The organism is Amycolatopsis sp. CA-126428, assembly GCF_002904335.1.
GTDB lineage: Bacteria > Actinomycetota > Actinomycetes > Mycobacteriales > Pseudonocardiaceae > Amycolatopsis.
Genome location: NZ_PPHF01000157.1, coordinates 1 through 56,402, shown reverse-complemented (window position 1 = coordinate 56,402; position 56,402 = coordinate 1). Strand labels below are relative to the sequence as shown.

Annotated in this window: 49 protein-coding genes (1 of these 49 running past the window's edge); 18 read left to right on the top strand and 31 right to left on the bottom strand. The window is 72.1% G+C overall.

What is annotated here, in order from left to right; translation table 11 throughout:
• A protein-coding gene (locus C2L58_RS40130; protein ID WP_103342847.1) for an acyl-CoA dehydrogenase family protein crosses the window boundary here: on the top strand, window positions 1-685 show its 3' portion. The gene continues 341 nt to the left of window position 1, outside the view; 685 of the gene's 1,026 nt are visible here — the last part of the coding sequence; its start codon lies beyond the left edge, outside the window; its stop codon occupies window positions 683-685.
• On the opposite strand, the gene C2L58_RS40125 is transcribed toward C2L58_RS40130, so the two are convergent.
• The 4 genes from C2L58_RS40125 to C2L58_RS40110 all read right to left on the bottom strand — a co-directional run bounded on the left by C2L58_RS40125 (window position 682) and on the right by C2L58_RS40110 (window position 6,836).
• The gene (locus tag C2L58_RS40125; protein ID WP_103342846.1) at window positions 682-1,815 is read right to left on the bottom strand and encodes a serine hydrolase domain-containing protein; all 1,134 of its coding nucleotides are present in this window, start codon (window positions 1,813-1,815) and stop codon (window positions 682-684) included. The two genes, C2L58_RS40130 and C2L58_RS40125, sit on opposite strands and share 4 nt — an antisense overlap.
• Before the next feature lie 93 nt (window positions 1,816-1,908).
• Entirely contained in the window at window positions 1,909-4,590 is a 2,682-nt protein-coding gene (locus C2L58_RS40120) for a bifunctional acetate--CoA ligase family protein/GNAT family N-acetyltransferase (RefSeq protein ID WP_103342845.1), read from the bottom strand.
• Between the two features lie 2 nt (window positions 4,591-4,592).
• Window positions 4,593-5,762, bottom strand: a complete 1,170-nt coding sequence (locus tag C2L58_RS40115) for an acetoin utilization protein AcuC (RefSeq protein WP_103342844.1) — start codon at window positions 5,760-5,762, stop codon at window positions 4,593-4,595.
• A gap of 228 nt (window positions 5,763-5,990) precedes the next feature.
• A complete protein-coding gene (locus tag C2L58_RS40110) occupies window positions 5,991-6,836 on the bottom strand; it encodes a sulfurtransferase (protein ID WP_103342843.1) in 846 nt (281 codons plus the stop codon).
• 214 nt (window positions 6,837-7,050) lie between these two features.
• Here C2L58_RS40110 and C2L58_RS40105 point away from each other — a divergent pair, with 214 nt between their 5' ends.
• The 3 genes from C2L58_RS40105 to galE all read left to right on the top strand — a co-directional run bounded on the left by C2L58_RS40105 (window position 7,051) and on the right by galE (window position 10,028).
• Window positions 7,051-7,767, top strand: coding sequence for a metal-dependent transcriptional regulator (locus C2L58_RS40105; RefSeq protein WP_013224289.1), 717 nt, complete (start codon window positions 7,051-7,053; stop codon window positions 7,765-7,767).
• Window positions 7,764-8,948 carry a galactokinase gene (gene galK / locus C2L58_RS40100; protein ID WP_103342842.1) on the top strand — a complete coding sequence of 395 codons (1,185 nt, stop codon included), beginning with the start codon at window positions 7,764-7,766 and terminating at the stop codon, window positions 8,946-8,948. The genes C2L58_RS40105 and galK overlap by 4 nt, the downstream gene beginning before the upstream one ends.
• Before the next feature lie 99 nt (window positions 8,949-9,047).
• Complete coding sequence (galE, locus tag C2L58_RS40095; RefSeq protein WP_103342841.1) at window positions 9,048-10,028, top strand: UDP-glucose 4-epimerase GalE; 981 nt, start codon at window positions 9,048-9,050, stop codon at window positions 10,026-10,028.
• Window positions 10,029-10,371: 343 nt separating this feature from the next.
• On the opposite strand, the gene C2L58_RS40090 is transcribed toward galE, so the two are convergent.
• Entirely contained in the window at window positions 10,372-11,424 is a 1,053-nt protein-coding gene (locus C2L58_RS40090; RefSeq protein ID WP_103342840.1) for a DUF4192 domain-containing protein, read from the bottom strand.
• A gap of 209 nt (window positions 11,425-11,633) precedes the next feature.
• The gene (locus C2L58_RS40085; RefSeq protein ID WP_103342839.1) at window positions 11,634-12,488 is read right to left on the bottom strand and encodes a M23 family metallopeptidase; all 855 of its coding nucleotides are present in this window, start codon (window positions 12,486-12,488) and stop codon (window positions 11,634-11,636) included.
• Between the two features lie 95 nt (window positions 12,489-12,583).
• Here C2L58_RS40085 and C2L58_RS40080 point away from each other — a divergent pair, with 95 nt between their 5' ends.
• Window positions 12,584-13,696, top strand: coding sequence for a sensor histidine kinase (locus C2L58_RS40080; protein ID WP_103342838.1), 1,113 nt, complete (start codon window positions 12,584-12,586; stop codon window positions 13,694-13,696).
• Entirely contained in the window at window positions 13,693-14,334 is a 642-nt protein-coding gene (locus C2L58_RS40075; protein WP_103342837.1) for a response regulator, read from the top strand. Before C2L58_RS40080 ends, C2L58_RS40075 begins: the two co-directional genes overlap by 4 nt.
• 4 nt (window positions 14,335-14,338) lie before the next feature.
• Here the strand turns inward: C2L58_RS40075 and C2L58_RS40070 are convergent, their stop codons facing one another.
• The 3 genes from C2L58_RS40070 to C2L58_RS40060 all read right to left on the bottom strand — a co-directional run bounded on the left by C2L58_RS40070 (window position 14,339) and on the right by C2L58_RS40060 (window position 17,918).
• Window positions 14,339-15,208 (bottom strand): FAD-binding oxidoreductase, encoded by an 870-nt coding sequence (locus C2L58_RS40070; RefSeq protein ID WP_233226199.1) that lies wholly within the window; start codon window positions 15,206-15,208, stop codon window positions 14,339-14,341.
• Between the two features lie 245 nt (window positions 15,209-15,453).
• On the bottom strand, window positions 15,454-16,119 hold the full coding sequence (locus C2L58_RS40065) for a YdcF family protein (RefSeq protein ID WP_103342836.1): 666 nt from the start codon (window positions 16,117-16,119) through the stop codon (window positions 15,454-15,456).
• Window positions 16,119-17,918 (bottom strand): Xaa-Pro dipeptidyl-peptidase, encoded by a 1,800-nt coding sequence (locus C2L58_RS40060; RefSeq protein ID WP_103342835.1) that lies wholly within the window; start codon window positions 17,916-17,918, stop codon window positions 16,119-16,121. Before C2L58_RS40060 ends, C2L58_RS40065 begins: the two co-directional genes overlap by 1 nt.
• 84 nt (window positions 17,919-18,002) lie before the next feature.
• Between C2L58_RS40060 and C2L58_RS40055 the strand changes: the two genes are divergently transcribed.
• A complete protein-coding gene (locus C2L58_RS40055) occupies window positions 18,003-19,556 on the top strand; it encodes a DUF4139 domain-containing protein (protein ID WP_103342834.1) in 1,554 nt (517 codons plus the stop codon).
• Between the two features lie 39 nt (window positions 19,557-19,595).
• Here C2L58_RS40055 and C2L58_RS40050 read toward each other — a convergent pair whose 3' ends face one another.
• The 3 genes from C2L58_RS40050 to pdxR form a co-directional block, all read right to left on the bottom strand.
• Window positions 19,596-20,027 (bottom strand): CBS domain-containing protein, encoded by a 432-nt coding sequence (locus C2L58_RS40050; RefSeq protein ID WP_103342833.1) that lies wholly within the window; start codon window positions 20,025-20,027, stop codon window positions 19,596-19,598.
• 102 nt (window positions 20,028-20,129) lie between these two features.
• Complete coding sequence (locus C2L58_RS40045; RefSeq protein WP_103342832.1) at window positions 20,130-20,576, bottom strand: hypothetical protein; 447 nt, start codon at window positions 20,574-20,576, stop codon at window positions 20,130-20,132.
• Window positions 20,573-21,985: a MocR-like pyridoxine biosynthesis transcription factor PdxR gene (gene pdxR, locus C2L58_RS40040; protein ID WP_103342831.1), complete on the bottom strand. Its 1,413-nt coding sequence runs from the start codon at window positions 21,983-21,985 to the stop codon at window positions 20,573-20,575. Before pdxR ends, C2L58_RS40045 begins: the two co-directional genes overlap by 4 nt.
• 82 nt (window positions 21,986-22,067) lie before the next feature.
• On the opposite strand from pdxR, the gene C2L58_RS40035 reads away from it, so the two are divergent.
• Window positions 22,068-22,640, top strand: a complete 573-nt coding sequence (locus tag C2L58_RS40035) for a TIGR03086 family metal-binding protein (protein ID WP_199191669.1) — start codon at window positions 22,068-22,070, stop codon at window positions 22,638-22,640.
• On the opposite strand, the gene C2L58_RS40030 is transcribed toward C2L58_RS40035, so the two are convergent.
• A complete protein-coding gene (locus tag C2L58_RS40030; protein ID WP_103342829.1) occupies window positions 22,633-23,610 on the bottom strand; it encodes a neutral zinc metallopeptidase in 978 nt (325 codons plus the stop codon). The genes C2L58_RS40035 and C2L58_RS40030 overlap by 8 nt on opposite strands.
• 113 nt (window positions 23,611-23,723) lie before the next feature.
• On the opposite strand from C2L58_RS40030, the gene C2L58_RS40025 reads away from it, so the two are divergent.
• Complete coding sequence (locus tag C2L58_RS40025) at window positions 23,724-25,736, top strand: prolyl oligopeptidase family serine peptidase (RefSeq protein WP_103342828.1); 2,013 nt, start codon at window positions 23,724-23,726, stop codon at window positions 25,734-25,736.
• On the opposite strand, the gene C2L58_RS40020 is transcribed toward C2L58_RS40025, so the two are convergent.
• Together C2L58_RS40020 and C2L58_RS40015 are read right to left on the bottom strand one after the other, a co-directional pair.
• On the bottom strand, window positions 25,726-26,040 hold the full coding sequence (locus C2L58_RS40020) for a DMT family transporter (protein ID WP_103342827.1): 315 nt from the start codon (window positions 26,038-26,040) through the stop codon (window positions 25,726-25,728). The genes C2L58_RS40025 and C2L58_RS40020 overlap by 11 nt on opposite strands.
• A complete protein-coding gene (locus C2L58_RS40015) occupies window positions 26,040-26,651 on the bottom strand; it encodes an FMN-dependent NADH-azoreductase (protein WP_199191668.1) in 612 nt (203 codons plus the stop codon). The genes C2L58_RS40020 and C2L58_RS40015 overlap by 1 nt, the downstream gene beginning before the upstream one ends.
• A 77-nt stretch (window positions 26,652-26,728) precedes the next feature.
• Between C2L58_RS40015 and C2L58_RS40010 the strand changes: the two genes are divergently transcribed.
• Window positions 26,729-27,274 (top strand): TetR/AcrR family transcriptional regulator, encoded by a 546-nt coding sequence (locus tag C2L58_RS40010; RefSeq protein ID WP_103342826.1) that lies wholly within the window; start codon window positions 26,729-26,731, stop codon window positions 27,272-27,274.
• Here the strand turns inward: C2L58_RS40010 and C2L58_RS40005 are convergent.
• Window positions 27,271-28,017: a ferritin-like domain-containing protein gene (locus C2L58_RS40005; protein ID WP_103342825.1), complete on the bottom strand. Its 747-nt coding sequence runs from the start codon at window positions 28,015-28,017 to the stop codon at window positions 27,271-27,273. The two genes, C2L58_RS40010 and C2L58_RS40005, sit on opposite strands and share 4 nt — an antisense overlap.
• Window positions 28,018-28,212: 195 nt before the next feature.
• Between C2L58_RS40005 and C2L58_RS40000 the strand changes: the two genes are divergently transcribed.
• Window positions 28,213-28,878 carry an isocitrate lyase/PEP mutase family protein gene (locus C2L58_RS40000; RefSeq protein ID WP_103342824.1) on the top strand — a complete coding sequence of 222 codons (666 nt, stop codon included), beginning with the start codon at window positions 28,213-28,215 and terminating at the stop codon, window positions 28,876-28,878.
• Here C2L58_RS40000 and C2L58_RS39995 read toward each other — a convergent pair.
• The 3 genes from C2L58_RS39995 to C2L58_RS39985 all read right to left on the bottom strand — a co-directional run bounded on the left by C2L58_RS39995 (window position 28,836) and on the right by C2L58_RS39985 (window position 33,399).
• Window positions 28,836-31,655: a vitamin B12-dependent ribonucleotide reductase gene (locus C2L58_RS39995; RefSeq protein ID WP_103342823.1), complete on the bottom strand. Its 2,820-nt coding sequence runs from the start codon at window positions 31,653-31,655 to the stop codon at window positions 28,836-28,838. The genes C2L58_RS40000 and C2L58_RS39995 overlap by 43 nt on opposite strands.
• A 30-nt stretch (window positions 31,656-31,685) precedes the next feature.
• Window positions 31,686-32,180 (bottom strand): transcriptional regulator NrdR, encoded by a 495-nt coding sequence (nrdR, locus tag C2L58_RS39990; protein ID WP_103342822.1) that lies wholly within the window; start codon window positions 32,178-32,180, stop codon window positions 31,686-31,688.
• Between the two features lie 754 nt (window positions 32,181-32,934).
• Window positions 32,935-33,399 (bottom strand): LysM peptidoglycan-binding domain-containing protein, encoded by a 465-nt coding sequence (locus tag C2L58_RS39985; protein WP_103342821.1) that lies wholly within the window; start codon window positions 33,397-33,399, stop codon window positions 32,935-32,937.
• A gap of 359 nt (window positions 33,400-33,758) precedes the next feature.
• On the opposite strand from C2L58_RS39985, the gene lexA reads away from it, so the two are divergent.
• Entirely contained in the window at window positions 33,759-34,418 is a 660-nt protein-coding gene (gene lexA / locus C2L58_RS39980) for a transcriptional repressor LexA (RefSeq protein WP_199191667.1), read from the top strand.
• A 73-nt stretch (window positions 34,419-34,491) separates the two neighbouring features.
• Here lexA and C2L58_RS39975 read toward each other — a convergent pair whose 3' ends face one another.
• From C2L58_RS39975 to C2L58_RS39965, 3 genes are read right to left on the bottom strand one after another with little or no spacing between them, the layout of a single operon-like run.
• Window positions 34,492-35,505 (bottom strand): esterase-like activity of phytase family protein, encoded by a 1,014-nt coding sequence (locus C2L58_RS39975; protein ID WP_103342819.1) that lies wholly within the window; start codon window positions 35,503-35,505, stop codon window positions 34,492-34,494.
• A 53-nt stretch (window positions 35,506-35,558) separates the two neighbouring features.
• Window positions 35,559-37,007 (bottom strand): GTPase HflX, encoded by a 1,449-nt coding sequence (gene hflX, locus C2L58_RS39970; protein WP_103342818.1) that lies wholly within the window; start codon window positions 37,005-37,007, stop codon window positions 35,559-35,561.
• 42 nt (window positions 37,008-37,049) lie between these two features.
• Complete coding sequence (locus tag C2L58_RS39965; protein ID WP_103342817.1) at window positions 37,050-37,553, bottom strand: ArsR/SmtB family transcription factor; 504 nt, start codon at window positions 37,551-37,553, stop codon at window positions 37,050-37,052.
• Window positions 37,554-37,617: 64 nt separating this feature from the next.
• On the opposite strand from C2L58_RS39965, the gene C2L58_RS39960 reads away from it, so the two are divergent.
• Both C2L58_RS39960 and valS read left to right on the top strand, forming a co-directional pair.
• Window positions 37,618-38,871, top strand: a complete 1,254-nt coding sequence (locus C2L58_RS39960) for an MFS transporter (RefSeq protein WP_103342816.1) — start codon at window positions 37,618-37,620, stop codon at window positions 38,869-38,871.
• A gap of 9 nt (window positions 38,872-38,880) precedes the next feature.
• On the top strand, window positions 38,881-41,394 hold the full coding sequence (valS, locus tag C2L58_RS39955) for a valine--tRNA ligase (protein ID WP_103342815.1): 2,514 nt from the start codon (window positions 38,881-38,883) through the stop codon (window positions 41,392-41,394).
• A gap of 19 nt (window positions 41,395-41,413) precedes the next feature.
• Here the strand turns inward: valS and dapF are convergent, their stop codons facing one another.
• Both dapF and miaA read right to left on the bottom strand, forming a co-directional pair.
• Window positions 41,414-42,241 (bottom strand): diaminopimelate epimerase, encoded by an 828-nt coding sequence (gene dapF, locus C2L58_RS39950; RefSeq protein ID WP_103342814.1) that lies wholly within the window; start codon window positions 42,239-42,241, stop codon window positions 41,414-41,416.
• 10 nt (window positions 42,242-42,251) lie between these two features.
• Window positions 42,252-43,163: a tRNA (adenosine(37)-N6)-dimethylallyltransferase MiaA gene (gene miaA / locus C2L58_RS39945; protein WP_103342813.1), complete on the bottom strand. Its 912-nt coding sequence runs from the start codon at window positions 43,161-43,163 to the stop codon at window positions 42,252-42,254.
• A 217-nt stretch (window positions 43,164-43,380) separates the two neighbouring features.
• Here miaA and C2L58_RS39940 point away from each other — a divergent pair, with 217 nt between their 5' ends.
• Both C2L58_RS39940 and C2L58_RS39935 read left to right on the top strand, forming a co-directional pair.
• A complete protein-coding gene (locus C2L58_RS39940) occupies window positions 43,381-44,694 on the top strand; it encodes a DUF349 domain-containing protein (RefSeq protein WP_103342812.1) in 1,314 nt (437 codons plus the stop codon).
• 995 nt (window positions 44,695-45,689) lie between these two features.
• Window positions 45,690-46,136: a hypothetical protein gene (locus C2L58_RS39935; protein ID WP_103342811.1), complete on the top strand. Its 447-nt coding sequence runs from the start codon at window positions 45,690-45,692 to the stop codon at window positions 46,134-46,136.
• 19 nt (window positions 46,137-46,155) lie between these two features.
• On the opposite strand, the gene C2L58_RS39930 is transcribed toward C2L58_RS39935, so the two are convergent.
• From C2L58_RS39930 to C2L58_RS39905, 6 genes are all read right to left on the bottom strand, one after another.
• Window positions 46,156-46,629 (bottom strand): Rv2732c family membrane protein, encoded by a 474-nt coding sequence (locus C2L58_RS39930; protein WP_103342810.1) that lies wholly within the window; start codon window positions 46,627-46,629, stop codon window positions 46,156-46,158.
• Window positions 46,626-48,119 carry a tRNA (N6-isopentenyl adenosine(37)-C2)-methylthiotransferase MiaB gene (gene miaB / locus C2L58_RS39925; RefSeq protein ID WP_103342809.1) on the bottom strand — a complete coding sequence of 498 codons (1,494 nt, stop codon included), beginning with the start codon at window positions 48,117-48,119 and terminating at the stop codon, window positions 46,626-46,628. The genes C2L58_RS39930 and miaB overlap by 4 nt, the downstream gene beginning before the upstream one ends.
• A 96-nt stretch (window positions 48,120-48,215) precedes the next feature.
• A complete protein-coding gene (locus tag C2L58_RS39920) occupies window positions 48,216-50,429 on the bottom strand; it encodes a GAP1-N2 domain-containing protein (RefSeq protein ID WP_103342808.1) in 2,214 nt (737 codons plus the stop codon).
• Window positions 50,426-51,607 carry a TRAFAC clade GTPase domain-containing protein gene (locus C2L58_RS39915; RefSeq protein WP_146073770.1) on the bottom strand — a complete coding sequence of 394 codons (1,182 nt, stop codon included), beginning with the start codon at window positions 51,605-51,607 and terminating at the stop codon, window positions 50,426-50,428. The genes C2L58_RS39920 and C2L58_RS39915 overlap by 4 nt, the downstream gene beginning before the upstream one ends.
• Entirely contained in the window at window positions 51,591-52,217 is a 627-nt protein-coding gene (locus tag C2L58_RS39910) for a hypothetical protein (RefSeq protein ID WP_103342806.1), read from the bottom strand. The genes C2L58_RS39915 and C2L58_RS39910 overlap by 17 nt, the downstream gene beginning before the upstream one ends.
• A 360-nt stretch (window positions 52,218-52,577) precedes the next feature.
• Window positions 52,578-53,687: an FAD-dependent oxidoreductase gene (locus tag C2L58_RS39905; protein WP_103342952.1), complete on the bottom strand. Its 1,110-nt coding sequence runs from the start codon at window positions 53,685-53,687 to the stop codon at window positions 52,578-52,580.
• Window positions 53,688-53,762: 75 nt separating this feature from the next.
• Here C2L58_RS39905 and C2L58_RS39900 point away from each other — a divergent pair, with 75 nt between their 5' ends.
• Entirely contained in the window at window positions 53,763-54,470 is a 708-nt protein-coding gene (locus C2L58_RS39900) for a TetR/AcrR family transcriptional regulator (RefSeq protein ID WP_103342805.1), read from the top strand.
• Here the strand turns inward: C2L58_RS39900 and C2L58_RS39895 are convergent, their stop codons facing one another.
• Entirely contained in the window at window positions 54,471-55,580 is a 1,110-nt protein-coding gene (locus tag C2L58_RS39895) for an FAD-dependent oxidoreductase (RefSeq protein ID WP_103342804.1), read from the bottom strand. It lies immediately after the preceding gene.
• A gap of 84 nt (window positions 55,581-55,664) precedes the next feature.
• Between C2L58_RS39895 and C2L58_RS39890 the strand changes: the two genes are divergently transcribed.
• Entirely contained in the window at window positions 55,665-56,330 is a 666-nt protein-coding gene (locus C2L58_RS39890) for a TetR/AcrR family transcriptional regulator (protein WP_103342803.1), read from the top strand.
• Window positions 56,331-56,402 lie beyond the last annotated feature (72 nt).

The following is a 56,402-nucleotide window of genomic DNA, read 5'->3' as shown; positions in this document are numbered from 1 at the left end:
CGTCCTGGCCGTGGCGCTGTCCGGGTTCACGGCGTCGGACGGCCGGGTGTCCGGTGCGCAGACGGCGGTGCCGTTCGCGGCATTCGCGCACGGGTTCCTGGTCGCCGCCGCGAACGAGGTCTTCCTGATCGACGCGGCCGCGTCCGGAGTCTCGGTGCGGCCGCAGCAGACGGTCGACCACGCGGACGCGGGCCTGCTTTCCCTGTCCGAAGCGCCGGGGGTTTCGCTCGGCGACATCGGCGAGTGGCTGCGCCTGCGCGGGACGGTCGGGGTGTGCGCCCAGCAACTCGGCGTGGTCGAGCGGGCCCTGGAGCTGACGGCGGCGTACGCGGCCGAGCGGAAGCAGTTCGACCACGTGATCGGCGGGTTCCAGGCGGTCCGCCAGCGCCTGGCGGACGCCTACCTGGACGTCGAAGCGGTCCGCCTGACGACGCTGCAGGCGGCCTGGCAGCTGACCGCGGACGTCTCCGACGTGGGGGCAGCGGTGTCGACGGCGAAGTTCTGGGCCGCGGAAGCGGGCCACCGGGTGGCCCACACGGCGGTGCACGTCCACGGCGGCGTCGGCATCGACGTGGACCACGTGGTGCACCGGTACTTCACGGCGGCGAAGCGCCTGGAGTTCCAGCTCGGCCCGGCCACCCACCAGCTCCTCGCCCTGGGCGACCTCCTCGCCGGTCCGCGCTAACCGGCTGCGTAGGTCCAGAACTCGCGCATCAGCGGGGTGGGCTCGGGGCTGGTCAGCTCGACCTGGGTCAGCAGCACCGAGACCGTGCCCGTCGCCGGGATCAGGTGCAGGGACGTGCCCGCGCCGCCGACCCAGCCGTAGCGGCCCGGGATCTCCCAGGGTTCCTTCGCGTCGACGTCCACCGATCCGCCGTAACCCCAGCCCTGGCCGTGCAGGAACGGCCGGGCCGCGGCCCGCTGGGCCGGCGTCAGGTGGTCGGTCGTCATCCGGTGGACCGACTCCGGCGTCAGCAGGCGGTGGCCGCCCGCCGTGCCCTCGTCGCGCAGGAACCTCGCGAACGCCAGCAGGTCGTCGGCCGTCGAAACGAGCCCGGCGGCCCCGGACGGGAACGGCGGCGGGGTGCTCCACCGGCCCTCCGGCGAGTCGATCAGCCGCAGCCCGTCCTCGCCGCGGCGGTAGGCGCTGGTGAACCGGCCGAGCGCCGCGGTCGGCACGGTGAAGCCGGTGTCGGCCATGCCGAGCGGCTCGAACAGCCGCTCCGCCAGGAACTCCGGCAGCGGACGGCCGGCGACCCGCGCGATCAGCACGCCCTGAACATCCGAGCCGGTGTCGTAGAGCCACGCCTCCCCCGGCTGGTGCAGCAGCGGCACCTGCGCCAGCGCCGCCGGCCACTCGTCCGGCGACAGCGCCCGCGGCGACGCGGCCGGGTGCCCCAGCACCTGCAGCAGCAGGTCGACCGCGGGCAGCGTCATGTCCTCGGTGAGGCCGTACCCGCAGCGGAAGGTGAGCAGGTCGGCCACCGTGATCGGGCGGGCGGCCGGCACGACGTCGTCGATCGGGCCCGCCGGCGTCCGGACGACCACCGGCGACGCCAGCTCCGGCAGCCACCGGGAGATCGGGTCGTCCAGGGACAGGTCGCCGTCGTCGACGAGCAGCAGGGTCGCCGCGGCCACGATCGGCTTGGTCAGCGACGCGATGCGGAACAGCGAGTCGCGCGCCATCGGCACGGTGCCCTCGGCATCGGCCGAGCCGACGGCCGCGGCCTCGACCTGCTCGCCGCGGGCCACGAGCGCCACCGCGCCCGGCAGGTCGCCGACGTGGGGGGTCAGCAGTTCGGTCAGCGGGGCCATGCTCAGCACCTTATGCCGCCGCCGGCCGGCGCGAGGTTCGCCGCACGCAGGCGGGTCGCGTTCCGTGGCGCCGTCCCGACCGGAACGAGGTTTTCAGTCCTGGGGGTTGATCGCGCGCAGCCGGCGCGGACCGGTGTCCGGCCGGGACGGCGGTGCCCCCAGCACCACGCGGGCGTTGGCGGCGAAGGCGCCCTCCGGCGAGGCCAGGATCGGGTCCAGCACCAGCGACCGCACCTCCGGGTTGTCCTCGGCCAGCGCGGCCACGCGCAGCACCATGTCCTGCAACGCGGCCAGGTCGGCCGGCTCGTCGCCGCGGTAACCGGTGAGCAGCGGCGCCGTCCGCGGTTCGCGCAGCAGCGTCGCGGCGTCGACGTCGGTGAGCGGCACGGCCCGGTAGGCGCGGTCGCCGAGCAGCGTGCTGACCAGGCCGGACAGCCCGAACGACACGAGCGTGCCGAACGACGGGTCGTCCTGCAGCCCGATCACGCACGACAGGCCCTTGGGCGCCATCCGCTGGACGTACACCTCGTCGTCGCGGGAGACCTCGCGCAACGACTCGTAAGCCCTGCGCACCGAGTCTTCGGACGCCAGGTCGAGCCGGACACCGGCCAGGTCGGGCCGCCCGCGCAGCCGTTCGTCGACCGCCTTGAGCGTCACCGGGTAGCCCAGCTCGGCCGCCGCCGCGACCGCGTCGTCCACAGTGGACACGATGCGGAAGGGCACGACCTCGATGCCGTAGCAGTCCAGCAGGCGCACGACTTCGGCGTCCGAGAGCATCGTCGTCTTGCCGCTTTCGGCCTCCAGGATCTCGCGCACGATGCCCTGTGCCTGTTCGGTGTGGATCCCCGGCGGGCGCACCAGGTTGCCCTGCGGGCGCTGCCGCCACGCCGCGTACCGGATGACCCGGGCGAGGGCGTTCACCGCGCGTTCGGGGCTCGGGTACGACGGGATCGACCCCCGCGTCGGCACGCCGTCGCCGGACAGGACCGCGAGTTCGTCCGGAACGCCTTCGGCGGCGAGGAACGTCGAGACGATCGGCTTGTGCTGGCCGAGTTCGACGACGGTCTCCCGCAGGGCCCGCGCGTACGCGGTGCCGGGGATCGCCACCGGCGGCGCGAACACGACGACGAGCGCGTCGGTCTCCGGCGAGGTGAGGGCCTCGCGGACGGCCTTGGCGAACTCCTCCGGTCCGGCTTGCGGCCCGATGTCCATCGGGTCCGACGCCAGCCGCAGGCCCTGCATCCGCGCGGTGTCGGCGGCCAGCAGCCCGATCGCGCTGGAGTTGCCGACGATGCCGACCCGCGGCCCGGCGGGCAGCGGCTGGTGGGCGAACACGAGCGCGGTGTCGAACAGCTGCGCCAGCGACTCCACGCGCACGACCCCGGCCTGCTCGAACAGCGTCTGGACGCTGGCCTCGTCGATCTCCGTCGACGTCGCCGCCAGCTGCGGCCGGACCGCGTGCCGCCCCGACTTGACCGCGACGATCGGCTTCGTCCGGGCGAGCCGCCTGGCCAGCCGCGCGAACTTGCGCGGGTTGCCGAAGGACTCCAGGTACAGCAGCACCAGGTCGGTGTCCGGGTCGGTTTCCCAGTACTGGAGCAGGTCGTTGCCCGAGACGTCGGCGCGGTCGCCGGCCGAGACGAACGTCGACAGGCCGAGGCCGCGCGCTTCGGCGTCGGCGAGGATCGCGGTGCCCAGCGCACCGGACTGGCAGAAGAAGCCGGTGCGCCCGCGGCCGGGCAGCCGCGGCGCGAGCGTGGCGTTGAGCCGGATCCCGGGCGCGGTGTTCAGCACGCCGAGCGCGTTCGGGCCGACCACCCGCATGCCGTGCGCCCGCGCCTCGCCGACCAGCCGCAGCTCGGCGTGCAGGCCGCGCGGGCCGGCTTCGGCGAACCCGCTGGACAGGATCAGCAGCGTCTTCACGCCCTTCGCCAGGCAAGCGTCCAAAACGGACTCGACGGCCTCGGCGGGCACCGCGACGACGGCCAGGTCGACCGAGTCCGGGATGTCCAGCACCGACGGGTACGCGCGGACCCCGCGCACCGAGCGGTGCTCCGGGTTGACCGGGTAGACGGTGCCGGTGAACGCGGCGGCCAGCAGGTTCACGAAGGCGACGTGGCCGACCTTCCCCGGCTCGGCGGACGCGCCGATCACCGCGACCGACGACGGGTGCAGCAGGTTGTGCACGCTGCGGGCCTCGGCCGCCTGTTCGCGGGAGCGCGCGACGGCGAGGGATTCCTCGGTCGCGTCGATGTCGAACTCCAGGTGCAGCACGCCTTCCTCGAATTCGCGGCTGACCTGGTAACCGGCGTCGCGGAACACCCGCACCATCGCGGCGTTCTCGGCGAGCACCTCGGCGACGAACCGGCGCAGCCCGCATTCCGACGCGGCGGCGGCCAGGTGTTCGAGGAGGATCGAGCCGAGCCCGCGGCCCTGGTGGGCGTCGCTGACGACGAAGGCGACCTCCGCCGACGGCCCGTGGTCGAGCCGTTCGTACCGGCCGACGGCCACGATGTCGTCGCCCAGGAAGGCGGCGAACGCGACCCGGTCGTGGTGGTCGACCGTGGAGAAGCGCTTCAGGTCCTTCTCCGGGATGCGCGGGTAGGCGCCGAAGTAGCGGAAGTAGCGGGTGCGCTCGGAGAGCTTCGCGTGGAAGGCGACGAGCCCGTCGGCGTCGGTGGGCACCACCGGGCGCAGGTGGACGGTGCCGCCGTCGGACAGCACGACGTCGGCCTCCCAGTCGCGGGGGTAGTCGAAGGGATCTCGTCCGGCCATGGTCAGTCCCTGGGGTCGTCCGGATCGAGGCCGTGCAGCGGGAAGACGGCGCGGCGCGTGTCCCGGACGGCGACGTCGACCGGGTCGTCCTCGCCGTCGCCCCACGGCTTGAACCCGGTGTCGCGCTCGTCGGTCATCGCCCGCGGCAGCTCGGCGTGCGGCGCGGCTTTGCCGACCGTGGCGACCCATTCGGGCGGCAGCGGCGTCGCCGGGTCGACGTCCCGGTCGAGGACGGTGGCGATCAGGTGCGTCCACGACCGCGGCACCACCCGGATCAGCTGGTACCCGCCCCCGCCGACGGCGATCCACTTCCCGCCGGCGTAGGTCTCGGCGAGGTCGCGGAGGGTGGCGTAGATGGTGCGGTGCCCGTCGACGCTGAGCGAGAGGTCGGCGAGGGGGTCTTCCTCGTGCGAGTCGACCCCGCACTGGGTGAACAGCAGCTGCGGTTCGAAGTCGGCGAGGAGCGAGGGGACGACGGCGTTGAAGGCCCGCAGCCACCCGGGATCCCGGGTGCGCGGCGGCAGCGGGACGTTGACGGAGGTGCCGTCGGCCTTCCCGCGGCCGGTTTCGGCGGAGTAGCCGGTGCCGGGCCAGAGCGTGAAGGGGTGCTGGTGCATCGAGATGGTGAGGACGCGCGGGTCGTCGTAGAAGGCGGCCTGGACACCGTCGCCGTGGTGGACGTCGGTGTCGATGTAGGCGATGCGGTCGAAGCCGTGGTCGAGCAGCCAGGAGATGGCGACGGCACAGTCGTTGTAGACGCAGAAGCCGGCGGCCTGGTCCCGCATGGCGTGGTGCAGGCCCCCGGCGATGTTGACGGCCCTTTTCGCCTCGCCTTCGGCGACCTTCCGCGCGGCGAGCAGGGTGGAGCCGACGACGAGGGCGGAGGCGTCGTGCATGTCGGAGAAGACGGGGTTGTCGGAGGTCCCGAGCCCGTGCCCGACATCCCACCCGACGAGCGGAGCCTCCCGCACGGCGGCGAGGTACTCGGGGGCGTGGATCCGGAGGAGCTCTTCGTCCCCGGCACCGGTGGGAACGAGCAGTTCGACGTCCCGGAGCACGCCGAGTTCGGTGGCCAGCCGGACGGTGAGCTCCAGCCGGACGGGATTGAAGGGGTGATCCCCACCCAGGTCATAACCGAGCAGGGCACGGTCCCAAACAACGGCCGGCGACATACCGCCCGACTCTAGTGCTGATTCGGGAGATAGGTGGAGTGGAAGGTCTGGAGGAGAAGGGGCCGGCTCGGGTGCGGGCTGGTGTGAGGGCGAGGTGGGGTCTTGGTGAGCGGGGTGCTTCGGGTCGGCGAGGGTCGCCGGGCTTGGTTGGGCGCGGATGGCTCGGCCGGGTCGGCGAGGGCGGCTCGGCCTGGGCCGTCACCCGCTCCGGGCCAAGCCCGCTGTGGCTCAGCCGGGCAGGGTGCCCGTCGCCGCCGGGCGGTGGGGGTCGCGGGACCAGTGGGACCACGAGCCCGCATACAGGCCCGCGCCCGGGTGGCCGGCCAGCTCCAGGGCCAGGACCACCGAACTCGCAGTCACCCCTGAGCCGCAGTAGGCGCCGACCGGCTCGCCCGGGCGCAGGCCCAGGCCCGCGAACCGCTCCGCCAGCTCGGCCGGTGGGCGCCAGCGGCCGTCGGCTGCGGTGTGGGCCGAAAACGGGGCGTTCACCGCGCCCGGGATGTGGCCGGCCCGGGGGTCCACCGGCTCCGTCTCGCCCGTGTACCGCGGGGCCGCTCGGGCGTCCAGGAGCAGGCCGTCGCGGGCCAGGGCGGCCGCTTCGTCGGCGTCCAGGACCGGCATGCCTCCCGGGCTGACCGTGATGTCGCCCGGCTCCGGCCGCGGCTCCTCGGTGCTGATCGGGTGCCCCTCGGCCGCCCACGCCGCGTAACCGCCGTCGAGGACCGCTACCTCGTCGTGGCCCGCCCAGCGCAGGAGCCACCAGGCCCTCGCCGCCACCGAGCCGTCCGCGTCGTCGTAGGCCACCACCGGGGTGCCCGTCCGGATGCCGGCCGCGCGCAGGTCGCGCTGCAGGTCGGCCGGGTCGGGCAGGGGGTGCCGGCCGCCCTCGCCCGGCTCGCCGGCGAGCACGCTGTCGAGGTCGGTGAACACCGCGCCGGGCAGGTGACCCTCCCGGTAGGACTCGGCGCCGGGCGGACCGGCGAGCCGCCAGCGGACGTCGAGGACCACGGGGCGGTCCCCGGCCGGGCCGGCCAGTGCGGCGGCGAGGTCGGTGGTGCTGATCAGCGGACGCATGCCTCCCATCTTCCAGCGGCCGCCCACCCGGCCGCGCCGGGGTGCGGACATATCCCCCACCGGCGAGTTGTTACCGATCCGACCAAAAGCAGGCCGTCCCCCGCTCGGCACGTAACCCTTACCGCCGAGTCTTCGGCCGTGCCTGTGGTCGGATCGGTAACCATCGGCGCAGTACCCCCGAGGCCCGCCGCCGCTGCCGGGGTCAACGACTACGATGAGCAACGCGGACGAAGGGGACAGCGTGAACGATCTCATCGACACCACCGAGATGTACTTGCGTACCATCTACGAGCTCGAAGAAGAAGGTGTCGTTCCGCTGCGCGCCCGCATCGCCGAGCGCCTGCAGCAGAGCGGCCCGACCGTGAGCCAGACCGTCGCCCGGATGGAGCGCGACGGGCTCGTCGTGGTCGCCGACGACCGGCACCTCCAGCTCACCGACCACGGCCGGGAACTGGCCATCGCCGTGATGCGCAAGCACCGCCTCGCCGAACGCCTCCTCGTCGACGTGATCGGGCTCGAGTGGGAGCACGTGCACAACGAAGCCTGCCGGTGGGAGCACGTGATGAGCGAGGCCGTCGAGCGCAAGCTGGTCAAGCTGCTCGACCACCCGACCACCTCCCCCTACGGCAACCCCATCCCCGGCCTGGACAAGCTGGGCGACGGCGACCCCGCGCCGCCCGCGGAGGCCGACCTCGTCCGCCTCGACGAGTTCGCCCGCACCGGCGGCGGCCGCGTCGAGATCCGGCGCATCGCCGAGCACGTCCAGCTGGACGAGTCGCTGATGACCGAGCTCAAGTCCGTCGGCATCGTGCCCGGCGGCACGGTCACCGTCGGCAAGGCCACCGGCGGCACCATCGAGGTCACCGGCGGGGACACCACCGCCCAGGTCGCCAGCAGCGCGCTGCACGCCGTCCTGGCGCAGGCCCGATGAGCCCCGCTACGGATGCCGTGGCGGCGTTCCGCACGATCCACCGCACGGCGCCGGCCGGCGTCTGGTCGGCGCCCGGCCGCGTCAACCTGATCGGCGAGCACACCGACTACAACGACGGCTTCGTGCTGCCGTTCGCCCTGCCCCACCGGCTGGCCGCGGCGGCGTCGCCCCGCGAAGACGGCGTGCTGTCCGTGGCCACCCTGGGTGACGACGGCCAGCTCCAGCGCTCCGGCGAGCTCAAGATCGCCGACCTGGCGCCGGGCACCGTCGACGGGTGGGCCGCGTACCCGGCGGGCGTCGCCTGGGTGCTGCGCGACCAGGGCTTCGCGAACGGGGCCGACCTGGTCATCGCCGGGGACGTGCCGTCGGGTGCGGGGCTCTCCTCCTCCCACGCGCTGGAGTGCGCGGTGTCGCTGGCGCTGCTGGGGCTGGCCGGCCTGGAGCTGGACGGCAGCCGCGCCGACGTCCCGACGCGGCCCCAGGTCGCGCGGTGGGTGCAGCGGTCGGAGAACGACTTCGTCGGCGCCCCCACCGGCCTGCTCGACCAGACGGCCTCCCTCTGCTGCACCGAGTCCCACGTCCTGTTCCTCGACGTCCGGTCGGGCGAGCAGGAGCAGGTCCCGTTCGGGCTCGCCGAGGCCGGGCTGCAGGTGCTGATCATGGACACCCGCACGAAGCACTCGCACGCCGAGGGCGGCTACGGCGAGCGCCGCCGCGGCACCGAACGGGCGGCGGAACTGCTCGGGGTGAAGGCGCTGCGCGACGTCACCAACGAAGGCCTCTCGGACGCGCTCGACCGGCTGCCGGAGGACCTGGTGCCGCTGGTGCGGCACGTCGTCACCGAGAACCAGCGGGTGCTCGACACGGTCGAGCTGCTGCGCGCTGGCCGGCTGGCCGACATCGGGCCGTACCTGGACGCCTCGCACGTCAGCATGCGCGACGACTACCGGATCTCCACGGCCGAGCTGGACCTCGCGGTCGACTCGGCCCGGACGGCCGGTGCGCTCGGCTCGCGGATGACCGGCGGCGGCTTCGGCGGCTCGGCGATCGCGCTGGTCCGCGACGCGGACCTGGAGCGCGTCAAGGAGGCCGTCGAGGCGGCATACGAGAAGGCCGGCTACCGGCGGCCGCGGATGTTCACGGCGGTGCCCTCCCGCGGCGCCGGCCGCGACGAGCTCTGACGCCGCGCGGGTCCGGCCGGGGCAACCCCCGCGCGGACCCGCGCGTCGGCTAGAGGGAAGACTGTGGAGCACAGTCACCCTCGGCAGGAAGGCCTGAACGTGTCGGAGCAGAGCAACGCCCTGAAGCTGGTCGTGACGGGCGGAGCCGGGTACGTCGGAAGTGTCTGCGCCGCCCGGCTGGTCGAAGCCGGGCACCAGGTCACCGTCGTCGACGACCTGTCGACCGGGCACGCCGACGCCGTCCACCCGGACGCGCGGTTCATCGAAGGCGACGCCGCCGAAGTGGCGGGCAGCCTGCTGCGCGAAGGCTTCGACGGCGTGCTGCACTTCGCGGCCAAGTCGCTGGTCGGCGAGTCGATGACGGAGCCGGCGAAGTACTGGGAAGGCAACGTCGTCACGTCGCTGCGGCTGCTCGAGGCCATGCAGGAGCACGGCACGCCCCGGCTGGTGTTCTCCTCGACGGCGGCGACCTACGGCGAGCCGGAACAGTCGCCGATCCCGGAGACGGCGCCGACCCGGCCGACCAACACCTACGGCGCCACGAAGCTCGCCATCGACGCGGCGATCACCAGCTTCGCCGGCGCCCACGGGCTGGCGGCGGTGAGCCTGCGCTACTTCAACGTCGCGGGCGCGTACGGCGCCTTCGGTGAGCGCCACACCACGGAAACCCATCTCATCCCTCTCGTCCTCCAGGTCGCCACGGGCGACCGCGAGCGCATCCAGATCTTCGGCGACGACTACCCGACGCCGGACCACACTGCGGTGCGCGACTACATCCACGTCGTGGACCTCGCGGACGCGCACCTGCTGGCGCTGAAGCACGCCACCGCGGGCGAGCACCGCATCTACAACCTGGGCAACGGCACCGGCTTCTCCGTTCTCGAGGTGATCGAGGCCTGCCGCGAGGTCACCGGCCACCCGGTGCCGGCGGCGGTGGCCCCGCGCCGCGCGGGCGACCCGTCGGTGCTCGTGGCGGCCAGCGACCGGGCTCGTGAGGAGCTGGGCTGGAAGCCGGAGCGGACCGACCTGGCCGGGATCGTGCGGGACGCCTGGGAATTCACGCAGTCCCGGCGAGGCTGATTCTGCGCTGAGCGGCGGGCGGCGGGCCGGGCTTCTGTGCCTGGGCCTGCCGCGTCGTCGGGTCTCGGTGGGGTTGGGGCCGGTGGGCGTGGTGGGCAGTGGTTTCGAGTGCTGCGGTCTGGTTTGGCGCCGCGCTTCGAGAGCCGCGACCCCAGGCCGAAGCCGGAGGGCCCCGGCACCCCGAGATCATCGGCCCCAGGCGGAAACGGACCGAACTGGCCGGAACCGTGTGAGGCGCCTGGAATTCACCCAGTCGCGGCGAGGCTGACCCTGTGCTGACCGCCAAACAGCCCGAGCCCTGCGAGGCCTCGGCGTTGGTGCGCCAGCCGACGGGCTTCGCACCTCATGCCGCCTGGCCTACGTCGAAGTCCGCGGGTTCCAGGCCGAAGCCTGTGAGGGGGCCTGCGGCCGCCGCTGCCAGGCCGTGGATTACCTCCGGGGGCGTTCCGGTGTCCAGGACCCTTCTCAGCAACGAGGCCAGCGCATGGTCCGGGGCCGCCTCCAGGGCGTTGTCCAGGGCCATGCCCGCGAATGCCCCGTCGCCGCGCAAGTACGCCGTGAAGCCCAGCAGGGCCGCCGGTTCCGCTCTGTGCGGGGGTGGGATCTCCCGGACCAGCGTCAGCCAGAGGTGCTCGGCTTCGCGCGCTCCCGTGGTGGCCGGGGGTACCGCCATCGCCAGGCACAGGTCTCGGATTTCCGGCAGCTTCAACGCGTTCGCCAGCTGCACGGCTTCCTCGTCCGTCGGTGGCCCGTCGCCGCGGCGCTGGCGGTCGAAAGCCGCGCGGAGCACCGATGCCGCGTCGTTGACGCGGGTTGCGGCGGGCCAGGGCGGGGATGGCGAGCGGGACAAGTGCTCCGCGCGGCGGGCCAGGGCCTCCGGTGACCGAGGGGCCAGCAGGGCCTCGAGTTCCTCGCGGCTGTCGAACGCCACCGTCCCGCACTCGGTCGCGGCCGCCGCCACGACCGTCGAACGGGGGTCCGGCAAGGCGCCGGCGCAGTCCTCGGTGCGGTAACACGCCCAAGGGGCGCCCGTCCTGATCGCGGGCGTCCACAAGGCGTGCAGCACCGGCAGGCCGATGTCCTCCAGTGCCCGCACCAGCTCGTCGATAAAACCCTTGTGCGGTGGCGGCTTTCCCGGTCTTCGCCGGCCGCCGACGATCACCAGGGTCAAGCCGAGGTGGCAGCCCGCGGCGAACCGCTCCGCCAGCGCCCGCGCCTGGCGGACGCGGTGTTCGCGGCGAGGCAGGTCGCCGCGCAGGATCAGGCCTGGGGCGTAGCCCGGGTAGAGGTGGCCGAGCAGGATGATGGACTTCGCGGGCTTGAAGCCCATCAGGTACGGGAGCGCGGTCAGCAGCTGTGCGGGGTTCCGGAGGTCGGCCGGGGTGGTGGTGGTCATGCCTCCACTGTGGGGCAGGCCGGGACCGGATGGGGCGGTGGCGGGAAATCTGTGGATGGCGGGGGCCGATGTGGACGGAACCCGCCCGGCGGGGGCCGGGCGGGGCGTTCCTGTCGGTGGGGCGGGCTATGCTGCCCGGCCCCACCGGCCGACACCCGTCATCTTGCGGGGGTCCGGGTGGCGAAGCCCCAAGCCCAGGGCGTCACCGCTCAGCCGCAGTGCTCGAACCCGCTCTCGTAGGTGTTGCCGCCCACCGAGCCGCCCCACTTCACGCAGGTCGAGTCGGCGGTCTTCTTGACCGGCCCGGCGTAGTAGGTGAAGCTGCCGGAATCGGTCGTCCGGGTTCCACCCTGGACCTCGAGGAACGCCGCGACCGCGCTGGCCGTGCCGAGCGACGTGGCCTTCAGCGTGGTCACGCAGTTCGCCTTGGTGGACGCGTTGTACAGCAGGTACGCCGTGCCCGAGGAGTTGGCCAGCGCCTGCTGGTCCACGACCGAGAAGCCGTCGCCGCACACCTCTTCGGCGGAGTACGGGTTGCCGCCGCAGTCGTTCTTGCTCGTGAAGTTGGTGTGCGCGTAGTACGGCACGGCGGTGCCGTTCAGCTTCGCCTTCTGCACGATGCCGTTGAGCCGCTCTTCGAAGTGCAGGTGCGGGCCGGTGACGTTGCCGGTCGAGCCCGCGGTGCCGAGCTGCTTGCCGCCGGTGACCGACTGCCCGACCGAAACGGACTGGGTCGACAGGTGCGCGTACCGGCTGCGCCAGCCGCCGCCGTGGTCCAGCTCGATCCACCGGCCGTAGCTGGCGCTGCCCTCGTTCTCCACCCGCGTCACGGTGCCGGAAGCCGAAGCCAGCACGGGCATCCCGGTGATGCCGGACTTCTGGAAGTCGACCGAGTACTCCGGGCTGTGGCCGCTGAACGTGGCCGCGTCCACCGTGACGCCGCACTTGAACGGCACCTGGAAGTTCGGCGCGGCCGAGGCGGGCGCCTGGCCGGCGAGGGTGAGGCCGAGCGCGGGCAGCGCCGCGGCGGCGGCGAGCAGGGCGAGCCGTCGCAACCTGGACATGGGGGAACCTCCTGGCAAACGGGTCAACTTGACCCCACGAAGGGAAGTCCCAGTCGGTACATTTTCCGTACAAGCACCCGCGGAGGACTGCCGAAATGACGACCCGACCAGTCACGTTCCCCCGGGCCCAAGGCTGGTTGCGCTGGGCGCTCGTCGCGGTGCCGATGGTCGCCGCCATGCCTCGCGCGGACCTGCGAACCTGGCTGCTGATCGGGTTGACCCTCGTGCTGTCGATCCCGTTGCTGTGGATCCACGACGCCCGCGTCCGGCCGCTGACGATGGCGCTGCCCCTCGCGGTGATCGCCAGTACCGGCGCACTGTGGGTGCTCCTGCCGAGCAGCTGGGCGTCGGTGGCGATGTTCAGCACCACATTCTTCGTGGTGCTGCGGCAATCGACGCTGCCGATCGTGCTGGCGGTCGCGCTCGACGTCGCGGCGATCACGGCCGGGGCGGCCCGCTACGACGTCTGGAAAGGCGCTCTGTCGACGTACGCGGTCCTCGCCGTGATCGTGCTGATGGGGCTCAACCGGCGGGCCCGCCTCGCCCGCATCGAGCAGACCGAACTGGCGCTGGCCCGCGCGCAGACCGCCAACGAGGAGCACGCCCGCGCGGCCGCGCTCGCCGAACGCACCCGCATCGCCCGCGAGCTGCACGACGTCCTGGCGCGTTCGCTGGCCGGGCTGGCGCTGAACCTGCAGGGCGCGCGGCTGATGCTGGTGCGCGACGGGGCGAGCCCGGACGCCGTCGCCCAGATCGAACGGGCGCAGACGCTGGCGTCGGAAGGCCTCGCCGAAGCCCGGAAGGCCGTGGCCGCGCTGCGCGAGGACGCCGTCGGTGTCGAACGCGCGATCGCGGACCTGCTCGCCGCGTACCGGCTGGACAGCGGGGCCCGCGCGGACCTCGAGATCAAAGGTGAGCCGCGCGACCTGGACCCGTCAGCCGGCACCGCGTTGGTCCGCGCAGTGCAGGAGGCGCTGGCCAACACCCGCAAGCACGCGGCACAGGCCGAAGTGGACGTCACGCTGCACTACGCCAAGGGGTCGGTGGAGCTGACCGTGGCCGACCGGCAGGGCAGGCGGCCGCCGGCCGCGCCGGCCGCAGGCTACGGTTTGCGCGGGATGGGCGAACGGGTCGCGCTGCTCGACGGGCGGCTGGAGAGCGGACCGGGGGAGGACGGATGGCGGATTCACCTGACGGTGCCGGCGTGACGCTGCGCGTCGTGCTGGCCGACGACCAGGCGGTGGTCCGGGAAGGCCTGGTCACGCTGCTCGGGCTGCTGCCCGGGGTCGAGGTGGTCGGCGCCGCCGCCGACGGCCTGGCCGCGCTCGCGCTCGTCGCCGAGCACCACCCGGACGTCGTGCTGGTGGACCTGCGGATGCCGCGCTGCGACGGCGTGGAGACCACCGAGCGGATCCGCGCCGAACACCCCGGTACCGAGGTCGTCGTGCTGACCACCTACGCCGACGACGAGTCGCTGCTGGCCGCATTGCGCGCCGGGGCTCGCGGGTTCCTCACGAAGGACGCCGACGCCGAGTCCATCGCGCGGGCGCTGCGCTCGGCCGCCGCCGGCCAGTCCACAGTGGACGGCGAGCTGCAGCGGCGGCTCGTCGAAGCCGCCGCCCGCAGCACCCCGCAGCGCGTCAAGGAGGTCGAAGGCCTGACCGCGCGCGAGATCGAGGTGCTGCGGCTGATCGCGGCGGGCCTGTCGAACACCGAAATCGCCCGCACCCTGGTGGTCAGCGAGGCGACCGTGAAGACCCACGTGAACCACCTGTTCGCCAAGGCCGGGCTGCGTGACCGCGCGCAGGCGGTCGCGTTCGCCTACCGGGCGGGCATCGCCGGCTGATCCCTCACGGCGCGGGCGGGATGTTCGCGTTGTGGTGGAACACGTTCTGTGGGTCGTACGCGGCCTTGATCCGGGCCAGCCGCTCGTACTTTTCCGGGCCGTACGACGTCCGGACGCGGTCGGCTTCGTACTCCGCCATGAAGTTCACGTAGCCCGCCGAGTTGGACGAAACCGGCACCAGCGCTTCCCAGAACTCGCGCACCCACGCGCGGTCCACCGCGTACGGCTCCGGCTCGGTCGCGAGGGAGTCGATGTTGATCAGGATGCTCTCGCGCCGCGGGCCGCCGAACGCCGTTGCGTCGTCGGCCACCTCCGTGAAGGCGCCCCGCATCGAGAAGATCGGCATGATCGACAACGGGGACGTCCTGCGCGGCAGGAAGTCCGCGATCACCTCGATGACCTCGTCGGTGAAGCCGTCGGCGTAGGCGGCCTTCTCGTAGGCGAGGATGCCCCACGGCGCGGCGCCGTCGAGCATCCGCTGCAGCTCGACGTACGGGATCGGCGAGACGAACTCGAACAGCGGCGCCGGCCCGGACCGCGCCGCCCGGGCCGCCTCGGCGTGCTGCTCCTCCCCGTCGAACCCGGCGATCAGCACGGCGTACCCGGGCCGGAACCGGAACGGCTCGGGGACGAAGGGCGCGGGCGGCGCGTTGAGCCCGGCGACGAGCACCCCCAGTGCGCCCGGCAGCGTCCGGAGCAGCTCGCGGGCGTGGCGCAACGCGGCCACGCCGTCGTCGAGACCATAGAAGAACAGTCCCAGGTGGACGATCGGGCCGACCGGGTGCAGCCGGAACTCGAACTCGGTGACGACGCCGAAGTTGCCGCCGCCCCCGCGCAGCGCCCAGAACAGGTCGGAGTGCTGCCCGGCGGACACGCGCAGGATCTCGCCGTCGGCGGTGACGAGCTCGACCGAGACCAGGTTGTCGCGGGGCGGCGGTCGATTTCGCCGTTCCAGACCGACCGCGCGACGTCGTAACCGGGGTCGCCGTCGGTCAGCACGGCTCCGGACAGCTGGGTGCGCAGGCTCTCCAAGGCGGGTTCGGCGGTCGAGGTCATGGCGGGTCCTCTCGCAGCGGACGGAACGCCGGAAAGTCGCCTGACCTGCGACGATCGTTACATTCAGTGATCGTCGACGCGGAGAGTGACCAGCCGCTGCGTGAACCCGGCCTCGACCAGCCTGCCGAGCGCCCGCTCGACGCCGGGCGGGACGCGCTGCGGGATCGCGAAGCCCCGCTCGGCGTATTCGGTGATCCGCTGGGTCTCGCCGACGAGCATGCCGATCACCCGGTCGGCCTCCTCGCTGCCGGCGACGTAGTCCTCCAGCGAGCCGCCCTTCGCGGCGCAGACGAGGTCGGCTTCCGGCCACAGGCGCTTGGCCGTCGCGTACGCCCGGCGCTGCTGGTAGGGCCGCGAAACGAGCGTCACGGTCCGGACCGCGATCCCCCGCTCGGCGAGCAGCCGCCGGGTGAACACGATGTTCTCCCCGGTGTGCCGGGCCTGGGGTTCGACCAGGATCGCCTCGTCCGGCACCCCGAGGTCCAGCGCGATCTCGCGGTAGTGGACCGCCTCGCCGCGCGGGAAGCGCTCCAGCGTCGTCGGGGCGTTGGCGCCGGTGAAGACGATCAGTGGGAAGCACCCGGCGTGGAACAGCTCCGCGGCGTGCACGGCCACGCCGGGATCGCGGCTGCCGAGCCCGATCCCGACGTCCGACCGCCGCGGAGCGTGCCGCAGGTCGTGGTAGTCCCACAGCGTGCGGACATCGGCTCGGAGGTGCTTCGGCAGCATCAGCCGAACGCGGCCCGCAGCGCCGGCTTGCCGCCCGTGACCGGGAGCGTGACCGACGACTTCGTGAGGTCGAGCGCCAGTCCGGCGCCCGGCTTCGGCCGCAGCGTGTAGTCGTGGTCGCTGGAGGCGAGCAGGAACTCCAGCCGGTGGCCCGCCGCGAGGACGTAGTCCTTCGGCATCAGGTCGACGCCGATCCGGTAGGTCTGCCCGGGCGTGATCGGCTCGGTATGGGCGGGCGACGTGCGGTTCTGCGGGTCGGTCCAGCCCCGGCTGATCACGTGGGACGTGCCGTCGGGCGCGCGGTCGAGCAGGATCGCCGAGACGTTCGCGGCGGGCCGGTCGAACGCCAGCGCCAGGTCGGCGCGAGCGGTGCCGGAGAGGCGGACGGCCTGCTTCGCCGCCGGAGTCGCGTACAGCAGGCGGTTGCCGGACGAGGCCAGACCGGCCAGCTGCTCGATCGTCTTCGACGAGTCGTCGGCGAGGGTTTCGGTGGCCGCCGTGCCCGGCACCGGATTGCGCGTGTCGATCGTGCCCTTCGAGCGGCCGCCCGGCCACGGGTACACGCGGACGTCGGCGGTGCCCGGCGCCGGCCAGTCGGCCTCGTCGGTCCACGACAGGTCCTCGCGCTGGATCGTCGCCTTCGGCTCGTGCTGGATGCCGTTGTCGATGCCGTAGAGGTAGTGCGACATCCACTTGTTCAGCGTGGCGAGCCAGACGTCGCGGCGCAGTGAGTACGGGTCCGCGTGCCCGGACTGGTGCAGCCAGATCTTGTGCTCGACGCCGCGGGCCTTCAGCGCCTCGTACCAGGTCGCGACCTGCTCGGACTTGACGTTCCAGTCGTTGAGGCCGTGCACCGCGAGCACCGACGCGCGCACCTTGCCGACGTCGTTGCGGTAGTTGCGGACGTCCCAGAACGGCGTGTAGTCGCCGGTGACCCGGTCCTGGTCGCGGGTCAGCCCGTCGATCACCGGACGGCAGACCTGCCGGTCGGCGCGGGTGTACACGTACTCGGCGAGCACGTCGGCGTCCTCGCCCTGGAACCCGCCGGCCGCGACGACCGCGCCGTCGTGGCGGTAGTACTCGTACCAGCTGGAGATGGCCGCGATCGGCACGATCGTCTCGAGGCCTTCGACACCGGTGCTGGCGACGGCGTTGGGCAGGGTTCCGTTGTAGGACACGCCCATCATGCCGGTCTTGCCGGTGCTCCAGTCCGCCTTCGCCGCGGCGCCGGCCGAGTCGCGGGCGCTCGTGCGGCCGTTGAGCCAGTCGACGACCGAGCGGGCGCCGATCGTCTCGTTGACGTCACCCGTGGTCGGGCAGCCGGTCGAGAGGCCGGTGCCGAGCGATTCGCCGTAGACGACGGCGAACCCGCGCGCGGTGAAGTAGTCCTGGTAGCGCCAGGTGATCGGGGCGGCCGGCCCGACGCCGTGCGCGGCGACGCGCGGGCCTTCCGGGCCGCGGGCGTACCCCGGCGCGGACAGCTCGACGTCGACGTCGTGGTTCGCGACGTCGTTGCCGCCGGCGTAGTACGGGCTGGCCTGGTAGACGACGGGCACCTTCAGGCCCTGCTGGGTCGCGCGCGGGCGCACGACCTGGGCGTGCACGAGGTCGTCGGTGCCGTCGTGGTCGCTGTCGACGGGCGCGGTGACCCAGACGTCTTCGCGGACGACGTCGGCCGGGTCGAACACCGGTTGCGCCTGACCGCCGGTGAACACCGGCGACGGCGGGGCGGCGGCTTCCGCGGCGACCGCGGTCAGCGGAAGGGCGAGCACGGCGGCGAGCAGGACGGCGGCTTTCACTCAGGACCCCCAAGCCGGGCGAAGCGGACGCCTGAAGACACTTCCGGCCGCCCGCGGGGGTGTCAAGAGACTAACGTCGGAGGCATGCCGACCGTCGAAGCGCCGATCACCGCCGTGACCGTCTACCCGCAGCGTGCGCGGATCACCCGCCGGGGCAAGGCTCCGCTCGACGCCGGGCCGCGCCTGGAGTTCGCCGGGCTGCCCGTGGCCCTCGACCCCGGCTCGGTCCGCGTCACCGGGACCGGGCCCGCGCTGATCACCGGCGTCGACGTCCGCACCGAGTGGCACGCCAGCCCGGCGGACCCGGCGTTGCAGGCGCTCGTGGAGCAGCGGCGGGCCGATCAGGCCACGCTCGACGGCGTCGTGGACGACGAAGCGGCCGAGACGATGAAGGTGGATCTGCTGACTTCGCTCGCGAAGCGCAGTGGCAGCAGCTTCGCGAAGGCACTGGCCAACGGGACTGCCGAACCCTCGCGCGTCGCCGAGGTGACCGACGCGCTGAGTTCGCGGCTGGCCTCGGCGTTGAAGGCGCGCCGGGTGCTGAGCGAGCGGATCGAGCGGCTGCGCGAGGACCTCGCCGCGCTCGACCGGCGGATCGAAGCGCAGGGTGCGCAGACCGGGCGGGACAGCACGTCGGTGGTCGTGGAGCTGGAGATCTCGGACCCGGGCGGGAATGCCGAGCTGGAACTGTCCTATGTGGTCCCCGGGGCGAGCTGGGAGCCGGGCTACGACATCCGGGTGCGCGGCACCGACGTCACGGTGGTGTCGTACGGGCTCGTCAGCCAGTACACGGGCGAGGACTGGCCGGAGTGCGAGCTGGCGCTGTCGACGGCGCGGCCCGCGGTGTCGGTGGTGGTGCCGGAACTTTCGCCGTGGTACCTGGACCGCGTCCTCCCGGAGCCGAGTGGCCCATACCTGCCCAACGCGGCCGCAGGAGCCGCGCCCGAGGGTGCGCGGATGGCCCGGTTCGCGGCGGCGGCTCCGGCGATGGCGCCGAAGCTGGCGTCGGTGGAGCAGGGAACGACGGCGGTCACCTACCGGCCTACGCGGCCGGTGGCGGTGCCGTCCGGCGCGCAGGGACACCGGACGACGTTGGCGCAGCTTTCGCTCACGGCCGACCTGGGTTACGTGACGGCGCCGGTGCTGGTGGAGGAGGCGTATTTGCGCGCCACGGTGGAGAACACGTCGGAGTACGCCCTGCGGCCGGGACGGGCATCGGTGTTCCACGACGCGGAGTTCGTCGGGACGACGGTGCTGGAGCCGTGGGCACCCGGGGAGGAACTGGAGCTGGCCTTGGGCGTCGACGACCGGATCCGGGTGGAGCGGGAACTGGTGCGGCGGACGGCTTCGAAGGCGACGTTGTCGGGGCAGAAACGGCGGGAAGCGGAGTATCGCATTTCGGTCGTCAACCATGGGCCCCGGGAAGCCGTGGTGACGGTGCTGGATCAGGCGCCGGTTTCGCGGGACGACACGATCACGGTCAAGGACGTGAAGACGTCGCCGGATCCGGTGGAGACGTCCGCGCTGGGTGAGTTCACGTGGAAGCTGACGCTGGCGCCGGGTGAGACGGGCGAAGTGAAGCTCTCTTACCGGGTGGATGTCGGGAAGGGCGTGGAGCTGTCGGGCTGGCGGGAGTGAGCGCCGGCTCGCCCGGGGCCAGGCGAGCCGGCCCTCCCGCTAACCCTGCGCGATGTAGGCCTGCAGCTGTTCCTGGCTCTGCTCCAGCTGTTCCATCCGGTTCTTCACGACGTCCCCGATGGACACGATCCCGGCCAGCCGGCCCTCGGCCAGGACCGGGACGTGGCGGATGCGGCGTTCCGTCATCAGGACCGACAGCTGGTCCACCGAGTCGTCCGGGGTGCAGCTGGCCACCAGTTTCGTCATGATCTCCGATACCGGGCCGTCGAGCAGGCTCGGGCCGTGGTCGTTCAGGCGGCGGACGACGTCGCGTTCCGAGACGATTCCCGCGATCGAGCCGTCCGGGGCGACGACCACCATCGCGCCGACGTTGTGGTCGGCCAGGCCGGCCAGCAGTGTGGTCACCGTGGTCTCCGGGGTGACCGTTGCGACCGCCGACCCCTTCGTGCGCAGCAGATCCGCAATCCGCATGGCGATCCTTCCCGTCGGTGAGCTGGATCACCACAGGTTAGGGCCCACCGGCGCCCCGCGAAAGTCCGGCAAACGGGGCGTCTTCGTGGTATTTGGACCGATTCAGCCGAGCCGCTCGGCCAGGCCGTCCAGGGCCAGCCGGATCCCGGCCGCGTAGTCGTCGTCGCCGAGGGCGTCCAGGCGCTCGCGAGCGAGGGCCAGCTGCTCGCGCGCCGCGGGCAGGTCGCCCAGCTTGCGGTAGTCCTCGCCCAGGTTGAGGTGCAGGGACGGGTAGAACCCGCGCACCGCCAGCGACGAGTGGTACTCGCGGGCCCGCGAGTCGGTCAGCGAATCCGCCGCCGCCAGGGCCCGCAGGTCCCACTCGAGTTCCTCGGCCGGGTCGTCGCAGACGTCGGCCAGGTGGTGCGCCAGCGCGACGCGGTGCAGCGGGTCGCCGTCGTCGCCGATCGAATCCCACAGCTTCGTGAAGGCCGCGTACGCGCCGGCGCGGTCGCCGCCGATGTGCCGCCGCAGACCGGCGTCGATCGCCACCATCACGTCGTCGGTCATGCCACTCCTTCGTCCGCCAGCGCCCGCAGCCGGGCCAGTCCGGGCTCGATCCGCTCGGCCGCGACCGCACCGTAACCGAACACCAGGCCGTGCCGCCGCTCCCCCACGCCGAAATCCCCCAGCGAGTACAGCCGCACGCCACGACGGCGAGCGGCGCGGACCAGCCCGCCGCAGTCCGCCGGCGCGAGCGCGCTGAGGTGCAGGCCCGCCGTCGACGGCAACGGCGTCAGGAAGTCCGCGAAGTCCCGGGCGAGCACCGCGGAGAGCAGTTCGTGCCGGCCGCGGTAGACCTTCCGCATCCGCCGGACGTGCCGGGCGAACCCCCCTTCGGCCATGAACGCCGCCAGCGCCGCCTGCTCGACGTTCGGCGCGTGCCAGTCGGTGAGGTAGCGGGCCTTGACCAACGCGGGCACCAGCGTCGGCGGCGCGATGAGGAAGCCCAGCCGCAGGGCCGGCGAAAGCACCTTCGAGAACGAGCCGACGTACACGACGCGGCCGCGGGAATCCAGGCTGTGCAACGGTTCCAGCGGCCGTCCGGTGTAGCGGAACTCGGTGTCGTAGTCGTCCTCGACGAGCACCGCGTCGTTCCGCTCGGCCCAGTCCAGCAGCTCCAGGCGGCGGTCCAGCGACATCGACAGGCCGAGCGGGTACTGGTGCGACGGCGTCACGTACACCAGCCGCGTCCCCGCCGGGATGGCGTCGACGACGATCCCGGACGCGTCCACCGGCACCGGCGCGACCCGCACCCCGCGCGCGCCGAGCACCAGCCGCGGCGGCGGGTACCCCGGGTCCTCGACGGCCGCCAGGTCGCCGGTCCGCAGCAGCACCCGCGCGACGAGGTCGGTCGTCTGCTGGGCGCCCGCGGTGACGACGACCTGCGCCGCACCGGCGCGGACGTCCCGGGAAACGCCGGCGTGCCGGGCGATTTCGGCGCGCAGCGCGGGGTGGCCCTGCGGGTCGCCGTAGGTCATCAGGCCGGCCTGGCCGGCGCGCAGGCGCTGCGTGATCAGCCGCCGCCAGGTGTCGAACGGGAACAGCGAGAGGTCGGGGACGCCCGGCCGGAAGTCGAACTCCGGCGCCGGGGCGAACGGCGCGGGCGGTGGCGGGACGGCGTCCCACTCCGGCAGCGGCCGCACGCCCGGACCGGCCGGCACGGGCTCGGCGGAAACCGGCGCAGCCGTGACGAACGTGCCCGCGCCGACGCGAGCGGCGAGGAACCCCTCGGCGGCGAGCCGGTCGTAGGCCGCGCTGACCGTCGTCCGGGAGACCGCCAGCCGCTGCGCGAGCTCACGCGTCGGCGGGAGCGCCTCGCCGGGCCGGATCCGGCCGGCCAGGATCGCCGCGCGGAGCTGCCGGTAGATCGCGTCGCGGTGGCCGCGCGTCCCGGTCAGGTCGATGTGGATTTCCACCGGGTCAGTCTAGATTGGCCCACGAAGGTTGCGGCGGATTTGGCACTGTTCGTGGTCCGCTTCCGCGCTTAACGTGACCGGCATGGATCTCCGCGAACTCGACCGCCGCACCCTGCTCCTCCTCGACAAGCTGGTCGCCGGCGTGACCCCCGCCGACCTCGCCCGCCCCACCCCGTGCGCCGGCTGGACCCTCGCCGACCTGCTCCGCCACCAGGTCAGCGAGAACCACGCCTTCGCGACGGCGGCCCGCGAAGGCTCGGCGCCGGACTGGGACGCCGGTGTCCTCGGCGACGACGCCTACGCCGCGTACCAGGCGTCCGTCGAGGACTTCCTCGACGCCTTCGCCGGCGACGCTGTGCTGGAACGGCAGCTCACCATCAACCACTTCGGCACGTTCCCCGGCTCGATCGCGGCACACATGCACCTGGTCGACACGCTCGCGCACGGCTGGGACCTGGCCCGCACCCTGGGCCTGCCCTACGAGCCGGACGCCGAAGCCGTGTCCGTCGCCCTGAAGCTGGCCGAGCGGATCCCGGACGAAGGTCGCGAGAAGAACGGCTCCTTCGCCCACCGCGTCGAGGTTCCCGCGGACGCGAGCCCGCTCGACCGGTTCCTGGCCCTCCTCGGCCGCGACCCCGCCTGGACCCTCAGCTGACCTCGCCGGCCGGGACGCTCCACGTGTCGCACGCCTTCGTGGCCTTGCCGTCGTAGCCCGCCTTCGCCCAGGACAGCTGGTGCTCGCGCGAGCCGTGGGTGTCGCTGTTGTCGGCCCGGCCGTAGTCGGCGACCGCGGCGTTCGCCAGCGATCGGCTGATCGAGCCCGTGCCGGCGACGGCCGTCAGGAACAGCGCGCCGAAGCAGTTCGCCTGCAGCTCGATCCGGCGCACGACCTCCTTGTCGGCCGCGCTGTCCTCGTCCGGCGAGGTCATCTTGTCCGCCGCCGCGGAGAGGATGCCGCTCTCGCGCTGCACGTGGTGGCCGTATTCGTGGGCGAGCGTCGCGACGTGCCGGGCCTTGTTGAGCCCGGCGTCCGACAGCATCCAGTCGGTCGGGGCGTAGATCGTCGTGTCGCCGCCGCAGTAGTAGGCGACGGCTTCGTTCTCCGTCGGCGCCTCGCCGCACGAGCTGTGTTCCGGCAGCGTCACCGACACGGTGGCCGTGAGCGTCGGCTCGTTCGCCTTCTCCAGCGCCGGGCGCCACGACTGCTCCAGGCAGCCGACGAGCGCGCCGTAGTAGGCCTTGAGCTGTTCGGCCGCCCGGCCGAGCTCGGGCAGGGAGCAGGTGGCGGGCCCGGGGGTGATGCCGTCGCCGAGCAGGGGGTTGCGCGCCAGTTCCGGCACGGCCTTCGGGGGCTTTCCGGTGCCGCCGTACGCCCGGCCGGGATCGGCGCCCTGCGCGGCGAACGCACGGCCGTCCACCCGGTGCGGGATGGTGGCGGCGATCAGGGAGATGGCCACGACCACGATCAGGACACCGGTGACGGCGCCCCAGAGCCGGTTGCGGGGTGGCGCGATCGGGACGGGCGGGGCCGCGGGCCAGCCGGGCGCCCACGGGTTCGGCTCCGGCGTCCACGCGGGTTCCGGCGGCCGGGCCGTCCCCGGCCACGGCGGTTCGGCGTCGTTCACGGTCTCCCCCTGCTGTGTGGCACCAGCATACGGACACCCCGGGAGGCAGGGATCACGAAACGAACACGCCACCGGGTGGCCGCCGGGCCCCAGACCAGGCGAGACTGTCTGTCATGAGTGTCGAGGATCCTTATCTGTGGCTGGAAGACGTGACCGGCGACGACGCGCTCGGCTGGGTGCGCGCCCGCAACGACGAGACGCTGGCCGAGCTGACCGCCGGCGCGCGGTTCGCCGAACTGCGCGACGAACTGCGTGAGGTACTCGACGCCGACGACCGGATCCCGTACGTGCGCCGCCGCGGCGAGTTCCTCTACAACTTCTGGCAGGACGCGAGCCACCCCCGCGGGCTGTGGCGGCGGACGACGCTCGAGTCCTACCGGCAGGCCGAGCCCGAGTGGGAGCTGCTGCTCGACGTCGACGCGCTGGCCGAGGCCGAGGGCGAGAACTGGGTCTGGCAGGGCGCCACCGTGCTGCGGCCGGACTACCGGCGCGGCCTGGTCGAGCTGTCCCGCGGCGGCGCGGACGCCACCGTGGTCCGCGAGTTCGACCTCGACGCGCACGAGTTCGTCGAAGACGGCTTCACGGTCCCGGAGGCGAAGACGCGGATCGGCTGGATCGACGTCGACCGCGTCTACCTCGGAACGGATTTCGGCCCGGGTTCGCTGACCAGCTCCGGGTACCCGCGGCTGGCCAAGGAGTGGCGCCGCGGCACGCCGCTCGAGGCGGCGACCGTGGTCTTCGAAGGCAAGCCCGACGACGTCTCGATCGGCGCGTCCCACGACCCGACCGAAGGCTTCGAGCGCGACTTCGTCAGCCGCGCGATCGACTTCTACCGCTCGGAACTGCACCTCAGGACGCCCGGTGGGCTGGTCAAGATCGACATCCCGGACGACGCGAGCGCGTCCGTGCACCGCGAGTGGCTGCTGGTGCGGCCGCGCACGGCGTGGACCGTCGGCGGCACGGAACACCCGGCCGGCTCGCTGATCGCCATCCTCTTCGACGCCTTCATGGCCGGCGACCGCGGCTTCACGACGTTGTTCACCCCCGACGAGCACACCTCGCTGAGCTACTGGGCCTGGACGCGCCACCACCTGCTGCTCGGCACGCTGCGCGACGTCCGCACCGAGCTGCGCACGCTGACCCCGGGCCCGGACGGCTGGCAGGAGGCGCCGCTGGCCGGCGGCCCGGAGTTCGGCAGCGCGGACATCTTCGACACCGATCCCGATGTCAGCGACGAGTACCTCATCGACTCCAGCGGCTTCCTCCAGCCGTCGACGCTCAGCTACGGGCACGTCGGCGAAGAGGTCGAGGTCCTGAAGCAGGCTCCGGCGTTCTTCGACGCTTCGGGCATGAGCGTCGCGCAGTACTTCGCGACCTCGGAGGACGGCACGAAGATCCCGTACTTCGTCGTCCGGCCGTCCGGTGCTGAAGGCGGCCCGACGCTGCTGACCGGCTACGGCGGCTTCGAGGTCTCGCTGACGCCGTCGTACAGCGGGATGATCGGCCGCGGCTGGCTCGCCCGCGGCGGCACGTACGTCGTCGCGAACATCCGCGGCGGCGGCGAGTACGGGCCCGGCTGGCACACGCAGGCCATCAAGGCCGAGCGTCACCGCGTGTACGAGGACTTCGCCGCGGTGGCCGCGGACCTGGTTTCGCGGGGCATCACGACACCGGAAAAGCTCGGCATCCAGGGCGGCAGCAACGGCGGCCTGCTGATGGGCGTCATGCTGACGCGCTACCCGGAGCGGTTCGGCGCGATCGTCAGCCAGGTGCCGCTGCTGGACATGCGCCGCTACCACCTGCTGCTGGCCGGCGCGTCGTGGATGGCCGAGTACGGCGACCCCGAAGACGCCGCGGAATGGGACTACATCGCGAAGTACTCGCCGTACCAGAACGTCCACAGTGGACGTGCGTACCCGCCGTCGCTGTTCGTGACGTCGACGCGCGACGACCGCGTGCACCCCGCCCACGCCCGCAAGATGGTGGCGCGGATGCGTGAGCAGGGGCACGACGTCCGGTATCACGAGAACATCGAAGGCGGCCACGGCGCCGCGGCGGACAACGAGCAGCTGGCCTTCAAGTGGGCGCTGGTGTTCGAGTTCCTGTGGGAGCAGCTCACGAAGTGAGCCGCGCGAGCACGACGCCGCCGACGATCAGGGCCAGCGCGGCCACCCGGCCGACGCTCAGCGGGTCCTTGGTCACGACGACGCCGAGCACGATCGCGCCGACGGCACCGATCCCGGTGAACACCGCGTAGGCGGTGCCCACCGGGACGGTGTCCATCGCGCGCGACAGCAGGTACACCGCGGCGGCGCCGAGCACGAAGCACAGGAGCGTCGGCCACGGCCGCGTGAAGTTCTCCGTCGGCTTGATGCTCTGCGACCACGCCATTTCGACGAGCCCGGCGAAGACGAGCGTCACCCACCCCATCAGAGCGCCTTCAGGGCCGCTTCGCGCGACGCGACCCGCTCGCCTTCACGGGCGGCCAGGTGCGGGTCGACCAGCGCGTTGGTCAGCTCGGCGTGCACGAACCGGACGTCGTCGACGTCGTAGTGCCCGGCGATGAAGTCCCGCAGGTAGCGCTCGTGGTGGTCGAACGGCGCCCGCGGCGTCCCTTCGGCGTACGTCCCTCCCCTGGCGCCGGCGATGACGAACTTCCTGCCGCGCAGGGACATCTTCGGGAACGTCACCTGGTCGATCCAGGCCTTCAGGGCGGCCGGGATCGAGAAGTTGTACATCGGCGCGCCGATGAGCACGACGTCGGCTTCGAGCAGCTCGGCGAGCAGCGGCTCGACGATCGCCCACGCCTTCTGCTGCGAGGGCGTGCTGACGACATCGGCGTAGTGCGCGGGGTCGGTGATCCCGGCGGTGAGCAGGGCGTCGCAGATTTCCGTCCACGCTTCGCCGATCACCGGGACCGGATCGGCCGCGAGATCGCGGTAGGTGCGGGTGCCCGCCCAGGTGGCGGCGTACCGGGCGGACAGCTCGCGGGAGAACGACGAGCGGCGCGCGCTGGAGTCGAGGTGCAGCAGCTGGGGCACGATTCCTCCTCAAGTGGACGCGGTGTCCGCTTGACTCAACTGGACGCCTCGTCCGGATATTCCCTAGGCTGGTGCCCATGCCCGAACGCGCCGACGCGGCCCGCAACCGCGCGAAGATCCTCGCGGCGGCCGAGGAGCTGTTCACCGCCCGCGGCGCGGCGGAGGTGACGATGGAGGACATCGCCCGGGCGGCCGGCGTCGGCCGCGGAACGCTCTACCGCCGTTACCCGGACCGCGCGGCGATCGCCGTGGCCCTGCTGGACGAGCACGAGCGCCGCCTGCAGGAGGAGCTCCTGCGCGGCGACCCGCCGCTGGGCCCGGGCGCACCCCCGGCCGCCCGCCTGGCGGCGTTCTACGAGGCGATGGTGGAACTGCTGGAGCGGCACGCGCCCCTCGTGCTGGGGGCGGAGGTGGGGCATTCCCGCTTCACGACGGGCGCTTACGGGTTTTGGCGCACGCACGTCCGCGTCCTGGCGGAGGCGGCGGGCGCCCCGGACCCCGACGTCCTGGCCGACGTGCTGCTGGCCCCGCTGGCCCCGGAGCTGTTCCTGCACCAGACGTCTCGCGGGGTGCCGGTGGAGCGGATCACCGCGGCCCTGCGGCAGCTGGCCGGTCTCCTTTAGAAGAGCCCGCGCGGCCGGGCGCGCTTGGGGGTGTACCGCGGGCCCGGTTTCGGCTGCTCGCCGCGGATCCGCGCGAGCGCGGCTTCGAACGCGGTGAGCACGTCGGCCACGAAGACGAGCCGCCCGACGCCGAGGCGATGCAGAGCCTGGCCGTGGTCCGCGGCGACCGTGATCGCGACGCCGAGCAGCAGGACCCGCCACGCGCCGAACACCGCGGCCCGGGCGGGGCGGCCAAGCGGCCGGAAGGCGATTTCCAGCCGGTGGCAGTGGAACGGCACGTGCCGCTCCTCGTCGGCGAGGATCCGCGCGGCGACCTGCGTGAGCAGCGGGTCGCCGGTGCCGTCGCGCAGGGCGCGGTAGTACCGCAGCGCGACGACCTCGGCGATGAGCAGGACCATGAGTTCCAGCCGGAGCCCGAGCGCCCGCCGCAGCTTGACGAACACGGTGTCCGACCAGTGACTCGCGATCGTGGGCACCCCGGCGGCGGCGAGCAGTCCGGCGAGCATCCGGGCATGGTTCTGCTCCTCGGCGACGAAGAGCTTCACGGCGGCGAGGTAGGTGTCGTCGCCGGCGGCTTTCGCGATGAGGTTGGCGCCGTCGCCGGCTTCGCCGACCTGGAACCGCTGCACGCTCTTCGCGACGTCGGGGTGCAGCTTCGCGCCCCGTTCCCACGGTGGATCTTCACGTTGCCCGCGACGTTCGGCTTCGGTTTCGAAGTCCTGGAGCCAGTGTGCGTAAGTCATCGGTCCGATGATGCCGCGTGCTTGTGGATCCGATGGGCGGCTCTCGTGGAGATTCAGTGCCGGATCACCCGGTAGGCGCGGCCGTCCAACCGAGCCGTGCTCACCATCGTCCGCCACTCCGGTCCGGCGAGCCGCATCCCCTGTCCCCCCTACGTCGCATTTGCCCCATGGACCCGGCGGCAGGAGGCTGAACCCATGACGATCGCCGACGAGTTCCGGGCGCTGCACGAGCGACCCGAGCCGTTCCTGCTGCCGAATCCGTGGGATGCCGGAACGGCCCGGCTCCTGGCGGGGCTCGGCTTCGAAGCCCTGGCCACGACGAGCCTGGGCGTGGCCAACGTGGTGGCTTCGCGGACGATCCCGGCCGAAGCCGCGAAGATGATCGAAGCGGCGGCCGATGCCGGAGCGGTGGGCGCGTCCATCGAGGACCTGACGAACGATCCGGAGCGGCCGGTCTACGACCTCGGGCCGGCGGCCGATCGCGTCCGGGCGGCGGTGGAGACGGCTCGCGCCCGTTCGGTGGTGCTCACGGCTCGCTGCGAGAACCAGTGGCTCGGCGTCAACGACCTCGCCGACACGATCCGCCGGTTGCGGGCGTACGAGGAAGCGGGCGCCGACGTGCTCTACGCGCCGGGCTTGCGGACGCTCGAGGAGATCCGCGCGGTGGTGACGTCGGTGGGCAAGCCGGTCAACGTCGTGATGGGCTTTGCGGACCCATCGATCACCCTGGACCAGCTGGCCGGGATCGGCGTCCGCCGGGCCAGCAGCGGTTTTCGGCTGAACCGGGCGCCGACCGCCCGGTTCAGCCGGAGGAACCGTCAGCTGCAGCCGGACGTTGCTCCGCAGCCTTCGCAGGCGTAGCACGAGCCGGCCGGGCGCATCTTCGTTCCGCACGTCATGCAGAGCGGGGCGTCCGCCGCCTTGCCGAGGCGGAGCTCCATCAGCTCCGTCGTCGTCTGGGCTTCGCGGTGGGGGTGCTCCGGTTCTTCCGCGTGCGGCTCCGGCGATGCGTCCACTGTGGACTGGAGGGCCTCCAGGTCGACGCCGGGGTTGCCGTACGTCGCCTCGACTTCGGCCGACCGCTCGTCCGCCGAGAGGATGCCCAGCTGGGAGCGCTTCTCGTACGGCAGGTAGTCCAGGGCCAAGCGGCGGAACAGGTAGTCCATCACGCTCGTCGCGATGCGGATGTCCGGGTCGTCCGTCATGCCCGCCGGCTCGAAGCGCAGGTTGCAGAACTTGGAGACGTAGAACTCGAGCGGGATGCCGTGCTGGAGGCCGACCGAGATCGACATCGAGAACGCGTCCATCACGCCGGCCAGCGTCGAGCCCTGCTTGCCGAGCTTGACGAAGATTTCGCCGAGGCCGTCGTCCGGGTACGAGCCCGCCGTCAGGTAGCCCTCCGCGCCGCCGACGGTGAACGACACCGTCTGGCTCGGGCGCTTCTTCGGCAGGCGCTTGCGGACCGGGCGGTACTCGACGACCTTCTCGGGCTCGGCGGCGGCGGCCGTCGTCTCCTTCTTCGCCGTCGACAGCGGCTGGCCGACCTTGCAGTTGTCGCGGTAGATCGCGAGGGCCTTCAGGCCGAGCTTCCAGCCCTGGAAGTAGATCTCCTCGACCTCTTCGACCGTCGCCGACTCCGGCATGTTGACCGTCTTCGAGATCGCGCCGGACAGGAACGGCTGCACCGCGGCCATCATCCGGACGTGCCCCATCGGCGCGATCGAGCGCTCGCCGACCGCGCAGTCGAACACCTCGTAGTGCTCGGGACGCAGCCCCGGCGCGTCGACGACGTGGCCGTTCTGCGCGACGAACTCGACGATCGCCTCGACCTGCTCGGTCTGGTAACCCAGCGCTTCGAGCGCGCGCGGCACCGTCTGGTTGACGATCTGCATCGAGCCGCCGCCGACGAGCTTCTTGAACTTCACCAGCGAGAAGTCCGGCTCGATCCCGGTGGTGTCGCAGTCCATCATGAAGCCGATGGTGCCGGTGGGGGCGAGCACGGACGCCTGCGCGTTGCGCCAGCCGTGCTTCGTGCCGATTTCGATGCCCTTCTGCCACTCCTCCGTCGCGAGCGCGCGGACCGCGGCGTCGTTGGAGTGGTAGGTGCGGACGAGCTCGTTCGCCGCCGCGTGCTTGCGCATCACGCGCTGGTGGGCTTCGGCGTTGCGCGCGTAGCCCTCGTACGCTCCGACGACCTGGGCCATCTCCGCCGAACGCCGGTAGGAGACGCCCGTCATCAGCGACGTGATCGCCGCCGCGAGCGCGCGGCCGCCGTCGGAGTCGTACGCGTGGCCCAGCGCCATCAGCAGCGCGCCGAGGTTGGCGTAGCCGATGCCGAGCTGGCGGAACTTCCGCGTGGTGTCGGCGATCGGCTCGGTCGGGAAGTCCGCGAAGCAGATCGAGACGTCCATCGCCGTGATGATGAACTCGACGGCGCGGGCGAACAGCGGCGCGTCGAACGTGCCGTCGGGCGTGACGAACTTCAGCAGGTTCAGCGACGCCAGGTTGCAGCTGGAGTTGTCCAGGTGCATGTACTCGCTGCACGGGTTCGACGCGGTGATCCGGCCGGACTCGGGGCAGGTGTGCCAGTCGTTGATCGTGCCGTCGTACTGGATGCCGGGGTCGGCGCACTCCCACGCGGCCTGGGCCATCGTGCGGAACAGCTTCTTCGCGTCGGTGCGGTCGATGACCTCGCCGGTGAGCCGGGCGCGCAGGCCGAAGTCGGTGCCGTTCTCGACCGCCTGCATGAACTCGTCGGACACGCGGACCGAGTTGTTCGCGTTCTGATACTGCACGGAGGAGATGTCCGCGCCGGAGAGGTCCATGTCGAACCCGGCGTCGCGGAGGACCTTGATCTTCTCCTCTTCGCGCGCCTTGGTCTGGATGAACTCCTCGATGTCCGGGTGGTCGACGTCGAGCACGACCATCTTCGCCGCGCGCCGGGTGGCGCCGCCGGACTTGATGGTGCCCGCGGACGCGTCGGCGCCGCGCATGAACGAGACCGGCCCGGACGCGGTGCCGCCGGAGGTGAGCAGTTCCTTCGAGGAGCGGATGCGGGAGAGGTTCAGCCCGGCGCCGGAGCCGCCCTTGAAGATCAGGCCCTCTTCGCGGTACCAGTTGAGGATCGACTCCATCGTGTCGTCGACCGCGAGGATGAAGCAGGCGCTGACCTGCTGCTTCGACGACGTGCCGACGTTGAACCAGACCGGCGAGTTGAAGCTGAAGACCTGGTGCAGCAGCATCCAGGTGAGTTCGTGCTCGAAGATCTCGAGGTCCTGCGGCGCGGCGAAGTAGCCGTGGTCGCGCGCGGCCTTGACGTAGGTGTGCACGACCCGGTCGATGAGCTGCTTGAGGCTGCGTTCGCGCTGCGGGCTGCCGACGGCGCCGCGGAAGTACTTGCTGGTGACGATGTTGGTGGCGTTGACCGACCAGAAATCGGGGAACTCCACGCCGCGCTGCTCGAAGTTGATCGAGCCGTCGCGCCAGTTGGTCATGACGACGTCCCGCTGCTCCCAGGTCACCTGGTCGTACGGGTGCTGCCCCTCGGTCGTGAAGACGCGCCGCACGCTGAGCCCGCCGGCGGCCTTGCCTTTTTTGCCGGTGGCCGCGCGGGCCCCCGTTCCCACGGTTTCCGTCATCGGTTGAACCCTCTCCCGCAGCGGGACGGCTCAGTCGCCGTCTTCGCGCTGATCGCTCTCCTCGTGGGCAGCAGAACCCGCCATGGCCTCACGGAGGTCGGCGATCTCCTTCTCGAAGTCTTCGACCGACGAGAAGGACCGGTAGACACTGGCGAACCGGAGGTAGGCGACCCCGTCGAGCTCACGCAGCGGGCCCAGGATGGCCAGGCCGACCTCGTGACTCGGGATCTCCGCCAGCCCGGCGGAGCGGATCGACTCCTCCACGCGCTGCGCGAGCTGCTGCAGCGCGTCGTCGTCGACCGGCCTGCCCTGGCAGGCGCGGCGGACGCCGCTCACCACCTTGTCCCGGCTGAACTGCTCGGTGACGCCGGACCGCTTGACGACGGCGAGCACCATCGTCTCCGACGTCGTGAACCGCCGTCCGCACGACGCGCACGAGCGCCGCCTGCGGATCGCCTGGCCTTCATCCACCTCTCGGGAGTCGACGACCCGGGAGTCCGCATGCCGGCAGAACGGGCACCTCATCCGCCGATCACCTTCCCCTCTTCGCCGGCCGCCCGCGGTCGACGTCCCCGCGGCCACCATGCACCCCTGCACTTGGTGATCGTTTTGTGGACATCCGGTGGGTAAACGCCGACCAGCTGTGGACAACTGCTGCCCAGTCTACCCCAACCTGTGGACCAACTACAGCGGTGTAACTACTACATATAGCGGGCGAGCGTAGAACTAGGAGGGGGCGTGCGCAAGCGACGCGGCCGGGTTCCACCTCGGCCGGGTGAGACCGGCGCGGCGCGTCCGGCGGGGCCGGAACGGCGGTGGCGAGGGGGCCGCGGGGTGCTCGCCCTGGTCGGGGCGTGGTTGGTCTGTTCGGGTGGCGCGCCAGGACGCTCCGAGCAGGCTTCGGATCGGCGGGGCGAGTGGCTTCGGCGGGCGGAGGTTTCACCGGGCCGGGTGATTTCGCCGCGGACGCCCGCGGCGCTCGGCACCAGGATGGGAAGACTCGCGCAGTGCACGCCCGCTCGGGGCGCTGCCTCCGCTTCGAGCCGGCACCGGCCATCACAGCGCAGGACTCCGCACGCCCGCGGGGGCACTGCCCGCGCTTCGAGCCCGCACCGGCCATCACAACGCAAGACCCACTTATCCGGCGCGCTGCGCACGCTGCGAGAAGGCACCGGCCATCATAGCCGCAGCCATGGCGTCACGCGCGACCGGCACCGGAGCCATCACCTCGACCGCCACCCGGCGGCGCACCCGCTCAGCCCCGCCGGACCACGGGGACTCACGGCGCCGGGACGTCGGCGACCGGGACCGTGAGCGGCAGCCCGGGCACCAGCACGGCCTGGTCCAGCCGGTTCAGCTCCTTGATCCGGGCGACCACCGCGCCCGGCTCGCTCTCCGGCGCGAACCGCGCGGCCAGCGACGCCAGCGTGTCGCCCTGCTCGACCGACACCGTCGCGGTCCGCGCGGGCACCGGGGCACCCGGTGCCCCGCCGGCGAACAGCCCCAGCCCGGTGACCACCAGGCAGCTCGCGACGGCGAGCCCGGCGAGCCACGGCCAGCGCACCGGCACCCGTCGCGGCGCCGCGCAGGGGGCGCCGGCCGGGCGGCGGCCCGCCACGACCCGTGCGCGCGTCGGCGGGCGGTGCACCTCGCCGCGGCGACCGCGCAGGACGCGCACGGGACGGAGGGGCGCCGGGACCGGGGTCGCCGGGCGAACGTGTCCGCGTTCGGCCAGAATGGACATCCGAACCTCCTCGAAACCCTGTGTCCGCCCGTTTCCCGGGCCGCAGCGGCCCGTGGATCAAGGTCGAACAGGCGTTCTATCGAACGCCCGTGCGAAGGTCTACCACCTGCCACCGACAAAATCGAGCGGACACGGCGTGTCGATCGAACAGATGTTTGAAATCGCCGTGCCCGGGGGCTAACGTCGGTGACCAGGGCATCTGCCGGGCAGATGCCGCCCGGCGAGGCTGCCCGCACCCCGCGGGCGGCGGCCGGCGCGCAGAAACGTGCAGCGAACGTCTGGGAGGCGACGCAGTGGCGAAGGAGAACAAGGCGGGCAGGACCAGTGGGTCCCCCGGCGGCTCGGGCAAGGTGCACACCATGCCCGAGGTGTACGACGTGGACGAGACCCTCACCGTCCGCCAGCAGCAGGTGCTCGACGTGATCCGCTCGTGGGTGAGCCGGTTCGGCTACCCGCCGAGCGTCCGCGAAATCGGCGAGGCGGTCGGGCTGACCTCGACGTCGTCGGTCTCGCACCAGCTGCGCGCCCTGCAGCGCAAGGGCTACCTGCGCCGGGACGCGAACCGCCCGCGCGCGGTCGGCGTCCTGTCGGCGACCGACGACAACCCCATGGGCATCGAGATGGACCAGCAGCCGGTCATGCCGAAGGCGGCGTACGTGCCGCTGGTCGGCCGGATCGCCGCCGGTGGCCCGGTGCTGGCCGAGCAGGCCATCGAGGACGTCTTCCCGCTGCCGCGGGAGATCGTCGGCGAGGGCGAGCTGTTCCTGCTGAAGGTCACCGGTGACTCGATGATCGACGCGGCCATCACCGACGGCGACTGGGTCGTCGTCCGCCAGCAGCCGGAGGCGGACAACGGCGAGATCGTCGCGGCGATGATCGACGGCGAGGCCACGGTCAAGACGTTCAAGCGCAAGAACGGCCACATCTGGCTGATGCCGCACAACGAGGCGTACGAGCCGATCCCCGGTGACGACGCCACGGTGCTCGGCAAGGTCGTCGCGGTCCTGCGACGCCTCTAGGGAGCGCCCGGGCTTTCGCACGGCTCGGGAGATTCACCGGATCGGATGATCTTCGGCCGTGGGGAGCCGAAGGTCAGCGGCGGGCCCGGCGGCGCAGCTTGCTGAAGCCGAACCAGCCGAGACCGACCACCGCGACCGTGATCCCGGCGGCAGGCAGGATGGGGAGCCCGGCCCCGTCCTCCGCCGAGCCGGCTGAGGCGCCGGCGCCGGTCGAGGTCGTCCCCTCCGCCGGTGCGACGGACTGCGCGGCCGATGCCGCCGCGCCCCGCACCGTGCGGAGGGGCTGGCCCACACCTTCGCTGCCGGAGATCAACGTCCCGTCCGGGTCGAACGCGATCGCCTCGCCCTGCTTCTCCCCCGGCAGCGGGATCCGCACCGGATTGCGCTGGAGCGCCGCGAGCACGTCGCCGTCCGGGGCCGCGTACACGTACGCGTCCGTGTAGGTCCGCAACGCGATGACGCTGCCATCGGCCATCGAAGCGCCGCCCGTCACCAGGACCGAGCCGATTGAGCCCACCGGGCCGCCCTGGGTGTCCGTGGTGGCGATCTTGACCGTGCCGACCTTCTCCAGGTTGGTCGGGCCCGGGCTCGCCAGCGGTCCCGAAGGCCGGTACACGCGGGCCTCGCCGAGGACGTCCTTGGTGATCAGGTACGGCATGCCCGCCTTGTCCATGATCAGCGCTTCGGTGTCGTGCTGGCCGTCGGGGTAGGTGAGCCGGTGCAGCGTGACCTTGCCCTGCGGGCTCATCTCCAGGAGGGCGACGGTCAGCCGGCCCTTCTGGTTGTCGCCGGTGTCCGACAGCCACAGCGTCCCGTCGGGGGTGCGGGCCAGGTCCTCGACGTCGAACGGGTCGGTCTTCTCCGTGAGGACCTTCTGGACCTTGCAGTCCCGGCCCAGCACGAACACCTGGACCTTGCTGCCGCCGTCGTTGATCGCCCACAACTGCTTGCCGTCGGAGACCAGGCCGGACAGCTCGCCGATCCGGGAGTCCTTCATCGTGCACAGCGGCTCCGGAGCCGCGGAAGCCGGGACGGGCCCGCTCAGCAGACCCAGCGAAACCGCCGCAAACGCGACCACCCAGCGCACCCAGCCACCTCCGTAGTGTGCGACCCCTCTGGATCGCACACTACGGAGACGTGTCAGGCCCTGGTCGAGTTGGTCTCGAACTCGCGCAAAGCCGCCGCGAGGTCCGGGCGGACCCGCACCAGCAGGCGCGTGCCGTCCTCGGCGTGCTCCTCTTCGAGGACCTCGCCGTCCGCGTGCGCCCGCGCGACCAGTTCGCCGCGCGAGTACGGCACCAGGACGTCGACCGTGACCTCCGGCCGCGGCAGGCGGTCGGCGATCACCTCGACGAGCTCCGGGATGCCCGCTCCGGTCCGGGCCGAGACCTGGACCGACCCGGCCAGCGCGTGCCGCAGGCGGGCAAGGCTGACCTCGTCGGACGCGTCGGTCTTGTTGATCACCAGCAGCTCCGGCGGGAGCGGCTCCTTGCGCTTGCGGGTGATCTCGCCGAGCACCTCGCGCACCGCGCTGACCTGCTCCTCGGGCGCCGGGTCGGACCCGTCCACCACGTGCACGAGCAGGTCCGCGTCGGCGGCTTCCTCCAGCGTCGAGCGGAACGCGTCCACCAGCTGGTGCGGCAGGTGCCGCACGAACCCGACGGTGTCGGTCAGCGTGTAGCCGCGGCCGTCCGGCGTCTGCGCGCGCCGGGTGGTCGGGTCGAGGGTGGCGAACAGCGCGTCCTCCACCAGCACCCCGGCCCCGGTCAGCGCGTTGAGCAGGCTCGACTTGCCGGCGTTGGTGTAGCCGACGATCGCCACGCTGGGCACCTCGTTGGCCAGCCGCCGCCCGCGCTTGGTCTCGCGGATGGTGTCCATGGCCGCGATCTCCCGGCGCAGCTTCGCCACGCGCTTGTTGATCCGCCGCCGGTCCGTCTCGAGCTTGGTCTCACCGGGACCGCGCAGGCCCACGCCGCCGTTCGCGCCACCGGCCCGGCCACCGGCCTGCCGGGACAGCGACGCACCCCACCCGCGCAACCGCGGGATCAGGTACTGCAGCTGGGCCAGCTCGACCTGCGCCTTGCCCTCCTTGGACCGGGCGTGCTGGGCGAAGATGTCGAGGATCAGGGCGGTCCGGTCGATCACCTTGACCTTGACCTTCTCCTCGAGCTGCCGCAGCTGGCCCGGCGAGAGCTCGCCGTCGCAGATCACGGTGTCGGCGCCGGTGGAGCCGACGATGTCCCGCAGCTCCCGCACCTTGCCCGAGCCGATGTAGGTGGCCGGGTCCGGCTTGGTCCGCCGCTGGATGAGGCCCTCGAGGACCTCCGAGCCCGCCGTCTCGGCCAGGCGCGCCAGCTCGGCCAGCGACGCCTCGGACTGCAGGGCCGTGCCCTCGGTCCACACGCCGACCAGCACGACGCGCTCGAGCCGCAGTTGCCGGTACTCGACCTCGGTGACGTCGTCCAGCTCCGTGGACAGTCCCCTGACCCGGCGCAGCGACGCCCGGTCCTCGAGCTCCATTTCGCCTGTGGACGGGTCGCCGTCGTACAGGTCGTCGTCGTGGTCTTCGGTGTGTGTCAGTTCTGTCATCGTGCCTCCATGTTCCCACGATTCGCCGCGGGAACCGAACTTTTACGTGCTGGGATAGGTGGCGAGGTAGACCGCGGTGCGCTCGGCGCCGGGACGGCGGGGGCGCGCGCGGAACTCCTCGAGCAGGGCGTTGAGCCGCGTTTCCAGCTCCGCCCGCTCCTCGGGGGCCACCTGGACGACCAGGCGCGACTGGTGCACGCCCTCGAATCCGGTCTCGGCGATCTCGGCCAGATAGGCCTCGAGAACCGCCTGTTCCACGCCCTTGTCACCGCATGAGTCGAGTGTCCACGAAAGCCCCGTCGAAAGATACGGAATTTCCCGGGCGCCCCGGGCCCCGCGGCGCGGCGGCTGCGCGGCGAGGAAGCCGGTCTCGACGAGTTTGCGCACGTGGTGCAGCGTCGTCGCCGGATCCCGGCCCAGCCGCTGCGCGAGCTCCTTGTTCGTCAGCGCCTCCGAGAAGGTCAACCGGATGATGCGCAGCCGTATTCCGGAGGCCAGCGCGGCCGCCTCGGCTTCGGTCGCGGCACGTCGTTTCGCAGGGAGCACGGCGTACAGCCTAGAGCGAACAGTGATTGACACTTTCCAATCACTCACGGCACACTCGGGGACCATGCACCGGGGGTCACTCTTCCGCCACGCCGACTTCAGACGGCTCTTCGCCGGCGACACGGCCAGTCAGTTCGGCGTGTTCGTCGGCAACACGGCCGTTCCACTGCTGGCGGCCGTCACGCTGGCCGCGACACCGTTCCAAATGGGCCTGCTGACCGCAGCCGAGACACTCGCTTTCCTGCTGATCGGGTTGCCCGCCGGGGTCTGGGTGGACCGGCTGCGCCGCCGCCGGGTCATGCTCACCGCCGACTTCATCCGCTTCGCGCTGCTGCTGAGCGTGCCGGTCAGCTGGTGGGCCGGGGTGCTCACGCTCGTTCAGCTGCTGGTCGTCGTGCTGTTCGTGGGCATCGCGACGGTGTTCTTCGACATCGCGTACCAGTCGTACCTGCCCTCCCTCGTCGGGCGGGCGCACCTCATGGAAGGCAACACGAAGCTGCAGGCCGTCCAGTCGACCGCGCAGATCGCCGGGCCGAGCGCCGCCGGCGTGCTGGTCCAGCTGGTGAACGCGGCCAGCACCGTGCTGGTCACCAGCCTCGGCTTCCTGACGTCGGCGCTGTGCCTGCTGCGCATCCGCACGCGGGAACCGGCGCCGGAGCGCGACGGCCGCGCCCGGCTGCTGCCGCAGATCACCGAAGGCCTGCGGTTCGTCTTCTCCGACAAGCCGCTGCGGGCGATCGTGGGCACGACGGCGACGGCCAACTTCTTCGGCGGCGCGTTCGCCGCCGTGCAGGTGCTGTTCCTGACGCGAACGGTCGGGCTGCCGCCGGCCGCGGTCGGCGTGCTGCTGGCGGTCGGCGGCGCGGGCGGGATCCTCGGCGCGCTCTGCTCGGCCGCGGTCACCCGGCGGCTCGGCCAGGCGCGCGCGATCTGGCTGGTCCCGCTGTTCACCTGGCCCGGCCACCTGCTGATCCCGCTCGCCGCGCCGGACTGGCGGCTGGGTCTCGCCGGGTTCGGCCTCGTCGCCGGCGGGTTCGGGATCATCGTCTACAACGTCGCGCAGGTTTCTTACCGGCAGGCGATCTGCCCGGACCGGCTGCTCGGCCGGATGAACGCGAGCGTGCGGTTCATCGTCTGGGGCACGCTGCCGCTGGGCGGCCTGCTCGGCGGCGCGCTCGGCGAAGGACTGGGGCTGCGCGGCGCGATGTGGGTGGCGGTCGCCGGCGAGGTCGCCTCGGCGTTGTGGGTGGTGTGCTCGCCCTTGCGGCACATGCGCGACCTGCCGACCGAGGCGAAAAGCGGTTCCGGCGCCGCCTAGAGTTGGTTCATGAGTACCCCATACGAGCACCCGAGAGTCCCGGACAAGGTCGGTGTCGACGGTCTGGAGGCCAAGTGGGTACCCGTATGGGAATCCACGGGTGCCTACCGCTTCGACCGGACGAAGACCCGGGACGAGGTCTACTCGATCGACACTCCCCCGCCGACGGTCAGCGGGTCGCTGCACATCGGGCACGTGTTCTCCTTCACCCAGACCGACGTCCTCGCGCGGTTCAAGCGGATGCGCGGGCTCGCGGTCTTCTACCCGATGGGCTGGGACGACAACGGCCTGCCGACCGAACGCCGGGTGCAGAACCACTTCGGCGTCCGCTGCGAGCCGTCGCTGCCCTACGACCCGGAGTTCCGGCCGCCGGAGAAGCCGGGCAAGGACGTCGTGGCGATCTCGCGCCGGAACTTCGTCGAGCTGTGCGAATCCCTGACCGTGACGGACGAGCAGATCTTCGAGCAGCTGTGGCGGCAGCTCGGGCTCTCGGTCGACTGGACGATGACCTACCAGACGATCGGGCACGACTCGCGGCTGATCTCGCAGCGCGCGTTCCTGCGCAACCTCGAGCGCGGCGAGGCCTACCAGGCCGAAGCCCCGACGCTCTGGGACGTGTCGTTCCGCACCGCCGTCGCCCAGGCCGAGCTGGAGGACCGCGAACGCCCGGGCGCGTTCCACGACCTGGCGTTCACCGGGCCGGACGGCGCCGACGTCGTGATCGCGACGACCCGGCCGGAGCTGCTGCCCGCCTGCGTCGCCCTGGTGGCGCACCCCGATGACGAACGGTTCAAGCCGCTCTTCGGGAAGACCGTGCGGACGCCGGTGTTCGGCGTCGAGGTGCCCGTCGTGGCGCACCACCTTGCGGATCCCGAGAAGGGCCGCGGGATCGCGATGGTGTGCACCTTCGGCGACACCACCGACGTCACGTGGTGGCGCGAGCTGCGGCTGGCGACGCGGGTGGTGCTGGGCCGCGACGGCCGCTTCCTGCCGGACGCGCCTTCCGGGGTGCCCGCGGAGGCGTACGCGCCGCTGGTGGGCAAGACCGTCCACACGGGACGCGAGATCATGGTCCGCCTGCTGCGCGAAGCCGGGGCCCTGCGCGGGGAACCGCGGCCGATCACGCACTCGGTGAAGTTCTACGAGAAGGGCGACAAGCCCCTGGAGATCGTCGCCAGCCGGCAGTGGTACCTGCGCAACGGCGGGAACGACCCCGCCTTCCGGGAGAAGATGCTCGCCCGCGGCGAAGAGCTGAACTGGGTGCCGAAGCACATGCGCGTCCGGTACTCGTCGTGGGTGGAGAACCTGGCCGGCGACTGGCTGATCAGCCGGCAGCGGTTCTTCGGCGTGCCGATCCCGCTGTGGTACCGGCTCGACGCGCACGGCGAGCCGGACTACGACGCGCGCCTGCTGCCGGACACCCTGCCGGTGGACCCGAGCAGCGACGTGCCGCCGGGGTTCACGCCGGAACAGCGTGGGGTGCCGGGCGGGTTCGTGGCCGATCCGGACGTGATGGACACCTGGGCGACGTCGTCGCTGACGCCGCAGATCGTCGGCCGGTGGAGCCTCGACGACGACCTGTTCTCCCGGGTGTTCCCGATGGACCTGCGGCCGCAGGCGCACGAGATCATCCGCACCTGGCTGTTCGCGACGGCGGTGCGCGCGGAGCTGGAGCACGGCGTGCTGCCGTGGCGGGCGGCGTCGATCGCGGGCTGGGTGCTCGACCCCGACCGCAAGAAGATGTCGAAGTCCAAGGGCAACGCGACCACCCCGGTGGACCTGCTGGAGCGGTTCGGCTCGGACGCGGTCCGCTACTGGGCGACGAGCGCGCGGCCCGGCGTCGACACGGCGGTGGACGAAGGCCAGATGAAGGTCGGGCGGCGGCTGGCGACGAAGCTGCTCAACGCGAGCCGCTTCGTGCTGGGTCTCGGCGTGCCGATGCCCGGCGCGGTCGCCACCGAGCCGCTGGACCGGGCGCTGCTGGCGTCGCTCGCCGTCGTCACCGAGCAGGCGACGGCGGCGCTGGAGGCGCTGGACTACGCGCGGGCGCTGCAGGTGACCGAGACGTTCTTCTGGACGTTCTGCGACGACTACGTCGAGCTGGTGAAGGGCCGCGCGTACGGGGACCGCGGTCCCGACGCGGCCCAGTCCGCGCGCGCGGCGCTCGTGACGGCGCTCTCGGCCCTGCTGCGGCTGTTCGCGCCGTTCCTGCCGTTCGCGACCGAGGAGGTCTGGTCGTGGTGGCAGGCGGGGTCGGTGCACCGGGCCGAGTGGCCTCCGGTGGCGGCGTCCGACGGTGACCCGGAGCTGCTTCCGCTGGCCGGCGCGGTGATCGCGGCCGTCCGCCGGGCGAAGACGGACGCGAAGGTGTCGATGCGGTCCGCGGTCGAGACGCTCACCGTGACCGGACCGGCCGAGGTGCTGGCGCGGTTCACGGCCATCGAGCCGGACATCCGCACCGCGGGTGCGATCTCGTCGTTGGAGACGCGCGAAGGCGACTTCGCGGTCGAGGCCAAGGTCTGACGGGGGTGGGCCGCCCCGGTCACGAACCGGCGGCGGCCCACCAGGCTTCGTCGAGCTCGCCGCGCGCCACGATCTCGGCGGGCCCGGACAGCGTCGACGCGCCGCGGGACACCGTCACCTCGACGCGGCCACCCGGGATGTCCACTGTGGACGCGCCGGTGTCGGTGCCCGCCAGGTGGAACGCGGCCGCCACCGCGGCGACCGTGCCCGTGCCGCACGCCCGCGTCTCGCCCACCCCGCGCTCGTGCACGCGCATCCGCAGCGCGCCTTCGCCGAGGCAGTTGATGAACTCGAGGTTCACGCCGTGGGGGAACACGTCGTGGTCGAAGTCGGGTTGTTCACGCAGGTCGAGCCCGGCCACGTCGTCGTCGAGCAGCGACACCAGGTGCGGGTTGCCGACGTCGACCGCCACGCCGGAGAACGGGCGGCCGGCCACCACCGTGACCGACGTCCCGGTGATCGTCGCCGGTCCCATGTGGACGGTCACCGAGCGGTCCGGGTGCACCACCACCGGGCGGTCGCCCGCGCGGGTGCCGACGACGAACTCGCCCTCGGCGGCCAGGCCCGCTTCGACCAGGTAGCGGGCGAACACGCGCACACCGTTGCCGCACATCTCCGCGATCGACCCGTCGGCGTTGCGGTAATCCATGAACCACTCGCCCGCGGACGGCTCGCCGAGCTCGGCGGCGCGCACGACGCGCAGCACGCCGTCGGCCCCGAGGCCGCGCCGGCGATCGCACAACGCGGCGACCCTGGCCTCGGTCAGCTCGAGGCGGCCCGCCGGGTCGGGGAGCAGCACGAAGTCGTTCTGTGTGCCGTGCCCCTTGAGGAACTCGATACCGCCCATAGGGGCAAGATTACCGGGCCAGGGTATCCAGGACGCGCGCGGCCAGCCCGGAATCGGCGCCGTCGAACCAGTGGATCCGCTGGTCGCGCCGGAACCAGGAACGTTGCTTGCGGACGAAGCGCCGGGTGGCCTGTGCCGTCGCCGCGGCGGCCGCCTCGAAGTCGCCTTCGCCGTCCAGTTCGGCGAGCACCTGCTGGTAGCCGAGCGCCCGCGCCGCCGTCTTCCCCTCGCGCAGGCCCCGCTTCTCGAGCTCGCGCACTTCGTCGACCAGGCCGGCGGCGAACATCCGCGCCACGCGCTCGTTGACGCGCTCGTCGAGCTCCTCGGGCGCCCGGTCGACACCGATCACGACCGTGCCGTAGCGGGCGGGCCCCGGCGCGGGCAGGTTCGCCGAGAACGGTTCGCCGGTGATCTCGATGACCTCGAGGGCGCGCACGATCCGGCGCGTGTTGGTCGGCAGGATCTTGGCGGCGGCCACCGGATCGCGCTCACCCAGCCGGGTGTACAACGCGGGCGTGCCGAGCTGCTCGGCTTCCGCGTCGAGCCGGGCCCGGACGGCCGGGTCGGTACCCGGGAAGCGCAGGTCGTCGAGCACGGCCTGGACGTAGAGGCCGGACCCGCCGGCCAGCACCGGGACCCGGCCGCCGGCCAGCAGCCGCTCGATCTCGGCCCGCGCGTGCCGCTGGTAGGCCGCGACGGACGCCGTCTCGGTCACGTCCAGGACGTCGAGCAGGTGGTGGGGGACGCCGCGGCGCTCGGCTTCGGTGGCCTTGGCGGTGCCGATGTCCATGCCCCGGTAGAGCTGCATCGCGTCGGCGTTGACGACCTCGCCGCCGAGCGCGCGGGCCAGGTCCACGGCCAGCGCGGTCTTCCCGGTGGCCGTCGGCCCGACCACCGCGACCGGGACGGCGGGGCTGTTCACGGCGGCTGACGATACCTGCGGGCCGATCGAGAGCGTCCACCGGAAGTAGGATCACGAGCTTCAGGTGGCCCATCCAGTACCACGGTGCGCGCTGAGCTGCTTGAATGCCGCGTGGGGCCGTAGCATCCGAGCACGGCCCGTGACGACCGCATTACCCGGCCCCGCTTCGCGGCGGGGCGCCCGCAACCGCGGGCGTACAGGCGATAAGGAGCCTGCGATGGCCCAGGAGAACACTTCCACCGGTACCCCGGCCCCGCACCCGGTGCCGCACGCGCTGCACGCCGGGCACGCCGCCCCGCCCGTGCCGCCCGCCGAACCCACCCCGTCGACCTGGGGCCGGATCGACGACGAGGGCACGGTCTACGTCGTCACCGCCGAGGGCGAGCGCGCCGTCGGCGTCTGGCAGGCAGGCACCCCCGACGAGGGCCTCGTGCACTACGCACGCCGCTTCGACGACCTGCGCACCGAGGTCGAGCTGCTGGAGACCCGGCTGATCTCCGGGGCCGGCGATCCGAAGCACGCGCTGTCGAGTGCCACCCAGATCCGGGACGGGCTGCCCGAGGCCGCCGTGGTCGGCGACCTGGCCGCGCTCGCCGCCCGGCTGGAGTACGTCATCGCCCACGCCGAGAAGGCGCTGGCCAGCGCGAAGGCGGAGCGCGAGGAGGCCCGTGCCGCGGCGATCGCCCGCAAGCAGGAGCTCGCCGAGGAGGCCGAGAAGATCGCGGCCGACTCCACCCAGTGGAAGGCGGCGGGCGACCGGCTGCGCACGATCCTGGACGAGTGGAAGACGGTCAAGGGCGTCGACCGCAAGACCGACGACGAGCTGTGGAAGCGGTTCTCGAAGGCCCGCGAAGCGTTCAACCGCCGCCGCGGGTCCCACTTCGCCGAGCTGGACAAGCAGCGCGCGTCGGCCAAGCAGCGCAAGGAAGAGCTGATCGCCGAAGCCGAGGCCATCAGCGAGTCCGAGGACTGGGGCGAGACGGCGGGTCGCTACAAGGACCTGATGACCGAGTGGAAGGCGGCCGGCCGGGCGCCGAAGGACAGCGACGAGGCACTGTGGCAGCGCTTCCGCGCGGCCCAGGACAAGTTCTTCGCCCGCCGGTCCTCGGTGTTCTCCGAGCGCGACGCGGAGTTCACGCAGAACGCGGCCCGCAAGGAAGAGCTCCTGGTCGAGGCGGAGAAGATCGACGCGGCGGCCAACCTGGAGGCGGCGAAGAACGCGCTGCGCCGCATCCAGGAGCAGTGGGACGAGATCGGCAAGGTCCCCCGCGAGCGCATCCGCGAGCTGGACGGCCGGTTGAAGGCGGTCCAGGACGCGGTCAAGTCGGCGGAGGATTCGCGCTGGCGGAAGACGGACCCGGAGGCGCAGGCCCGCGCGGCCCAGTTCCGCGAGCGCGTGGAGCAGTACGAGTCCCAGGCGGCGAAGGCCCGGGCGGCCGGGGATGAGCGGCGGGCCAAGAAGGCGGATGAGCAGGCGGCTCAGTGGCGCGAGTGGCTGCAGGCCGCCGAGGCGGCTGTTGCGGACCGGTGAGGTTTGTGGGTTTTGAGGTTTGTGGGTGTTGATCGCTGAGGTTCGCGGGCCGGTGTGGTTCGCCAGCCGCGGAGGCGGCGGTACGAATCGCTGAAGTTCGCGATCAGCTGAGGTCGGTTTTTCGCGGAGGCCCTTCTTACCGGCTGTTGTGGCTGGTGGGGAGGGCCTTTTGCGGTTTGCCCACAGGGTCGTCGTGTTGTGGACAAGGCAGCCGCTCAGGCGCGTTTCCGGGCGGTTCTGACGGTGGCCGCCGATACGCTGGAAGCGGGGGCAGCCCCCAGGGAGGGCGGGCCGTGCCGCCGGGCCGCGCTTAGCCGGGTTTCGCCAGGTCAGGCCCCGGCGGGCCGAGCCACGCCGGGCGAGCCAAGCCGAACCGAGCCAGGCCGGGCGAGCCAAGCCGAACCGGGCCAGGCCGGGCGAGCCATGCCGAGGCGCGCCACGCCGGGCCGGGCCAAGCCGGGCGGAGCGGAGCCGGGCCGCGCGAGCCAGGCCATGTCAAGCCGAACCGCGCCAAGCAGGGCCGGGCCGCGCCGGACCGGACCGCGCCGAGCCGGATCTCGCTAGGTCAGGCCCGCTGAGCCACGCCACGCGAGCCAAGGCAAGCCGGGCCGGGCAAGCCGGGCCGGGCCGGGCCGGGCCGGGCCGGGCGAGCCAGGCCAAGCCAGGCCAAGCCAGGCGGAGTCGGGCCAAGCCAGGCGGAGCCGATCCGCGCTACGCCGGGCGAGCCAAGCCGACCGCGCCCAGCCTCGTCAGGCCAGGCAAGGCGTCGCCAAGCCGAGCGTGGCCGGGCCCAACCGCGCCAAGTCTCGCCAGGGCCAAACCGGGCCGCGCCTCCCCTGTCCAGGCCGAACCACGCCAAACCAGATCAGACCGAGCCACACAGAGCCGTACGGGGCCGACCGTTGTGCAACCCGGCCCACCCGAAGGGGTTCGGTCACCGCCCCGACCGGGGGTTACCGCGCGCTTTCCGGCCCGCCCGGTGCTGCACTTCGATCATGACCAGGACATCCCGCAACACCAGCCGCATCCTCTCCGCGCTGGTGATCAGCGTCGCCCTCGGTGGGCTCTCCCCCGCGCTCGCCGTCCCGGCCGGGGCCGCTCCGCACTCCTCCGGCGTCGAAGCCGGCAAGGGGAAGGTGAAGGTCGAGGGGAAGCTCGGCAAGGACCACGTCAAGGTCAACGAGAAGGTCGACCTCAAGGGCAATCTGCAGGTGCTCGACGCCGCCCGCTCCGAACAGTCCGTAGAAACCGTCATCGTGCAGCAGCTGCAGGCCGGCGCCTGGGTGAACATCGCCGACACCACCTGCCGGCCGAATGGCGGCTTCCGCTTCGACCTCAGCTTCAGCCTGAGCGCCACCGTCTCGCTGCGGCTCTACCACCCCGAGACGACCCTCTACGCCGCCGCGTACTCGGCGAGCACCCTCACCCTGCGCGTCGGCTGAACCCGGTCCCCGCCGGTGCTCAAGATCGGGAAAACGCCGTGCGCATCCACTGGACCGCCAGGCAGATCATCGCGATCCAGGCGATCACCATGCCGAGACCCGGGCCGCCACCCGCGGAGCCCGGGGCGTGGGATGACTGCTGGGACCAGATTGCCAGCAGCCCGTCCACCGAGGCGAACCAGCCGCCCGCCGCGCAGACCCAGGCCAGCCACCAGCGCCGCGTCACCAGGGCCAGTGCCGAGCCCAGGATTCCCACGCCCGTCGACGTCGCCGCGAACAGCTGGGGGATGCCGCCGCCCTCGCCGGCCAGGACCTGCCAGCCCGCGTGGTCGCCCACCCACGGCAGGATCAGGCAGATCAGCAGCACGAACGCGAACACCGCGATGGTGAACCCGCGGCGGCCCAGCTCCACCGTGCGGGACGCGCGCTTGCCCGCTTCGTCGATCTCGGCCGCCAGCTCGGCCAGCTCGCCGTTGCCACGGGACTCGGTCACAGCGCACACCCACTCACCGGTTCGGGCTGGGCGGCCGGGGCACCGAAGCCCGGCAGGCCCAGCGTGACGCCGCTCGTCTTCGGCCGGAGCCCGGCCTCCGCGTTGTCGCCGGCGCGCGTGCGCCGGTGGGACAGCAGGTCGCCGTCGGCCACCAGGTGGTGCGGTGCGCCGTAGGTGACGACCGTCTCGACGACGTCGCCGGGACGGACAGCGCGGTCGACGTGGGCGCCGGCCGGGGTGAAGTGCACCAGCCGCCCGTCGCGGGCGCGGCCGCTCATCCGGTGCGTCTCGGCGTCCTTGCGGCCCTCGCCCGCGGCGACGAGCAGCTCGACGCGGCGGCCGACGATCTTCTTGTTCTCTTCCCACGAGATCGCGTTCTGCAGCTCGACCAGGCGTTCGTAGCGCTCCTGCACGACCTCCTTCGGCAGCTGGCCGTCCATCGTCGCGGCCGGCGTGCCCGGGCGCTTCGAGTACTGGAAGGTGAACGCGCTGGAGAAGCGGGCCTGCGCGACGACGTCCAAGGTGGCCTGGAAGTCCTCCTCGGTCTCGCCCGGGAAGCCGACGATGATGTCGGTGGTGATCGCCGCGTCCGGCATGGCCGCGCGGACCTCGTCGAGGATGTTCAGGAAGCGCGCCGAGCGGTAGGACCGCTTCATCTCGCGCAGCACCCGGTCGGACCCGGACTGCAGCGGCATGTGCAGCTGGTGGCAGACGTTCGGGGTCGACGCCATGGCGTCGATGACGTCGGAGGTGAAGGCGGCCGGGTGCGGCGAGGTGAACCGGACGCGCTCGAGGCCGTCGACGGTGCCGCACGCGCGCAGCAGCTTGCCGAACGCCAGCCGGTCACCGAATTCGACGCCGTAGGAGTTGACGTTCTGGCCGAGCAGGGTGACCTCGAGCACGCCCTCGGCGACGAGCGCCTCGACCTCGGCGAGGATTTCGCCGGGGCGCCGGTCGCGTTCCTTGCCGCGCAGGGCGGGCACGATGCAGAAGGTGCAGGTGTTGTTGCAGCCGACCGAAACGGACACCCAGCTCGCGTAGGACGATTCGCGGCGCGCGGGCAGCGTCGAGGGGAAGGTCTCGAGCGATTCGAGGATCTCGACCTCGGCCTCGGCGTTGTGCCGGGCCCGCTCGAGCAGCGTGGGCAGCGCCCCGATGTTGTGGGTGCCGAACACGACGTCGACCCACGGCGCCCGCTTGACGATCTCCCCGCGGTCCTTCTGCGCGAGACAGCCGCCGACGGCGATCTGCAGGTCGGGATTCGCGACCTTGTCGGGGCGCAGGTGCCCGAGGGTGCCGTACAGCTTGTTGTCCGCGTTCTCCCGGACGGCACAGGTGTTGAACACGATCAGGTCCGGCTTGGCCCCGGCGGTGGCCGGAACGTAGCCGGCGTCCTCGAGCTGCCCGGCGAGCCGCTCGGAGTCGTGCACGTTCATCTGGCAGCCGAAGGTGCGGATCTGGTACGCCCTGGGTGCCTGGTTCTCGGTCATCGTCGTTCAGGGTAACCCTCGCCTGACCAGCGACACCTCCCACCCGCCCGACCGTTGCCGGGCACCGCGCCGCGGGCCGGCCGCAGGCCGGGAGCTTCACCGCCCGTCCGTCACAGGCGAGGACAGCACGATGGGCCAGCGACGTTTCGGCTTGGTCAGCCGGTGCCACCAAGCCGCGGCCGCCCCATCGAGCCGGGCCACCTCGATGCCGCCGGCCGCCAGCTCGGTTGGCCCGCACGATCGGGCCAAGTCCCGGGCGTCGCGGTCCAGGCGGCCGCGCAGGCGGTGGTGGCGGGTGGTGAGCCGTCCGGCGGCGATCATCCGGGCGAGGTGCACGAGCACCCGGGCCGCAGCGGGCCCCGCCCTGAGCTGGCGGTGGGCCGCAGCCACGAGCGCGCTCGCCACGAACTCGGGCGGCAGCGTCAGGGCCAGCCGATCCGCCAGGGCCGAGAGCTCGGCTTGCGAAGGGGAACCGCCGAGCAGCAGGGTCAGCTGCAATTCAGCGGACAGCGGGTTCGGAGTACTCGGGTGACGGCGGGACAGCACCTCGCCCACCGGCCCGCAGGGGGTCGCCTCCACGAGGTCGCACACCTGCTTCGTGAGGGGGTTGCGGAACCGCGGGGCCGACATCGCTTCATCGATCACGCCTTCCAGCGCCGCCCGCACGACGTCCGACCACCTGGGGCTCCGCCGGCCGTCACCCGGCAGGCAGCTCGCGAGCAGCGTCAGGCGTTCCCCGTTGCCCAAGCGATCCGCGTAGGAGGCCAAGAACTCGTAGCCGGCATCCGGCTCGAGCTCTTGCAGAACACCGGTGGCGAAGGCCGGCACCGCCTCGACGTCGATCGCACCGAGCAGCTCGCGCAACGGCTCCACCCGGCGCAGGTGCGGTGCCGCCGCCTGGCCGAGCTCGGGCTCGGCGCTCACCAGTGCCCCCAGGTCGATCACCGGGGTGGTCCGGCGCAGCACCTGCGCGAGGATCCGGCCGCGAACGGCGCGGCCGAGACCGGTCCCGTTCAGGCTGAGCAGCGGATCGCGAGCGGCCTCGGCCGCGAGCCCGGTCAGCACTTCGTCGTCGCAGGTATCGGGATCGGGCAGCCCCTTCAGCACGGCGACCGCGCCGGGCGCGTCCAGCTTCATCGACGCTTGCCGGGCGGCCCATTTGCGGCACAGCGCAACGCAGACAGCGGGCACCAGCGCCGGTAGTTCGGTCTCGAGCCGCTGGAGCGTCGACGCGAGAGCGCGGGTGTCCTGACCGGCGAGGATTTCGGTGACCACCTCGTCGCCCAGCTTCCCCGCGCAACCGGCGGCACACGCCTGGCCGAGAGCCGGCCAATGCAGCGCCTCCCCGGCGACGACGGCGCGCGCCAAAGCGGTCACACCGCGCTCGACACGGGCAAGCTGGGTGATCCCCGGCGCCGACGCCAACGCCGTACGCAGCTTCGCTCGGTCGATGTCGCCGTCCACCAGCAGGCTGTGGAAGGCGAGCACCGAATCGGCGAGCGCACCGAAATCCACGCCGCGACCGGCATCCGGCACGACCGACCGTCCGATCGAGGTCGCGGCCTGATCGACCCGCGCCGGCGACACGACGATCCGCGCCGCCTCCGCCGCATCGGTGTCACGGTGCGGCGAGCCGAAGACGAGCGACGCGGGCGGCGGCTGACTGGCCGGGTCCATCCCGACGATCTCGAACCGGGCCGCGGTATCCCGTGACTCGTAGCTGGAGAACGAGATGTCGTCGGCGAGCCACGGCACCCGTTCGGCCAGTGCCGCCACGATCGCGACCGCCACGTCCGGCGATTGCCTGATCGCCACCGGCCGCCCCCGGCGCGCCGAGAAAAGCGCGGCTGCCAGGAGTTCGGGCGTTTCCGCGAGGTCGAGGCTTCCCGGCTCGATCCCGGAAAGCGTGACTTTCGGCAGTACCTGGTCCGGTGCGGCAGCTCCGGTCCACCACCAGGGCGAGCGGAAGCGGCCGAGCAGCTCGCGGGCAGGCAGCATCGTCCGGGGCCCGGCGACGATGTGGGCGGCGAAGTTGCCGGGCCTGCCGAAGGCGTCGGTGCCGGTGTAGACCTTGTGGAAGACGTACCTCGTGTCGTCACGGTCGGTCCAGCCGAAGGAGACCGGAGCTTCGCCTCGATCGCGGGCGCCGGTGGGGGCTCGATACCGGCAGAGTTCGAGTGCCTCGCTCCGGCGGCGGTTCGTCTTGTCGAGCAGCGCCGGGGTCGCGGCCACCACCTGGAACCCGAGCCTGTTCTCGGTGCCGTGCCGGGCCCAGGTGAACCAGAGCTGCTCGAGCTGCGCATCCGTCATGAGCCGACGATCGGAGAGAGGTGATCGAGGACGTTGACCAGGGGCTCCAGGCACCGGATGGGGTCGGGAGGCCCGTCGAGCGTCCCGTCCGGCCTCGGGGTCCGGCCGAGTGCGCTGACGGCGTTGTAGGACACCTTCGCCATTCGCCTGGTGGCGGAGAGGAGGTCGTGTGCACCGAGCTCGGTCAGCACCTCGCGGACCTGCCGGCCGATCTGGTCCATTTCGGCGTTCCACCCGGCCCAGCCGGCGGCGCGATGCCGGGCGAAGACCAGGTCTTCGCGCCCGAGCGCGGTCGCCAGGACGTCAGATTTGGACAGTGTCACCGCGATGGGAACTCGCGCCCGCGCCTCCTCGGCGAGGTCGGACACGTACGCCGCGAGCAGGTTCGCCTGGTTCGGCTGCCGTACCGCGGCGTCCGGAAGGTGCTTCATCGCGCTGCGCACCCGCGGGAAGGACATCGGGTCCACGAGGAAGATCACGCCGTCCGCCCGCCGCACGAACGACGCCGCGTGGGCGCGGCCGGCCCGATCGACGAGCACCTCGCCCGAGACGTCGTGGAAGAGCAGCAGGCAGGGCTTCTGCCCCTCGTAGGTGACCTGGAAGACCAACGGGACAGCTTCGCCGGGGTAGGTCGTGTCGAGCATCGCGCTCTCTTCGAACACCGGCGCGAAGTAGTCGGTGTCGAAGCGTTTGGCGGTTGCCTCGTCCGGCAGGAACTCGACGCAGTTGTGGTCGACCAGGCCTTGCCGGGTGTAAGCCTCGTTCATCATGCTGGTCAGGTAGTGCGACTTGCCCGCACTGCTGGTGCCGACGACCGCGATCACGTAGATCTCGCGATCGTCGATCCCCTCCGGCAGGGGGTGGTTGCACCCGAGGCACAGCCGTGCGGGCAGGTCCTCCGGGGCCGCGACTTCGGCGGGGTGCGCGAGAACCCGCGGGTAGAAGTGCTTGCGCATCCAGTTCACCGTGCCCGCCGACGCGGAGCCCGGCGGCGGGGCCAGCACCGGGTACCGCGATCGGTCCGCCTCCAGCCACCCGCGGATCGGCGTCCCCGACGGCATCACGCCGTCTTTGGCTTCAGCGATGGTGTAGGGGTTGGTCCCGACGATCGGCAGCTCGCCCAGCATGGAGACCTTGCCGCAGTACGGGCACTTCCGGCGATCAGACGGACTGGCCACGGCTGTCCCCTTCGGTCCGCCTCGGCCGAGCACCGGGCGGCGCCTCGGCCACCTCGACCGGCCGCGCTCGCAGCTTGACGGAAATCATCGCGCCGAGCCGGCCCGGCCGCGGCTGCTTTCCCGGCTCGTACTTCAGCACCACGTAGAGAAGAATGCCGACGACGAAAGAGATGTTCGGGATCGCGGACGCGCCGAGCTCGAGCCCCTTCGCCTTCACGGCAATCGCGTAGATCGCCGCGAATTGCGTTGCCGCCAGGGTGCCGACAAATGCCATCACCCGGATCGCCAGGTTTTCACTACGCCGCACCGAATAGCTCAGATACCGGCCCATGACCACCCCGAAGGTGGCGGGGACCGCGGCTCCCGCGACCTTTGACAGCGTGCCGGCAAGATCGGTGTTCGACAGGGCGTTGACGGTGAATTCGGCGAACCCGAGGCCCGCCGCCTGCGCGCCGAGCACCACCATGGCCCCGCAGAACAACGCACTGGCCCGGATCGCGCGCTCCAACGCGTTGTCCGTCCGAAATGTGACCAGCACGCTCGAAGCGATGAAGACCAACATCGAGCCGAGTAGCATCACATGCAGGAGGATATTCAGGAAAGTGGCCAAGGAGTCTCGCCTCCACTCGTTTTGTCGAGCTAGGGATCGCGACCCCTTGAACCGCTGTTACCACCTTCACTCGATCAGCCTATTTCGCATTCTTGGTGGCGGTGATTTTCGCCCTTGGTGGCACGACATCGGGATGAACGAGTGACGACCTCGGCCGACTGGAACCCGGAAAGGTGGTCGCGCAACCTCAATGCGGTTGGAAGAACTCAAGCCAGCCGCGGCTCGCGTTCGCCAAGTGAGGCGGGGCTGCGTCACACACTCCGGGTCGGCCAGGGCTCGGCCGCGCTGCCGCCAGCGGGGACGGGACCGCCCCTTGCCGCCAGGCCCCAGGGCGGCTCCTCGACGAAATGCGTAACTCCCTTACCTCGGCTGAAAGAACTCGAGCAACCGACGGCTCGCATCCGAAGACATCAGCAACTCCTGCATTCCCGCCGACATCCGGGCCGCCGCTTCCGTTCGCTCGAACATCTCCTTCTCGTACTCCGCCACCGCCACTCCGAAATCGGCCGGGTGGGCTGCCAGGGACAGGGCGAGGAGGGCGCCGTCCAGGAGGGCCATGTTTGCTCCCTCTCCCACCGGGGGCATCAAGTGCGCCGCGTCGCCGACCAGCGTGACTGTGGGGGATGATGGCCAGGTCAGGCCCGGTGGGAGCGTCGCCAGTGAGCGGGGCACGAAAGTGTCGTCGGATGCGGCGATCAGGGCCGTGATGCCGGGGTCCCAGCCCGCCAGGAGCTCGATCAGGCGGGCGCGGGCCGCGGGTGGGTTGTCGAACGGGATGCCGCTTGTGGCGAACCAGTCTTCGCCCGTGTTGTAAAAACTGATGCCGATGCGGACGCTACCGTCGCCGTTGCGTTGCGCGGCCAGGGACTTGCCGTCGCCGAACACCCAGTAGTTGCCGCGGCCGACCATGGCCGCCAGGTCGGGGTGGGTGCGGTCGATCTCGGAGATCGCGAGCTCGACCGCGTTCTGGCCGAGGTGCTCCGGGCGGGCGTCGGTGACCAGGCCCCGGACCCGGGAATTCGCGCCGTCGGCTCCGACCAGCAGGTCGTAGCGTGCGCTGGTGCCGTCGGTGAAATGCAGGACGCCCTCTTCGGCGTGGTCGAACGCGTGCCCCCAGCGGACCGTTCGCTCGGGCAGCGCGTCCAACAGCAGGTTGCGCAGGTCGGTGCGGTCGATCTCGGGGCGGGCCATCGGGGCGTCGTCCGGCGTGTCCTCCTGCAGCAGCAGGGTGCCGTCCGGCTCCAGGAGACGCATGTCCTGCCCCTCCCGGCGGGCGACCGCCAAGAACCGGTCGAGCAGACCGGCTTCGCGCAGCGCCCGCTGCCCGGAATGGATGTCGAGCATGCCGCCCTGGCGGCGGGCGCCGCGCGAAGCGTCACGTTCGTACACGACGGCCTCGATGCCGTGCACGTGCAGGACCCGGGCGAGCGCCAGGCCGCCCATGCCGGCTCCCACGATGGCGATGGTCATGGTCATGGATTCCCCCTCTGATACGCCGTACGTCTCGATACAGTGTATCGCGGGAGGCGATGTATTGTCACGCCCATGTTGGTGTGGGAACGACCGGAGCCGGCGAGCCGGCCGGCGCCGGCCCCGCTGAGCCGGGACCTGATCGTCCGGACAGCGGTCGAACTGGCCGACGAAGCCGGCTTGGACGCGGTGTCGCTGCGCAAGATCGCCGCCGCGCTGGACGTCGGGCCGATGCGGCTGTACGGCTACATCGACACGAAGGAGGAGCTGCTCGACCTGATGGTCGACGCCGTGCACGCCGAGATCCGGCCGGTCGGGGACGGGTGGCGCGAAGTGCTGACGTCGGTGGCCGAGGCCACCCGGCAGGCCGCGTACCGGCACGAGTGGTTCGCCGACCTGATCGGCGGCCGGCCCCAGCTCGGCCCGAACGCGCTGGCCCGGGGCGAGGCGGTGCTGGCCGCGCTGGACGGCGTCGACGTGGACGTGGTCATGCCGGTGGCCGCCGCCGTCGACGCGTACGTGATCGGCGCGGTCCGCCGGGAAATCGCCGAGCGGCGGGCCGAGCGCACCAGCGGGCTGGACCAGCGGGAGTGGCAGCGCACCCACGGGCCCTACCTGGTGCGGATGTTCGCCACCGGCCGGTTCCGCGCGCTGGAGACGGCCGTCCGCGACGCCGCCCACCTCGACGCCGACGAGACCTTCCGCCTCGGCCTCGGCTTCCTCCTCGACGGCATCGGGGCGGGCATCGGGGCGGACATCGGGGCGGACACCGCCGCCGAGTAGCTACTCCCCGGCGCCGGTCAGCATGGCGACCATGCCGTGCGGGGCGTCGTCGCCGAACATGATCGCGTAGATGTCGACGTCCTCCGCTTCCGCGGCGGCACGCGCGAACATCGCCCGCTCGAACTCGGCCAGCGCCGTCTCCACGTCACCGGGGTGGGCGGCCAGGGCCCGGCCGAGTTCGGCACCGTCCAGCATGGCCAGGTTGGCCCCTTCACCGTTCGGGGGCATCAGGTGGGCCGCGTCGCCGAGCAGGGTCACCCCCGGCACGCGGTCCCAGCGGTGCCCGGCCGGCAGGGTGGCGAGGCGGCGCAGCACCGGCGGGGTGTCGCTTTCGGTGATCAACGCGGTCAGCTCGGGCGCCCAGCCGGCGAACTCCTCGGCGACCCGCGCCGTCACGGTCGCCGCGTCGGCCCCGGCCAGCCAGTCCTTGGGCTTGAACAGCTGCGCGTACGTGTGCAGCGTCCCGCCGCTTTCCCGGTGCGCGACGAACCCCTTGCCGGGCGCCAGCGCGTAGAGCGCGCCCGCGCCGACCACCTTCGCGGCGGCGGGATGGCGGACGTCGCCGTCGAAGAGGAACGTCTCGACGACCGACACGCCGACGTACTCCGGGGTGGCCGCGGAGACGAGCGGACGGACTTTCGACCACGCGCCGTCCGCGCCCACCAGCAGGCTCGTGCCGAAGCTGGTGCCGTCGGCCAGGCGCACTTCGTGGCCGCCGTCGCCGAGGGCCCGCACCCCGGTGACCTTGTGTCCCCAGTGGACGGTGCCGGGTGGCAGCGAGTCGAGCAGCAGCTGCCGCAGCTCGCCGCGCTGCACTTCGGGGCGTTCGCCGGTGCCGTCGTCGGGCTGGTCGAGCAGCACGGTGCCGTGGCGGTCGACCACGCGCGAAGACTCACGGCCCGGCAGGACGAGCTTGCGGAATCCCTCGGTCAGGCCGGCCGCCTCGAGCGCCGGCTGGCCGTTCCACGGGTGGATGTCGAGCATGCCGCCCTGGCGGCGGGCGGCCGGGGAGGCGTCGGCCTCGTGCACCTCGACCGGGATGCCGTGCAGGTGCAGGACGCGGGCCAGGACGAGGCCGCCGAGGCCGGCTCCGATGATCGTGACAGTCATGGTTTTCCTCCGATTGGATCGTCGTTCCAATCGTCACGCTAGCACGAGTTTGGATCGACGTTCCAACCGTGCGATGATCGGCACATGGCGAACCGAGCCCAGCGGCGCACGGACGGGCTGTCCAAGGAAGTGATCGTGCAGGCGGCGGCCGCGATCCTGGACGAGGGCGGCGAGGCCGCGCTGACGTTCCGCGCGCTCACCGCCCGCCTCTCGACCGGCTACGGCGCGATCTACCACCACGTCGCCAACAAGAGCGACCTCCTGGCGGCGGCGACCGACGCCGTCATCGCCCGCGTCATGGGCGACGCCGTGGCCGGCGGCGAGCCGCGGGAAGCGCTGCGCACGGTGTCGCTGGGCCTGTTCGACGCGATCGACGCCCACCCCTGGGTCGGCGCCCAGCTGTCCCGGGAGCCGTGGCGGCCCGCGCTCCTGGAGGTCTACGAGCGCATCGGCGGGCTGCTCGAGGCGCTCCAAGTGCCCGAGCAGGCGTTGTTCGACGCCGCGGGCGCGCTGGTCAACTACGTCCTCGGCGTCGCCGGGCAGAACGCCGCCAACGCCCGGCTCCTCGCCGCCGACGAGGGCGACCGCGACGCCTTCCTGGGCGCGGTCGCCGCCCGGTGGGCGGCGCTCGACCCGGACGAGTACCCGTTCGTGCACCGGGCGGCGACCCAGCTCCGGGAGCACGACGACCGGGAGCAGTTCCTCGCGGGCGTCGACATCTTCCTGGCCGGGATCGCCTCCCTGCGCTAGCTAGCTGTGATGTCCGGGGACGTTGTTCCGAGTTGAGGTGACCCGGTAATGGCCTGTCGTGCTGACAGGTGA

Excerpts from the sequence above, each read along its gene's own strand:
- C2L58_RS40035 (WP_199191669.1), top strand. The coding sequence starts at position 22,068 with ATGGATCTCCGCGAACTCGACCGCCGCACCCTGCTCCTCCTCGACAAG.
- C2L58_RS39985 (WP_103342821.1), bottom strand. The coding sequence starts at position 33,399 with ATGTCCATTCTGGCCGAACGCGGACACGTTCGCCCGGCGACCCCGGTC.
- C2L58_RS39960 (WP_103342816.1), top strand. The coding sequence starts at position 37,618 with ATGCACCGGGGGTCACTCTTCCGCCACGCCGACTTCAGACGGCTCTTC.
- C2L58_RS40050 (WP_103342833.1), bottom strand. The coding sequence starts at position 20,027 with ATGCGGATTGCGGATCTGCTGCGCACGAAGGGGTCGGCGGTCGCAACG.
- valS (WP_103342815.1), top strand. The coding sequence starts at position 38,881 with ATGAGTACCCCATACGAGCACCCGAGAGTCCCGGACAAGGTCGGTGTC.
- C2L58_RS40065 (WP_103342836.1), bottom strand. The coding sequence starts at position 16,119 with ATGCTGCCGAAGCACCTCCGAGCCGATGTCCGCACGCTGTGGGACTAC.
- C2L58_RS39900 (WP_103342805.1), top strand. The coding sequence starts at position 53,763 with ATGTTGGTGTGGGAACGACCGGAGCCGGCGAGCCGGCCGGCGCCGGCC.
- miaB (WP_103342809.1), bottom strand. The coding sequence starts at position 48,119 with ATGACCGAGAACCAGGCACCCAGGGCGTACCAGATCCGCACCTTCGGC.
- C2L58_RS40105 (WP_013224289.1), top strand. The coding sequence starts at position 7,051 with ATGAGCAACGCGGACGAAGGGGACAGCGTGAACGATCTCATCGACACC.
- C2L58_RS40085 (WP_103342839.1), bottom strand. The coding sequence starts at position 12,488 with ATGTCCAGGTTGCGACGGCTCGCCCTGCTCGCCGCCGCCGCGGCGCTG.
- C2L58_RS39935 (WP_103342811.1), top strand. The coding sequence starts at position 45,690 with ATGACCAGGACATCCCGCAACACCAGCCGCATCCTCTCCGCGCTGGTG.
- C2L58_RS40005 (WP_103342825.1), bottom strand. The coding sequence starts at position 28,017 with ATGACTTACGCACACTGGCTCCAGGACTTCGAAACCGAAGCCGAACGT.
- C2L58_RS40020 (WP_103342827.1), bottom strand. The coding sequence starts at position 26,040 with ATGGGGTGGGTGACGCTCGTCTTCGCCGGGCTCGTCGAAATGGCGTGG.
- C2L58_RS39905 (WP_103342952.1), bottom strand. The coding sequence starts at position 53,687 with ATGACCATCGCCATCGTGGGAGCCGGCATGGGCGGCCTGGCGCTCGCC.
- dapF (WP_103342814.1), bottom strand. The coding sequence starts at position 42,241 with ATGGGCGGTATCGAGTTCCTCAAGGGGCACGGCACACAGAACGACTTC.
- lexA (WP_199191667.1), top strand. The coding sequence starts at position 33,759 with ATGCCCGAGGTGTACGACGTGGACGAGACCCTCACCGTCCGCCAGCAG.
- C2L58_RS39920 (WP_103342808.1), bottom strand. The coding sequence starts at position 50,429 with ATGACGGATGCGCAGCTCGAGCAGCTCTGGTTCACCTGGGCCCGGCAC.
- C2L58_RS40080 (WP_103342838.1), top strand. The coding sequence starts at position 12,584 with ATGACGACCCGACCAGTCACGTTCCCCCGGGCCCAAGGCTGGTTGCGC.
- C2L58_RS39895 (WP_103342804.1), bottom strand. The coding sequence starts at position 55,580 with ATGACTGTCACGATCATCGGAGCCGGCCTCGGCGGCCTCGTCCTGGCC.
- C2L58_RS40115 (WP_103342844.1), bottom strand. The coding sequence starts at position 5,762 with ATGTCGCCGGCCGTTGTTTGGGACCGTGCCCTGCTCGGTTATGACCTG.
- C2L58_RS40045 (WP_103342832.1), bottom strand. The coding sequence starts at position 20,576 with ATGACCGACGACGTGATGGTGGCGATCGACGCCGGTCTGCGGCGGCAC.
- C2L58_RS39995 (WP_103342823.1), bottom strand. The coding sequence starts at position 31,655 with ATGACGGAAACCGTGGGAACGGGGGCCCGCGCGGCCACCGGCAAAAAA.
- hflX (WP_103342818.1), bottom strand. The coding sequence starts at position 37,007 with ATGACAGAACTGACACACACCGAAGACCACGACGACGACCTGTACGAC.
- C2L58_RS40090 (WP_103342840.1), bottom strand. The coding sequence starts at position 11,424 with ATGACCACCACCACCCCGGCCGACCTCCGGAACCCCGCACAGCTGCTG.
- C2L58_RS40010 (WP_103342826.1), top strand. The coding sequence starts at position 26,729 with ATGCCCGAACGCGCCGACGCGGCCCGCAACCGCGCGAAGATCCTCGCG.
- galK (WP_103342842.1), top strand. The coding sequence starts at position 7,764 with ATGAGCCCCGCTACGGATGCCGTGGCGGCGTTCCGCACGATCCACCGC.
- C2L58_RS40120 (WP_103342845.1), bottom strand. The coding sequence starts at position 4,590 with ATGGCCGGACGAGATCCCTTCGACTACCCCCGCGACTGGGAGGCCGAC.
- C2L58_RS40110 (WP_103342843.1), bottom strand. The coding sequence starts at position 6,836 with ATGCGTCCGCTGATCAGCACCACCGACCTCGCCGCCGCACTGGCCGGC.
- C2L58_RS40025 (WP_103342828.1), top strand. The coding sequence starts at position 23,724 with ATGAGTGTCGAGGATCCTTATCTGTGGCTGGAAGACGTGACCGGCGAC.
- C2L58_RS40000 (WP_103342824.1), top strand. The coding sequence starts at position 28,213 with ATGACGATCGCCGACGAGTTCCGGGCGCTGCACGAGCGACCCGAGCCG.
- C2L58_RS40125 (WP_103342846.1), bottom strand. The coding sequence starts at position 1,815 with ATGGCCCCGCTGACCGAACTGCTGACCCCCCACGTCGGCGACCTGCCG.
- C2L58_RS40055 (WP_103342834.1), top strand. The coding sequence starts at position 18,003 with ATGCCGACCGTCGAAGCGCCGATCACCGCCGTGACCGTCTACCCGCAG.
- C2L58_RS39890 (WP_103342803.1), top strand. The coding sequence starts at position 55,665 with ATGGCGAACCGAGCCCAGCGGCGCACGGACGGGCTGTCCAAGGAAGTG.
- nrdR (WP_103342822.1), bottom strand. The coding sequence starts at position 32,180 with ATGAGGTGCCCGTTCTGCCGGCATGCGGACTCCCGGGTCGTCGACTCC.
- C2L58_RS39940 (WP_103342812.1), top strand. The coding sequence starts at position 43,381 with ATGGCCCAGGAGAACACTTCCACCGGTACCCCGGCCCCGCACCCGGTG.